Genomic DNA, 57,671 nt, shown 5'->3' with positions numbered 1-57,671 from the left:
TTTTATTACATACGATATACATGATACTTCAGAAATTAATACTGTATATATACCCTATGTAAATATTAACAACTATATATTCCAAAATTTTGGAGAGTTTGAATACAAACATCACTCTACTGTTTTAATTAACAAGCTATTAGCTTATTCTAAAGAAAACTCAGAGAAACAATTTTTTGTACACGTATCTCCTAATCATATAGACATTGTTGTCTGCAAAGAAGGAAATCTTATTTTTTATAATTCATTTCCTTACACTACAAAAGAAGATTTTATTTATTACATTCTATTTGTCGCAGAACAACTACAAATGAATCCAGACTCTTTTCAATTGACTTTTATTGGAAACATTGAAAAAGAATCCGATTTATATTTGATAACTTACACTTATGTTCGAAATATTCATTTTATGAATCTTGTAAATAATTTCTTTGTTGATGATGAAGATTTTTCGAACCACTCTAACTTTATACTTATAGCCTAATGCGTATTATTTCAGGAAAACACAAAAGTAAAAGAATTACAGCACCTAAAAATTTACCTGTTCGCCCCACAACCGATATGGCTAAAGAATCGCTATTCAACATTCTTAACAACTTATATTATTTTGAAAATATTTCGGTATTAGATTTATTTGCAGGAACAGGAAATATTAGTTACGAGTTTGCCTCAAGAGGTACTGAAACTATTTATGCAGTTGATGCTCACTTTGCTTGTATTAAATTCATTAATCAAACAGCAAAAGATTTAGGAATGGAGATTAATAGTTATAAAAGTGATGTATATAAATTCTTAGAAAAAACTCCGCTTAAAACTGATGTTATTTTCGCTGATCCTCCGTATGATTTTGAAGAAGCTCAGTTTTTAAAAATTGCTGATTTAGTTTTTGAACGTGAATTGTTAAATGAAGAAGGCGTTTTAATTATAGAACACTCTAAACATACCGATTTAACTAATCACCCTAAATTTAGTTACGAAAAGCGCTACGGCGGTAATGTATTTACTTTTTTTGAAGATACTACAGAAGAATAAAACTAACTATATATTATAAAAAAGGGAACCAATTGGTTCCCTTTTTATGTATGCTTAAGAGTACATTTTCTCTCTTAATTCTTTTACTTTAGGATCATCTAAATAATCATCAAAAGTTGAATATTTATCTATAATTCCTTTTGGTGTAATCTCTATAATTCTGTTGGCTACAGTTTGGGCAAACTCGTGGTCATGCGTAGTAAACAACACAGTTCCTTTAAAGTTAATTAACGAGTTATTTAACGCTTGAATAGATTCTAAGTCTAAGTGGTTGGTTGGCTCATCTAACATTAAAATATTAGCTCTGGTCATCATCATACGAGATAACATACAACGTACTTTTTCTCCTCCTGACAATACGTTACTTTTCTTTAAAGCTTCTTCACCTGAGAAAATCATTTTACCTAAGAATCCTCTTAAGAACACTTCTTCTCTCTCTTCTTCTGTTTGTGCATATTGACGTAACCAATCTACCAAGTTTAATTCTCCATTTTGGAAAAATGAAGAGTTATCAGCTGGCAAATATGATTGAGTAGTCGTTACTCCCCAACTGTATTTTCCAGAGTCAGCTTCTTCATTTCCTGAAATTACTTGATAAAATGCTGTAGTAGCTTTCGAGTTTTTTGAAATAACTGCTACTTTATCTCCTCTATTCAAGTTAAGATCAATATTCGAGAATAGTAATTCTCCTTCAGCATCTGTTTTAGATAAACCTTCTATATTTAAAATCTGATCTCCTGCTTCTCTATCTCTTTCAAAAATAATAGCTGGATAACGACGAGAAGATGGCTTAATTTCATCTACATTTAACTTCTCAATCATTTTCTTACGAGAAGTTGCTTGTTTAGATTTTGCTACGTTTGCAGAGAAACGACGGATAAATTCTTCTAATTCTTTCTTTTTATCTTCTGCTTTCTTATTCTGTTGAGCTCTTTGTTTCGCTGCTAATTGAGATGATTCGTACCAGAATGTATAATTTCCTGAATAATGATTAATTTTTCCAAAATCAATGTCAGAAATATGTGTACAAACTGCATCTAAAAAGTGACGGTCGTGAGATACAACAATTACAGTATTATCATAATTCGCTAAGAAATTTTCCAACCATGAAATTGTTTCAAAATCTAAGTCGTTGGTAGGCTCATCCATAATCAATACATCAGGATTTCCAAATAACGCTTGAGCTAATAATACACGTACTTTTTTCTTAGGATCAATCTCAGATAATAATGTATAGTGATCTTCTTCCTTAATCCCTAAGTTTGACAATAAACTTGCAGCAGAGGCATCAGCGTTCCATCCATCCATTTCTTCAAAACGAACTTGTAACTCCCCTATTTTCTCTGCATTTTCATCTGTATAATCAGCATATAAAGCATCAATTTCCGATTTAATTTGGTGTAGTTCTTTATTCCCCATTAACACAGCTTCCAATGCCGTATATTCATCAAAAGCATAGTGATCTTGCGTTAATACTGACATTCTTTTTCCTGGTTCTAAATGAACATGACCAGAAGTGGGGTCTTGTTTTCCTGATAAAATCTTTAAGAAAGTAGATTTTCCTGCTCCATTTGCTCCGATAATTCCGTAGCAATTTCCTTGTGTAAATTTTGTATTTACTTCGTCGAACAAAACACGCTTCCCAAACTGAACTGATAAATTAGAAACTGATAACATGTATTTTTTTTTTAATTCCGTGCAAAAGTATAAAAACTAAAGAGTTTAAAAGAATTTGCAAGGAAAATTTTAACACCTTACATTTGACCCTTTTAATTCTTTTAACAACGAATTAACAGCCTAATAATAAAGAGTTCTATATTTTTGAATATCGTTATTTAGGATAAACAAAGGCATGGTTAAGTATTTTATACCTCTCATATTGATTGTATTTATTGGATGCACAAAATCCAATACTCCAAAACCCACTTATTTTGGAGGTAAAATCATCAATCCTAAATCTAACTTTGTCATTTTATCTGACAGTTATGAATTTAACGACACCATCCCTTTAGAAAAAAACAATACTTTTTTAGGTAAATATGATGATTTGAAGGAAGGATTGTATGTTTTTGAACATGGTCCTGAGCATCAATATGTTTACATTCAACCTGCTGATAGCATTTTAATTAGATTAAACACGTGGGATTTTGACGAATCGTTAGTTTTTAGTGGTGATAATGCTGAAAGAAACAACCTATTAATAGAGTCTTTTTTAGAATACGAACTAGATCAAAAAAAGATATCTAAATATTTTAGTTTACCTCAAAATGAGTTTGTTTATAAAATTGATTCTATACTAAATGTAAAAACAGGGATACTTAATAAGTATAAAGAGAGTAATAATAACACCTCTAAAAAATTTCTTTCCATTTTAGATATTGCCCTGAGGTATCCTTTATATACAAACTTTGAAGAATACGCCATTAAAAATGCTACTAAAGAAGATCCTGAGATATTAGCTAATTCATACTATGATTATCGTAAAAATGCCCATATAGATAAGGATTCTTTAATGTTTTTTGGGGTGTATTACAAATTTGTTCTTGAAAAAATTTACAATGATGTGTATCAAAAAAACTGCATGAGTAAATCTGATAATTTCACGGTAGATTTATTTCATGCCATTGATAAAAATATTGTTACAGAAGAAATTAAAAATAAGCTTTTATACAACGCTGTAATAAGTCATTTTTTCAAAGAACCTAACCATAAAAAGAAAGATGAAACTTTCTTTACCTTTTTCCAATTAAACACAAATATTGAACAAAAGAAAGCGGTACAACGCATCATAAATGATTTAAAGCTATTACATAAAGGAGAAAAACTTCCTTCTTTTAACTTAATAGCTTCTGATGGTGAACTTATTGATGTTCAGAATATTTCTAAAGGAAAAAATACCGTTATTTTATTTAAAAATTATAAATATGCCTCAGATGATTGGGTATCTTCACGATTTAACTTTCTAGTTAAAAATAATCCTGATGTTAATTTCATCTTAGTAAATTTGTGCGATTCTTCTAAGAGATATACAAAAAACGTAGACATAAAATTCCAATACACATTACCTAAAGGAAGCTCTACTTGCGAATATTCTACAAGCAAATTTTCTCGTATGGTTATAGTTGATAAAAGTGGGGTTATCCTTAATGGTTACACTAGCCTTTCTGCCTTAAATATCAATCAGGAAATCAACGATTTACAAAAAAACAAATAGTATACCATTATTCATTTTATTTAGTGTACTTTTGCACCGTCCAAAAAAAACCGATTAACGGTTAATAATATTAATATAGAATTCGCGGAGGGGCATCTGTGGATTCTCAAAAAACACAGTATGTCTACATTTTTAGATTTAGGTTTGCAAGAACCTATCAATAAAGCTTTGACCGATTTAGGGTACGAAAAGCCAACAATTATTCAGGAAAAAGCAATTCCACAAATCATTTCATCTACTGAAGATTTAAAAGCATTTGCACAAACAGGTACAGGTAAAACAGCAGCTTTTAGTTTACCAATCATCGAACTTATCGATCAAACAAGCGTGCACACACAGGCTATTATTTTATCACCTACGCGTGAGTTAGCAGTGCAAATTGGTAATAATATTGAAGGTTTTTCAAAGTATTTACCAAATTTAAAAGTAGCTACCGTTTATGGTGGTGCAAATATTGAAGAGCAAATTAGAAAGTTAAAAAAAGGAGCTCAAATAGTAGTAGGTACGCCTGGTAGAACAGTTGATTTAATAAAAAGAAGAGCCTTAAAGCTTGGTAATGTTCAGTGGTTAGTGCTAGATGAAGCCGATGAGATGCTTAACATGGGCTTTAAAGATGAGTTAGATCAAGTTTTAGAAGCAACTCCTGAGAGTAAACAAACTTTACTGTTTTCAGCAACTTTTCCTAGAGAAGTAGAAGAAATAGCAAGAAATTACATGAAAAATCCTGTTGAAATTACTTCAGGACAAAAAAATCAAGGTTCAGACAACGTAAGTCATGAGTACTATTTGGTAAATGAAAAAACACGTTATCAAGCCTTAAAAAGAGTTGCTGACTTGAATCCAAATATCTACGGAATTGTTTTTTGTAGAACACGAAGAGAAACACAAGAAGTAGCCAATAATTTAATTAAGGATGGTTATAATGCTGATGCATTACATGGTGATTTATCACAAGCACAACGTGATTCGGTAATGGAAAAGTTTCGTGAGAAAAACATTCAAATGTTGGTAGCTACAGATGTAGCTGCTCGTGGATTAGATGTTAATAACCTAACACACGTTATTAACCATAAATTACCAGATCAAATAGAAAACTATAACCACCGTAGTGGTAGAACTGGTAGAGCTGGTAACAAAGGAGTTTCAATTGTTTTAGTTACTAAAAAGGAACAGGGAAAATTACGTCCTATCGAACGTATTATTAAAAAAGAGTTTATTCATACTCCAGTTCCTTCGGGTAAAGAAATTTGTCAAAATCAATTATTTCATTTAATTGATAAAGTACACAATACAGAAGTTAATACTGATCAAATTGAAGATTTTTTACCTAGTATATATGAAAAATTAGAAGATTTAACTAGAGAAGAACTAATTCAAAAATTTGTTTCTTTAGAATTTAATACCTTCTTATCGTATTACGAAAACGCTCCTGATCTGAACAACTTATCTTCTAAAGAAAATTCAAGAGGTCGTTCTTCAAACGAAAACATGACGCGTTTCTTTATCAATTTAGGAAGAAAAGATCGTTTAAACCCTGCAAAATTAATAGGTTTAATTAATGATCAAAATATTGGCGATAAAATTGAAATTGGAGCCATTGATATTTTAGATACTTTCTCTTTCTTTGAAATAGACAAAAACTACGAAAAGGAAACGTTAGAAGCTTTTACAGTAAATGACCCAGATTTTAACGGAAGAACTGTAAATGTTGAAGTTACTAAAACCGATCGCGGTAACGGTGGCGGAAGAAAACCTCGTGGTAGGAATGGTAACGGTGGATTTAATGATAAAAAACGTCGAAGTGATAAGCCTACTTCTTCTGACACTAAAAAAAGTTTTGGTAGAAGACGTAGTAACGAAACTTCTTCTAGAAGATCAGATAACAAATCTGCTGCCGGTTTTGGAAGAAAGCGTAGAAGAGATTAAACTTAACAATAATCAAATAAAAAAAGCAACTCAAATGAGTTGCTTTTTTTATTATTTTCTATCGCTAGCCTATTGATTTCCTAAAATAATTGGCATTCCGCTTTTACCAGAACCTATAATAACCACTTTACTATTATTAGAGTTCGCTAATCTATTAGTAGCCTCAATACCTTTATCTTGTAGAATTTTATCGGTTAATGAAGCACTTAAAATTTTATTAGCATCTGCCTTTCCTTTAGCTTCAATTATTTGTTTTTCTGCCTCTTTTTGAGCTGTTACTAGCCTAAACTCATATTCTAACGATTCTTGCTCTTGCTTTAATTTACGTTCAATCGCTTCTTTAATGGTTGATGGTAAAGTAACATCTCTAACTAAAACTTCGTTTAACTGAACATATTGAGTTTCTAAAATCTTTTTTGTTTCTGCAAATATTTCATCTTGTATAGCATCTCTTTTACTTGAATATAATTGCTCTGGTGTATAACGACCTACCACACTACGAGCCGCCGATCGAATTGCTGGTTGAATTACACGTTGTAAATAGTTTTCTCCTAATACTTGATGCAATTTTCCTAAATCATTATAAACTGGCTGATACCAAGCAGATGCATCTATTTGAATTTCTAAACCGTTAGATGACAATACTTTCATTTTCTCAAAAAGTTCTTGCTGTCTAACCTCATATACATGAACCTTATTCCAAGGTGCAACGATATGAAATCCTTCACCTAATGGTGGCTTGTCTGTTACAACACCTCCGTCAAAAGTTTTATATAAAACTCCAGCTTCACCTGAATTGATGGTTACAGTAGATTTTACTAAAAATATGACTAAAACTATCGCTACAGGTATTAATAATCCGAACTTAGGAAACTTTAACTCTACTTGATTTCTATTCATTTTTATATTTTTTATACTCAAATGTACAACTAAATTGACGAACCGCAGTTTTCATATTCGCATTCATAAGCAGATACTTCTAACTCTAAAGTTATGTGCTCTAAATGAAACTCATCGTGTAATAGTTTTTTTACTTTTCGTTTAATGTATTTGGCTTCTTCCCATGAAAAACTCTTCTCCTTTAAAATCAAATGAGCCGTAAAAACATTATACTCTCCATCCATCGTCCATAAATGGCAATCATGAATATTTTCAATTTCTTCAAAAGCCACTAGTCTTTTTTTAAGTTCATCTATTGAAATATTTACAGGAGTACCTTGTAATATAATACGAAGACTTTCTTTTATATTTCTATACACATTAAATAAAACAAACCCTGCAATTCCCACAGATAAAACGGGATCTAAGACTGGTACATCCCAAAACTGCATTACTATACTAGCTAATAACACAACTACCCAGCCTAGTACATCTTCTAATAAATGTAACGATACTACTCTTTCGTTTATAGAAGTTCCTTTATTTAATTTTAATACTGCTGCCCCATTTACTACAATACCTAAAACAGCTAACCACATCATTCCTTTTGCATCGGTACTTTCTGGTGTAATAATTCTTGGAATGGCTTCTTTGATAATAAAAACAGATCCTACAACCAACACTATTGAATTAATAATAGCTCCTAAAAGCGAGAAACGCTTATACCCATAAGAATACTTTTTGGTGGCTTTTTTTGTCGATTTTTTTTGGAAAAACCATGATAGTCCTAAGCTTAAACTATCTCCTAAATCATGTAAAGCATCGGACATAATAGCTAAACTATTGGTATAAAAACCTCCTATAAGCTCAATAATTGTAAATGCCAGATTCAAAAAAAATGCTATGGCAATATTTTCTGTTGATTTTCCATGTGAATGATGATGATGGCTATGTCCCATGTTTTTATAAGTTGACTTTAAATGTATGAAAAAGATGCAAAAAGAGGAGCTTTTAGCTCCTCTTTATCTATAATTTCACCAAGATTCCTGCATTGAATATAAATCCATCAGTAGGAGCCCAAATATCCGTAAAAGCTGGATTATTATGTGGCGCTTGAATCATACTTTGATAATTCTGCTGTTTGGTATCAGTAAAGTTTTCAAAATTGGTGTAAATACTTATTTTACCAAAAGTTCTCATTGCCATGAATCCCATCGTCCAAAAATTAGGAGTTGTTGTTAAATCATTTCTTAGCTGAGAGCTTTTATAATAAGCCTCATATCCTACTCTCCATTTATCGTGCACCTCATACATTAATACTCCACCAATACTATGTTTAGGTGTTAAGGCTTTTTGATTTCCATCAATTTTAACATTGTTATAAGCATAATTGGTAAACAAAATAAAATCTTTATACTTTAACTTTAAGTTTGTTTCAGCACCATAACTATTTAAAGGATTACTGGAGTTTATAAACTCATAATTCACTCCGTTTTCTTCCAGTAATAGAGAGTTTTTTAACTGTGTATAAAAAATCAACTGATTAAACGACAAAGAAACATTATCGTTAAAAATTCGTGTTTTATAATTTACATCGGCATTAAAGCCTATAGAAGTTTCAGCTTCAAAATTACTTAAATTAATTGGCTGTACATTTTGATACGAAAGCAATTCAGCATCTTCTGTAAAAATAGTTGGTATTTTATACCCTAATCCCCCTCCTATTCTACTAGAAACAGCTTCGTTGTACTTAATAAATAATGAGACTCTTGGTAATACAAATGTTCCGTAATGGTCGTTATAATCAGTTCGTAAACCACTCTCTAGCGTTAAGTTCTCAGTTAGTTTCCAATTGTTTTGAGCAAAACCTCCAAAAGTAAATTGGTTATAACTTCTATCAACAGTTGTTACTGGATTTTCTATAAACTTTTCAGTAAAAATATTTCCTCCAAAAACCCAATCAGAGGTATCATTATATAGGTTATAGCTAGCTTCAGTAAAAGTAGCCCATTGTTTACCATCAAAAGTATAATCTGGAAGAGATAAATTACGTTTAAAATAACTTACACTGTTTTTAAAATTAAAGCTTTTATCCTCCGAAATATTGTTAGAGTACGACAATTGTGCAGCATAACGTTCTGTCTTGTTTTTTTCATAAAAATTATGATCAGAAGTCATACGATCTTCTACTACATCCATATCTCCTCCAATACGATTTTCAACTGTGGTATTAAAATTTAAACGCCACTGCTCTCTCTCATTTGGATAGTAAAATAACGACGGATTGATACTAAAACTTCTAACTTGTGGAATATCAGAAAAATGATCTTTATTTACATCTGCTGCTTCTTGTCTGTTAGCAGATCCGTATAAAGTTACACCTATCTTGTTATAACGCTCACTATAAAAAGCATTGATGGTACTTCCTCCTCGAGATGTTTGATCGAACATTAAACTAACTTCTCTTTCATCCTTAGGTTGTTTCGTAACCAAATTTACCAATCCTGCTATGGCTCCTCCTCCATATAAAGTTGAAGAACTTCCTTTAATTATTTCTACTTGCTGTAAATCTAAAGGGGGAATTTGCATAATACTCAATCCACTTGAAAAACCACCAAACAATGGAAATCCATCTTTTAACAACTGTGTAAATCGACCATCTAAACCTTGTATTCTAATACTTTGATTAGCAGAATTAGCTGATGTTTGTTGCATTTGAATCCCAGTACTTTCGCGAAGTAGCATAGCTATATTAGCAGAATTCATTGCTGCTTTTTCACCTAGTTCTTCTGCTCCAATTACCTCTATTCTTGTTGGTATTTCTGCTATGGTTCTTTTACTTCGAGCAGATTGTATTACTACTGCATCTAAAGTTTCTTCTGATTCGTGTAGCTCTACAGTAAACTGTGTTTTTGTTGTTGGGAATACAATTGTTTTTTCTACGGTTTCAAATCCTATAAAAGACACAACAAAAGTTTGCTTTCCATTGGGTACGCTATTTATCTTTGCCAATCCATTAAAATCAGTTTCTGCTCCTAACGTTGTATTTTTTAAATAAACGGACGCCCCAACTATAGGCTCTTTCTCATCGGAAATGATTTTAAATTGTGCTGAATTCTGTGCTTTTGCCTGTATAGCAAACAACATAATTGCTATTACAAGTACTATATTTTTTAACATGTATTTGTTTTAAATTAATTATATATATGTGTATCATATGACATCTCTTTTCTTAAAAAGATGCAAAAAACTTTCATTACTATGAAAGTGAACTATAAATAATTAATTTAGACTCTAGGAGGCTGAAAAATAGCCGATAAATAAGAATTGTAGTATCCTGTTTTGTAACAAGTTATTTCTTGCTTTATTTCAACAAATAACGGAAAATCATAGTTACATTCTTCTGGTATAAAACTGGCATAAGTACTAATAACAGAACAATGATGATGATGCTCTTCACTACGTTGTTGATCGTTATCATTTTGGTGATGAAGTTCTTCATGCAGCTCATTAAAGTCTGCATGATTTTCAATAGTATCATATACAACCACATCGTTATGTGCTTGTATTTGTGGCGTTAGCAACAGTAGTACAAATAAAAAAATGATACTATTTTTCAATCCTAATGCTTTAGTGTAGCAAATGTAAAAAGTTTTAATTAAAAACTAATTATCTAAACGGTCTTTAACGTATTCAATTTTAGTTTTACCATGTGCAAAGGGCTTTCCTTCTTCGTCTAAGCTTACCATAATGATCTTATCAATTGCAATAATCGTTTTTCTTGTAATCTTATTACGAACTTCACAATTTAACGTAATTGAAGTTTTTCCAAATTTTACTACATCAATTCCAATTTCTATAATATCTCCTTGCTTTGCTGAACTAACAAAATCTATTTCAGACATAAACTTAGTTACTGTCTTCGGAATTTCTAACTGAATAATAGCATATAAGGCTACTTCTTCATCTATCCATTGTAATAATCTTCCTCCGAAAAGTGTCCCATTAGGATTTAAATCTTCTGGTTTTACCCATTTACGTGTGTGAAATCTCATATTGTTTTCTTTGTTACAAATTTCGTCAACAATCTTTCTAAAACCAACAAAACTCAATTGGTTTCTTAAATTTTACCATAGTATTTTCTGATAAACCACTCTATACTTAAAAATGCAACGACTAAAAACAAAATCCATTTCCAATCGATTAAATTTTGCTCTTTAGCTATTGATTTTTGTGTAGTATAATACGATTCATCATTAACCAAAGTATCTAATAACTCTTTTGTTTTAGTAGGATAAAACACTTTCCCTTTTGTTTTTGAAGCCAATGCTTGCAACTTCTTTTTGTTTGCATTCGTAAACTGCTCCTCTATTTGATAATCAGTAATCTTGAATTGTCCGTAGCTATGTATATTTTGATTTGCCACAGAAACTTGATACGAATACTCTCCTGAGGTTAACCCTTCTACCGATACTTGATAGGAGTTGTTTACTAACGAAAATGGAAGTTTTTTCTGTTCTTTAGTTTCCTTGTTAGTTATTGTTAATTCTAAAGTAGCTCTATTGTCAAACTGGTAGTTTTTATCTACATAAAAAGCAGTAATGGTAATGGGAGCATTTGCTGGATACAATCGTTCTGAGGTTACTTCTAACCTTTTTCGTTTTTTGTTAGACGCTAAATACTGAACTATATTCCCTATAAATGTGTCAAAGCTTTCAAAATTTTGCTCTTTTAAATAACTTGCTGCTCTCCACTTCCAAATTCCTTCTCCGAACAATATTGCATGTTTTTTTTCATTTTCTTCAAAAGTGGATAACAATGGTTGCGTGGTTTCTACACCTGCATACTTTTGATACAACAAGCTTTGAGCTTCCTTTTTTAATTGGACTTCTCCAAATTTGTCTTGTAATGGTGGAAATTGATTAAAACCAATATCTTCCTGGAAAAACGTTAAAAAGTTCGGATTATAAATTGCGGTATATTCTTCTGTTTGATTAATAACCCTCTTGTTGATTCCTATATCTAGAGTATTGATAAAATTCCAATCGGTTTTTGTTCCTGATATCAATAGAAAATTTGACGATATTTTTTCAAACACACTCTTAAAATAACTAGTCGGCTGATACAAGACATACAACTGATAGTCCTCTAGATTTACAGTTTTATCATATATAAGAGCAATGTCTACTTTACGCTGTTTGTTACTTTCAATAGCTTTTTTTAACGCACCTAAATCAGGGTGCAAAAAAGAACTCAACAACAATACTTTCGTCTGTTCATCAATAACTTCTACAGAAAAGCTTTTGTAGTTATTCTTAGTATTCTTCTCTTTATTAATTTTACTGATTGATGCCGCATAATATTGCAATCCTTTTTTTGTAGATAGCAAATTTGTAGTAATGGTTTGTACAGGATTTTCTGGGGAAAATTCAACATTCTTAGAAAACACTTTTTGTCCATTTTGTTGAATTGTAAAAGTAGAATTAACTTTTTCTTTTCCTTCATAATACAACAGAGCTTCTACAGGAAATTTGTTTTGTAAATAACTGTACTTATTAACGTTTAACTGTGATATCTGCACATCTTGATATTGTATCGTATCTCCTACAACAACTGGAAATATTTTATTTTTTGAGGTTACAAATTCGTAATCATTTCCCTGAGTTTGATTCCCATCAGTTATCAATACTGAAGTTAAAATTTTATCCTTATTTAACTCATCAACAGCATTTATAGCTTTTGAAATGTTGGTTTGTGTATCTGAAAAAAACAAGGTATCCAGAACATCTACTTCTTTTCCGAAAGAAAAATACTGAACCTCAAATTTATCTTGAATCGCTTCATTTTTTTGAATTTTCGATAACGCTTCCCTAACATTTTGTTCTTCTTTAAAAAATTGAGTAGAAAGAGAATTATCTACCAAAACAGCTAAAACAGGCTTTATATTTTCGGTCTCTATAGTCTTAATCTTAGGATTAATAAGCAACAAGCCTATCAAAAAAAGACTCAGTGCTTTTAAAGCAAAAAGCATAATATGTACTTTCGGAGTTCTTTTTACTTTATAGAAGTATTGAAAAAAAGCGATAGCAATACTTACTAAAACGGCCAATACAATATAAATAACGGTTGTTAACTCCACAGGACAAATTTTAATATGTGAAGATAAAAATATCTATCTAATAAAATCAATTTTTATCCTTCTTCATTTATGACTTAAATCATAAAATACTCATTTACAAACCACTAAATTTGAAGTAAATAATTAGATTATGGTAACTACAGAAAACTTAACCACAGAAAAAGTATATCAAAAAACCACTCGACTTGGAATTTTAACTTACATCAACCAGAAAATAGCCGAAGGAGAAAAAAACAGCATAGGTATCTCAATAATTCTAATTACTGTAGGTTCTATGATTGCCTCTATAACTGCCGCTTTAGCCGTAGATGGCGACGTGAATTTATTTGCTTTAATTTTTGCTTGCGCAACAGCTATGGGAGCCAATGCAGTAGCAATAAGTCAACGCCCTTTTAAAGCAATTGTTTGGGCCTTTATTATTAGTTTTTTAGGAAATATCTTTATGATTTTTTATCAAATACTTATGAAGTAGGTTTTGGCTTTGCTTCAAACATTCTAAAAAAGAGCATAGAAGCTATATTTCTTGCTCTTTCCTTGGCTTCGTGTGCTTTTACTCCATCGAAAAGTTCATCTACGGTTTCAAACCATAGTTGTAACCAGCGACCAAAGTGTTCTTGATAAATTGAAAAATCGAAATCTCTATCTACATCTTTATGTGCTTTCATAGGATTTCCTTTAAACTTTCGCACAAAAAACAAATTGGTCTCCCAAAAATCGGTGAGTTTTTGTAAATGGCTTTCCCAGGTTTCTTCAGGAATTGTTTTCAAAAAGATAGGACCTATAAAATCATCCTTTCTAATTTTATCATTATAAAAGGTTGATACCAGTTTATACACATCTTCTCTATTTTCTATATCTCTTTTATCCATTTACAAATCGTTGTTAAAATACACCACAAAAGTATATCTTTATGCTATTGCAATTTATGACTTAAATCATAATGATACCTGAAGAACTTCTTTTAAAATACAATGCTGACACTAAGGAATATAAGAAAGAACAACTTATTTTCTCTGAAAAACAAACAGCTCATTATTACTATCAAATAGTAACTGGAGCCGTGAAAATGAATAATTTTAACGATGATGGTAAAGAGTTTATTCAAGGGATATTTTATAAAAATCAAAGTTTTGGGGAACCTCCTTTATTTATTGATGTTACCTATCCTGCCAATGCGGTGGCTATTTCTGATAGTACGATTCTAGCTTTAGCTAAAAGTGATTTGTTTAAATTACTACAAGACAATCCTGAAATTCATTTAAAAATCACCCAAAGTTTAGCCAAACGTTTGTACTACAAAGCCATTATAGCTTCAGAAATTTCAAGCCAAGAACCTGCTCACAGGGTACTTCGATTTATTGATTACTTAAAAGACGATGTATACAAAATCCAAGGAAAATACACATTCAAAGTAGCCTATACCCGGCAACAAATAGCTGATATTTTAGGTTTGCGAGTAGAAACCGTAATTCGGGTCATAAAATCCTTAGAAAAAAAGGGAGACGTAAAAATTAGCAAACGAAAAGTATATCGTTAAGGCTTTCTTTAAAGTGACCATTTAATAAAATGTGTTACAAATCATAAAAATTAATTGATTTCCGGAATTCCGTAAGAATTTGCACACCCCTTGTAGTAAGTTTGTTGGAATTGTATAATTAATTAACAAATACCAATAACTCGTTAATAACTTTATTTTAGGTAACCTATTGGTTTTAATATATTTGATAGCGTATAAAAATTGCTAAACTTTATGTTATCCCATCCTTTTGCCAGAATAAAACAACTAAAGTTTGACATATAACGAGTTAGCTGCTGTAGAAAATGAATATCGAAGAATTTAATAGAGAAGTTCAGAAACAAAAGAGTTTATTTAATATTAAAGAATGTTTTCATCACGATAAAGACGAATGCAAAGGGAAAATTAAACAAGCTCATAGCATCCAAAATAATGGAAGAATATCAATAATTGCTTCCGAAGTAAATAAAAATATCTCACTATATACTTTAACAAATTTTATTTATGGAGAACAAAATATGCTTAAAGACCTGAAACCAATTGGTCGTAAGGAAGCATCTACCTTTTTTGGATTTTGTGATTTTCATGATTCAAAGCTATTCTCACCCATTGAGAATTTTGAATTTGACCATGACTCGGAGAAACATTTATTTCTTCATTCATACCGCTCTTTTGCACATTCGTATCATAGAAAAAAAGAAGAACTGAATTATTGGTCTAACTTTGAGAAAAATAAGATGAATAATGGGAGTTTATTTTCACAACATATGCAGTCACGAATGATAGGAGGAAATGAAATAGCCTTAGCTGAATTAGAAAAAGGAAAACATTACTTAGATAATGCTATAGCTAACAAAAATTATGATTCTTTAGAATATATTGTTTATCAAAAAGAAGGACTGTATCCTTTTGCAGTATCTTCACAAATGAGCCCTAAAATAACATATAGTGGAAAATCTATGAATAATCATCATGACCCAAATATTCCTTACGAAAATCCAATCATAACATTTTTACCAGATAAAAATAGTACAATTGTTATAATTGCTGCATTTCCTTTTGAAAACAAGTCAATAACTCTGCTTGATGAATTAGACAGTTTAAATGATTTAAAACTTGAAAAAGCTATTACTTCATTGATTATAGCAAATTGTGAAAACACTATAATCTCACCTCTGTTTTGGCAAAATTTGTCAAAAAAGAGTCAAAGAAAACTACTCGATGAATTTACAGAAAACACTATCAACAGTACTTATAGTAAAAAATGGTTCAATAGTAGCTTTAATTTCTTTGATGAAAATTATGAAATTGAAAAACTAAAGAAAAAAACAGCAGCTAACAATGTATAAGCTCAATTTGGGACTATACTTGTAAAAACAAAATTTACTATTTTTAACTAGCTTCTTATTTCGGTTCGAAAATAAATTTTCCAAACCCAAACTGAAGCTTATACAAACCCGTTGGCAACAAATTCACAAAACCAATGAGAAAATCACTTTACGAAATTGAAGATTATGTTCATTATGGTGGAGACTATTCTACCCTTAACGAAATAAGGAGAGAAAAAGGATTTGCTAAAATTTTAACTTTAAAACAATTTGATTACTATTGGTTAGTTGGTCTTGAACTAATCAAATCTAAAGACAAAATCTCTTGTGTAATTGATAGAATAAGACCAATCGACACATCAGAAAAGCATTTGAAAGAAATTGGATTTAAAGAAGAAATTGATAATGCTGGAAAAAAAGTGTTTGTAATGAATGATATTGTAATTTCGAGTATAGCTATCAATATTATTCATAAATATTCTAAATCTATTTTTATATCAGGATTTTGTATTGCAGACTTTCGAAATAACAAAATGATTGATTTTAATAAATATAAAGAAAATGATTTTATTAATGCTCAAAAATTCTATTCAGATTTTAAAAATGTCAATAACTTAAATGATCTACTAAATTATCTTAAGTCAGAAAAAGGAATTGACATTGACAAAGAAAAAATAATCGGTTCGACTTAAGAAATAGGTTAGTACAATGAACATTTTTGAAAATTTCAAGTCTCTTAAAGTTGATATGATTGAGAAAGGTTGGGTTATAGAAGCTTTTCCTTTTAACTACAAAAGTAATGACTATATAATTCTTACCAAATTATATCAACACCACGAAAAAAGACCTAAATATGCACTTTTAAAAACTGAAATAATTAAATCCGATAATATTAATAAAAGTTTGACATTACCTGTTAATTCAAATGGTTTTATAACGGATGCTAGAACATTAAGAGAGTTTTTCAATATTGCATATTCAAAAAACCTTGGTGATATATTAAAACAATTTGAAGTTCATTTTTCAGGATTCATTCCCACTAAAGTTAATCCTAAAAAATCAGAGAATTTTAAAAAACTGATGCTCTCTTCTTTATCAAAAAGTGACAGTGAAGATCCTGAAAAAATATATTGTTTTACTGTTAGGCGAAACCCAAATAAAGAAATACGCTCTTTATTTAACGATAATAAATCAAGACTATTAAGACCTAATTTGTATTTAAAATTTAAAGAAGAACCTACCATAAGTTTTTGCTATTCTAAAAACATAATTGATGAAAAAAGTGATGAAGAAATACTTTTGAATTTTAGTAAAAAAACTTAATTCTATGAATAAAAAATAAAAACATCTGTTGCTAACAATGTATAAGAAAACATAGAGTTTTGGGCTTATTCGAAATGTCTGTTTTTATTTATAAATCCGCCAAATATAAAATTTGACGTTTATGAGAAAAAAGATAAAAGCAAAATATTTATATTTAGCCTAATACCAACCCGAAACGTATAGCTTATCACCTCCCCTACGTTTCTTATACTGAAAGTTAGCTACAATTCATTTATAAAGTTCTTCTACACGCTTTATTGTATTTACATACCTGTTAAGAAAGCTCGCTGATATTACGGCACGCTCCGTTAACACCACGGCATGGGTCGCTGATATCAAGGCATAGTTCTTCTTTAATTATACCTTAAAATAAATCTGTAATACTATTTTATTTTTTGGGTAGGGTAAATTATTATCTACTTGTTTCATTAGCGAAAAAAATTGTTCTCTTAAAAAAAATTGCAACCCGAATAATTAAACCGATATGAAAACAAAATTCAACTATTTATTAGTTGTTCTTTGCTTTGCATGTATTCATGTACAAGCACAAGAACAAAAAAATGAAGATCACAGAAAAAAGCTATGTAATTTCTTTCCAACGCTTCATAATTATACACCACTACACGTAAAGTCTTAATCATCCTCCTTAGGTATGAGAAAAATATTATTGCTAAGAATTTTAACTTAATTATTAATACATAAAAATGAAAATTACTAGGATTATTGTATTGATTGCTTTATTTACATCGGCACTCAATGCACAAGAAAAAGAAGTGAGTCAAAACCTAAAACTAAAAAAAATACTAGCGGATTTAAAAACAGAAAACAATCGCAAGGATTATGTTAAAGCACTAAAAGACTATGAGCTACTTAAGAAACAACCTTTAAAGATTGAAAATAAAACTTTAACCGAAGCCCAAGAAAGCATAATATCAATTGATGAAGAATTATTGGACGTTGAAATTAAGATTGATGAAAGTATTGAAAAAGCTACAATAACTAATCAAGATAAACAAGAGGGAACACAACAGGAGTTAGATTGTACAGTTAATATTGAGGATACAATTTATTATTTGGATCTAGATGAAAACAGCGAAAAGTCTTTTTTTAAAGCTGTTGAATATTTAACTCCATGTGTTGAGTCTGGTAATGCTAAGGCTCAACTTTTAATGGCTAGACTATATGCTATTAAAAAGACAGAAGAAGATTATATAAAAGCTTTCCAGTTGTTTAAGAAATCGGCAGAACAAGGTAACGTTTCTGCCATGACAGATTTAGGTGTTTTATATAAATATGGTAAAGGATGTAAACTCAACTATAACAAGGCTATAAAATGGTTTAAAAAAGCTACTGAAAAAGGAAATAGCAAAGCTGCTTATAGTTTAGGATATATGTATTTAAAAGGTTTTGGTACCGTTAAACAAGATTATAATAAAGCTATAAAATGGTTTGAAAAGAGTAATTATCCGATGGCAAAGTATTGGTTAGGGGTATGTTACTACCATGGTTACGGAGTAGATAAAAATATAGCCAAAGCAAATGAGTTATTAAAAACCAACTTTGAACCAACAAAAGAAGCATCCAAAAACTCAGAAGTAGTAAATGTAGAAGAGATTAAGCAAGTTTTAAGTAAAGAAGATACCTCTACCTTAGCAAAAGTTACCAAACAACAACTTGATGGAGTATGGGAAGGAGATTTACTATTTTTTGATTGGTCTGCTACTCATATAGAAAATAAAATTCCTTTTAAAATTACAGCAAAGTATAATAAAGAAAGTGATGTACTACATATAACTACTACCATTGCTGATAAAGAGCAAAATGTAGATTTTACAAAACTAGATAACAGTCTTTACTTTAATGATGTTACTGTTGAATTACCTCATATTTCATTTAGTAAAAATATTCCATCTGTTTTAGAACATCAATTACTTTCTTCAGACATTTCTATCAAACAATTTAATTCAGAAACCTACTTAACAGGAAGTTTAGAAACTTACGTAAATGCTTGGAAAGAATTAGGAGTCCCTATTCGTTTTGTTTTAAAAAAGAAAAAAAAGATAGAAAACTCGGAAAAAGAACTTTCAGAAGAAGTCTTAACTGCACTTTCAAAACAGGAAGACAATTTTATAAAACTATACCCAAACCCTTTTGAAAAAGATTTAATTGTGTCCTATTCATTGGAACAGCCAGCAAATACAAAAGTAACCATTACAAATATAAATGGATTACGAGAAAAATTAATTAAACCTCTCTCTAGTCAGGAAACAGGTAGCTATCAATACTATGTTGAAGGAATAGATTTACCAAAAGGAGTGTATGTAGTAACCATACTAGTAGGACAAGAAAGAAAAACAAGAATTATCATAAAAAAATAGCTACAATGAAAAAGAATATATTATATATAATATTTATAGTTTTAGTATTTGTCTCTAGTACAATATCCGCACAAGTAACACAAAGGATAATGCCTGGTGATGAATTCTTAGAAGATAACCCAATAGTAATTGGGGATTTACAGCCAAAAGCAGAATGTACAGAATTTAATTGTGCAGGATATGAAAACATTAGTTTTAGAAAGTATGATATAGAGCATACTTTACGAATGGAAAATTTAATTCATTCTATTCAATCTAAAGGAATAAGCGATTGGTTGTTTATACAAGAAAAAATAGTGAAAACCGAATTAGACAGAATAACTTATACCAACACTACTAGTAAATATGGTGATTACTATAAAATAGCCAGAGATATTTATTTCGAAAGATTAGAAAGAGGAATAACAACCAATAATGTAAATTATTATAACCGATCTTATGGGAATTCTATAAACTCAAAAAAAGCTGAAGGAACAACTATAATGAAAGACCTAAAAGGTTTAACATTAAGGCATCAAGAAATAAAAAATGGGAATCTTTATAATTCAAAATACGGTTTATACAAGTATAACGGACAACCTTTATCTAATTATAAATCATTAAGTGACGTTGCTAGCCTTTTAAAAAATGAATTATCAAACTACTATAGTAACGATGTTGCTATGAACGATAATCAAAGAATTAAAAACAGGTTAAACCAAATGATTAAGGATATGAGTCCTTCTTCTGTTTCTTCTGATATAATGTTAAACAAAAAGAACTTTTTTGTTGACTTGTTAAGAAGCAAAGAATCACATTTTAAAAGCTTTAGTACTTGGAATGAATTAAATTTAATGCAAAAATATATAAACAAGGTTTATAAAGGTAGCAACTCAGGAACAGTATGGCCTAAAGATTTTGGTACTAAAGAGTATGTTTTAAATCACGCCAAAGCTAATAAATTAGGAGAGTTAACTGTTTTTCATCCTGATTATTGGAAAAAAATTTACAAAGAATATATGGATAAAATCCCTTTATTTATTCGGGTTGGAAGTTTTTCTTATACACAGTATGTTATTACTAATACAAACAAAGCCAAAGCAGAACATAAAAAACTCAAAGAAAATGAGATTAATAAGATAATGGCATTAACACCAATTAATGATAATTTAGCGGTAGATTTTATCGTTGAAGATTTAACAATAAGTAACCTTAATGAGTTAGAATGGTTAAACAATATCTCAGAAGAAGAAGCCGATCGAATTAAAGGAGTTTTACAAATGGCTAAGGCTAGTTGGGGTTCTGATTTAGATTTAGGAAGTATTTACAGGCAAAAAAAGGAGATAGAAATAGAGCGAATAAAAAATGCTGGATTGGTAGTACAAATGGTAAAAGACTTAGGTATTACCAATACTACTCAAAAATCATGGCTATACAATAACATACCTGATGCAACCCAAGTACGACTTTTTCTAGATGCTAATAAAATTAATGGAATAGTTAATGCCGAGGTGAAAGCTTTTGCTTTAGAAGCTATTAAAACCAAATCAATAAAATACATTAACGAAAATTTTGACCTTACCCAAAAATCTCCTTTTAAAGTAGATATGACTCAGGTGCTTGATTCTATACAACTACCTACAGTAACCCCAGACAATAAAATAGCTGCCGAAAAGTTCAAGTGTATTTATGATAAGGTAATTAAATCACCTAAATTTAAAGACTTATTTATTAACCTTTTTGATGTAAACAAAGACATTAATGTAAAATTTGAAATTGCAGATGATTTTGTAACGAAACCAGACAGAACACAAACAAACGGAAACTGTAAACTAGAAAATTATTCTTTAAATACAGATGGTTCTATTAAAACAGCCAATGTGTTAATTAAAATAAATAAAAATAAACTTACCGCTACAAGTTTTGAACTCTCTAATGTTTTAATGGCAAAAACCATTATACACGAATCTATACATGCATATTTAAGTGTTAAAAGAAAAGATTGTAATGCTGGCACAACAATTGATTATTTAAATAATCTAGAGTTTAAAGAACTCATAGAAGAATATTATGACGGTACTTGCGCTACCAAACAAGAACAACATGGATTTATGTTCGATTACATGGTACCAACACTATCACAAATTTTTACAGAAGTTAGAGATGATTTGATACCGCAAAGTAATATTAATTATGTAGAAAGCGCTTCTTTCGATATACTAGGAAATTCAACTAATTGGAGTTGGCAAGATTTTTATTATTATAGTTCATTAGAAGGCTTACACGAAACAGAATCTTTTAAAAGTGAAATCAAAAACAACGAGTTAAAAAATGCTCTATATGAACATTATAGAAGAGATGCTAGAGGTTTCAGTAAAACTTGTAATTAAAAACATTAAGTCATGAAATTTGTTTATTTATTTATTATTAGCTTATTTATTATTAGCTGTTCTGGTTTAATTAGAAAAAAAGAGTTTTCAAAAAAAGATACCCTTTTTATTTATTTTAATGAATCAGAATCATCAAAAAAATTATCTGTTGGATATCCTAAAAAGGACACTACAATATACAAATACTCTTATTTTTATAGTTTTAAAGATAATAACTTTGAGAAGGCGTTATTCAATTTAAACTATTCTGATTACCACGATTTTGATAATGCTATTTCACAAGTTAATAAGAGTATCATTTTTGAAGTAGATAAAAGTTTTCTTAAAAAGAATAAAGAAATCATACTTACTAAAGAGATTTTAGACAAAATAGGTGGGCAAGAATCTTTTAAACTATTATTAGATGCAAAGACAATTTTTTTAATTGATAAAGCTGAAATTAAGAATAATAAGATTCTGATAAGAGAAGTAAAATTAGATTGGGAAAATATCGAATAAAATACAAATTATAACACGGTATATAAAAATAATAGTTAAGGGCTAAACCCTATGTTTAGCCCTTAACTATTATCTCTATCATTAAACTAAAAGGAATTACTTTTTAAATTGATCATTTTTTATATGACAAAACTGTTAAAAAAGATTGTAACGATGGTACTTGTGCTACAGCCCAAGAAGAACACGAATTTATGTTTGATTATTTAGTACCTACATTATCACAAATTCTTGTCGATGTTAGAGATGATCTAATATCTGCTAGTCAAATTACTAGAATGGAAAGTGAGTCTCTATATATAGGTGGAACTGATATTCCTTTTAAATGGAGTGATTTTTTCTATAATTTATCTTTAGAAGGATTACACAATACAGAAGTATTTAAAGATAAAATAGCAAATGATATAAATAAATATGACACTTTTAAAGAATATGTCAATTACTACGCTAGAAATTTTGATAAAAACTGTAATTAAATTATGAAATATTTAAATATACTGATAATAGCAATACTTTTTTGGGGATGCTCTTCTGCAAGAAATTTAGAAAAAATAGAAAATCATGAAGTTATATTTGTCTTATTTAAGAAATCTGAATTTACTTCTAAAAGTGTAAATAAGCCAAACATCTCTCAACAGGTAACAATTGGGAATAAACCTCAAAAGATGGACTGGGTAAACTATGATTATAATTTTAATGATAAAAAAGGTATAAAAAGCCATTTTTTCCTAACATATTCAGACTATAATGATTTTGATGATTTTGATAATGATGTAAGAAAAAAAATAAAATTTAAAATCAATAAAAGTTTTTTAAAATCTAATAAAAATAGAATAATTACTAATGATCTTATAAGTCAATTTGGAATTAATAGAATAAGACGGATATTTTATAATGCTAGAACAATTTTTTTAATAGATGAAGATGAAATTAAGAAAGGTGAAGTTTTAATAAGACAAGTAAAATATGATTATTTTTCTGAAGAATAAAATAGGCCTCAAGAGTGAGGCTTATTTTTTTTAGGATTATAATGTACAGAAGTATTTAAGTATAAAATAGAAAATAATACTGAAAAACACAAATTATTTAGAGCTTATAAATGGTTAGGGAAAAACAAATTAAGCAAAAACGGGAGAGGTACTCACGTTGGATAATATGGCAGAAATAGAGATAAAAGCAATGATTAATGCAGGGCTTCCTGAAGATATAGCTACGGGATGGGTTATTAAGGCTTTGGAAGATTTGAAAGCTCAAGGGGTAAAAATGATAACGAACATTCCTTGGAATGGTTTAAATTAGTATTATGGAAAAAAAGTATAACGATTTCGGAAAAATTATTATAGAAAAATTAAGAGACGAAAATTTCTTTAATTATCTAAAAAGCATAGAGTTAGCAAGGAAAATAACAAAGGAAGATTATTCTAACTTAGAAAGGAATAAAAATTATGAACCTAGTTTGCAAAAAATAGATGATGAAAGGTTTGAATTTATAAACAGTTTAGATGATAATCAAAAAGAACAATTAGATAAACTTATATTGAAGACATTGGATGGGACCGCATTTAACTTTTTAAGAGAAATTGAAGAAAATTTTCATTTTAATGAAAGTATTGGTTTAATTTTTAAGGGTAAACCAATAGAAGATATTTATGATGAGTTTTTATCAGGAACATTTTTTGGCGAATACTTTTTGTGGGTTAATAAATTTAGCAAGTATGGTGAATACCAATATTGATAATAAGTAAAATACATTATAGAAAATGAGGAGATAGAATGTTTCTGTAAAGAATTAACAAATGATTAAAAAACCATTAAAAGTAGGCACTATTAACCTAGTGCTTACTTTATTATTTTTTGTGCTTATACATCTCAATATTGGATTGGCTCTACAATACAAACTCCTTTTTCAGGAACTCAGCCATTTTCTGGAAATCGACAGTGGGGTTATTTAACTAATCAAAAAGGAAATTTAGAACTTTATGCAAGAGCGGTTGATATTGCTAGAGTTTCGGGAATAATTAGATTCAGTGAAGATAATTCAGAATGTTCTGAAGACACATATTATAATATTGGTGAAGCAACATGGTCTAATTTACAAGAGCAAATTAAAACATGGGTAAATGCAAACGGAGGTGTTGCAACCGTAGTGCCAAAAACAGCCATTCGTTTTGATAAAACGAAATTAAAAGAGTTATTGGAAAGTAATGAAACTATTAATCAAATTAATTGTAAATAAAAAATGATTTTTTTTAAAATAATATTACCATCTATTATATGTACTTTAATAATAGTTACGACTCAAATCTCTATAGAATACTATCCAATTTCTTTTGGTTTGGTTCTTGGATTGATAAATTGGAAAAATTATAAGCTCAACGCATACTTAGGTTTGTTTTCTACTATAATTATTTCATTTGTCTGCTTTTTCTTGGCTTATATTAGCTTTCCTTTACTAAGTACTATATTAAAACCTCTTTTTGGTGAGGATTTGTCAAGTTTTATTTCAATTGAGATAGCTGCTTTTGTAATAGGCCCTTTATTGGTATTTTTTTCTTATAGTTATATTTTTAATTATCCCAAAAAATCAATAATGACAAGAAATATAATTTTAGGTGCAGTTATAGTATTAGTATTTGTATCTACATTGTTTTTTCATTTACCTGATTCAAAAATTATAATATTTTTAAAAGACATCAAATTAGGACATTACACAATTTGGCAAATAGTCATGGCATTAGGTATTCAACTAATAATTTATCAAAAAGAAATATTTTTTCGTTTAAAAAGCCTATAATAATACATAATTTATATATCATCAACATTGTCGTTTTCTGATAAGAAGATGGCGATGTTTTTTGTTTTTTCAAACTAAGAAAAGATGACAATCATAATTACTGTAATTGGTATTGAAAGTATCACTCAGTGAAACTTTAATGCTTTTTGCTTCTATAGTGAGACTAAACAAATGATTGTATGAAAATATTTTTAGAAAAAAGTTTTTAGCCCGGTTATTACAAACAAATATTCTATATACTTCTTTTTACCTAAATAAGATTGCTTTTATTTAGTACTAAAATTCCTGTAGTTTATCTCTAAAAAAAGGGAAGTATTTTCTATTTTTGTGCCTTTCAACACAACAACAAAACATGAACTTAACAGAATTAAACGCCATCTCTCCTATTGATGGTAGATACCGTAACAAAGTTGCTAGTTTAGCGAACTATTTTTCAGAAGAAGCTTTAATTAAATATCGTGTAAAAGTAGAAATTGAATATTTCATCGCTTTATGTGAAATTCCACTACCTCAGTTAGCAGATTTCAACAAAGATTTATATGCTGATTTACGTGAAATTTATGAAGACTTTTCTACGGAAGATGCTTTAAAAATTAAAGAAATTGAAAGCGTTACCAATCACGATGTAAAAGCTGTTGAGTACTTTATCAAGGAAAAATTTGACGCCTTAAACTTACAGAAGTATAAAGAGTTTATCCATTTCGGATTAACGTCTCAAGATATTAACAACACTGCTATTCCATTGTCTATTAAAGATGCTATGGAAGAAGTGTACTATCCTACTTTAGATACCTTGGTTTGTAAATTAGCTGATTTATCAGAAGAATGGGAAAACGTACCAATGTTAGCTAGAACTCACGGGCAACCAGCCTCTCCTACGCGTTTAGGAAAAGAGTTTTTTGTGTTTGTAGAGCGTATTAACAATCAGGTTATTCACATTCAACATACACCTCATGCAGCTAAATTTGGTGGTGCTACCGGTAATTACAATGCGCATAAAGTAGCCTATCCAAATATCGACTGGAAAAACTTTGGGACTCATTTCGTAGAGGAAGTGTTAGGTTTACACCACTCTTTCCCAACTACACAGATTGAGCACTACGACCACATGGCAGCTTTATACGACGGATTAAAGCGTGTAAACACGATTTTAATTGATTTAGATCGCGATGTTTGGACTTATGTTTCTAACGACTATTTCAAGCAGAAGATTAAAAAAGGGGAAGTAGGTTCTTCTGCAATGCCTCATAAAGTAAATCCGATTGATTTTGAAAATTCTGAAGGAAACTTAGGAATTGCAAATGCTATTTTTGAGCATTTGGCTTCTAAATTACCTTTATCAAGATTACAACGTGATTTAACAGACAGTACAGTATTACGCAACGTTGGGGTTCCTTTTGGGCATACGTTAATCGGTTTTGCTTCTACTTTAAAAGGATTGAACAAGTTATTATTAAATGAAGCTAAATTTGCGGAAGATTTAGAAAATAACTGGGCGGTAGTTGCTGAAGCTATTCAAACCATTTTACGTCGTGAGGCATATCCTAATCCTTATGAAGCTTTAAAAGGATTAACGCGTACAAACGAAAAAATCAACAAAGACTCAATTGCTAACTTTATTGATACCTTAGAGGTTTCTGAAGCTATCAAAAATGAGTTAAAACAAATAACACCATCTAATTACACAGGAATATAATGAGGTATTTACTTACTTTTTTAGTTTTATTTTTAGTCTTTTCATGTACTTCAGAAAAAAAAGGAGACCCAACACGTTTTATTCATGGAACTTTTGAAATTCCTGCAGGAGATAACTATGGAAAAACAATTGTTGTTCGAAAAGATAGCTTACAAATAGAAGAATACACTAAAAAAGTAAGTATTTCTACCGATAGCTTAGTTACCGAAAAAGAAGAAAAACACATCGATACACTCTACATCAAATGGAAAAACAATTTTGCATATACCTTGCGAATGAAGAGTCCAAAAACTGATTTAGATAAGGATCCTATATTTGTTCAAATCACCAAAGTAACCGATAGCTCATATAATTTCACCGCTAAAATTGGCTACTCTAATTTTAAACAAAAAGGAACTGTATATAAAGTAAAATAACTATGGAAATATTTTTACAAGCTGACACTTGGATTGCATTACTTACCCTAACTTTTTTAGAAGTAGTATTGGGTATAGATAACATTATTTTTATTTCAATTACATCTAATAAACTACCAAAGAACCAACAAAAAAAGGCAACCCAAATTGGTCTTCTTTTAGCTATGGTTTTTAGAATTCTTCTTTTATTAGGGGTTTCTTATTTAATAGGGATGAAAGATCCTTTATGGCATATAGATTTATCTTGGTTAAAAGTTGGTCTTACAGGTCAAAGCTTAATTTTATTTGCTGGTGGTATTTTCCTACTCTACAAAAGTACTAGTGAAATTCATCATAAAGTTGAAGGAAGAGGAGAAGAAAACTCTTCTAGTACCCCTAAAAAAAGTAGTACTTTGTTAAAAGTAGTTACCCAAATTGTGTTAATTGACATTGTTTTCTCATTTGACTCGGTTTTAACAGCTGTTGGTATGACTAATGGTATAGATGGAGCATTAACAATAATGATTATTGCTGTTATTGTTTCGATATTAATAATGTTAGTTTTTGCTACACCTGTGAGTAGTTTTGTAAACAATCATCCAACAATTCAAATGTTAGCTTTATCCTTTTTAATTTTAATTGGATTTATGTTGATTACTGAAGGAGCACATTTATCACATACTGTAGTTTTTGGACAATCAGTTGGTGCTATACCTAAAGGATATTTGTACTTTGCTATTGCTTTTTCTTTAGGAGTTGAAATGTTAAACATGAAAATACGAGGTAACTCAAAGAAACATTAAAAAAATATAGTAAGACCATAAAAAATTAAAAACCGGTAACAATACGTTATCGGTTTTTAATTTTTTATATTTTTGTAGCCAAGTGGATCAATTTAAAAAACATATTGCTATACTAGGTGTATTTATACTACTGTTACCTACAGTAGTGTACACAATACATTTATTTGAAAATCATAAGCATACTGTTTGTAGGTCTACTGATGAACATCATTTTCACGAACAAGACCTTGACTGTCCATTAGTTCACTATCATTTTAACGTCTATACATACCAAACCGCTGAAAACTATGCGGTAATACCACAACATTTTTACAAATTAGATTATACTACTCAACCACAATTAATCTCATTTGTATATACTGATAAAAAATCTTCCAGAGCACCTCCCTATTTTACTGTATAACAAAATTGTTATAAAAGAATAACAAAATAAATTTAGTTAAACAGTAAAATTCATTTAATGAAAAAACTTATAAATTTCCTATTGTTTATAGGAGTATCAGCTGTATATGCACAAAACAGCTTATCTGGGAAAATTACAGACACTAACAACCAACCTCTTACAGGAGTAGAAATTTACTCAGAGCAATTACATAAAGGAACCACGTCTAATGATAAAGGAAACTATACCTTACAAAATATCCCTAACGGAGAAGTAGCCATCACTTTTACCTTTTTAGGTTTTAAAAGCATAACCAAAAATTTTGTTTTTAAACAACATAACATCTCTTTTGATTTAAAATTAGAAGAATCTGTTTTTAAAATAGATGAAGTCATCATTTCTACTCCATTTAACAAGCTACAGTCTGAAAATGTGATGAAAGTAGAACGTTTATCAGCCAGAGCTATTCAAAAAACAGGAGCTACCACGCTATCTGAAGGAATTACAAACATAGCTGGTGTTTCTCAAATTTCTACAGGAGCCTCAATTGGTAAACCTGTGATTAGAGGTTTAAGTGGAAATAGAGTTTTAGTATACACCCAAGGAATTCGCTTAGAAAATCAACAGTTTGGAGGTGAGCATGGTTTAGGAATTAACGATGCAGGAATTGAGGGAATTGAAGTTATCAAAGGGCCAGCATCTCTTTTATATGGATCAGATGCACTGGGAGGAGTTTTGTACATTCAATCGGAAAAATTTGCCCCAGAGAATACCACAAAATTGAACGTTAATCAGCGTTACTTTAGCAATACCTTGGGAACTAATGCTTCTGTAGGTTTAAAATCCTCATTAAATAACTGGCAATTTTTAGCTAGAGGAACTTATGCACAACATGCCGATTATAAAACACCTAGTTATAGGGTAACAAATACTCGTTTTAAAGAAAAAGATTTAAAATTAGGAGTTGGTTTTCATGAGAAAAACTTTTCTTCTGAACTCCGTTACAACTTTAATAATTCAAAATTAGGGTTAACAGAAGGAATAGGTGAACAAACTACCGAAACTCATTTAGAACTTCCATATCAGAATATTGATAATCATATTATCAGCTTACACAACCATCTGTTCTTTAAAAACTCAAAACTAGATGTTGATTTAGGATATACCATCAACAATAGAAAGGAGTTTGAAGAACATCATGATCATCAAGATGGTGAGACTGTAGAAGAACATGAAGCTCATGAAGAAGGAGAAACTGCTTTATACATGCAATTAAAAACCTTTAGCTATAACACTAAATACCATCTTCCTAAATTTGGGAAATTTGAAGTGCTAATAGGGGCTCAAGGATTATATCAAACCAATACAAACTTTGGTGAAGAATTATTAATCCCTAATGCCACTGTAAATGACTTTGGTGTTTTTACAACCACAAATTTTCAATGGAATGATGATACTTCATTACAAGCAGGAATTCGTTACGATAATAGAACTATCACAACTGAAAGACATGAAGTAATACACGAAGATGAAACCCATATTTTTGAGCCTATAGATAAATCTTTCAATAGTTTTACAGCTTCTTTCGGTTTCAAAACAAAATTATTTAAAACATTAAACACTCGCATTAACATTGCTAATGGGTTTAGAGCCCCTAACCTTGCGGAATTAACTTCTAATGGAGTACACCATGGTACCAATCGTTTTGAAGAGGGAAATAACAATCTTGTAAATGAGAAAAATTTACAGTTTGATCTTTCTGTAGATTATAATGCTGAACACTTTGAGTTATTTGCTAACGGGTTTTACAATAAATTAAGTAATTATATTTATTTATCTCCAACAGGAGAAATTGAAGACGATGCTCCTGTATATACTTACTTACAAGAAGATGCTAAATTATATGGTGGTGAATTCGGATTCCACCTACACCCTCACCCATTAGATTGGCTACATTTACAAAGTAGTTTTGAAACGGTTATTGGCAAACAGAATAATGGTAATTATTTACCTTTAATCCCTGCTAATGCATTAAAAAACACCTTGAGAACTGAATTTTCAAATAACAAATGGTTACATCAAGGATATGCTTCCGTAAGTTTACACTCATTCTTCAAACAAGATAAAATTAGTGAGTTTGAAACTACTACTCCAGCTTACAACTTAGTAAATTTAGGTGTTGGTGGAGATATTCAAATTAGTAAATACACCTTTACCACCTCGTTAGCCATTAATAATCTTTTTGATAAAAAATATATCAATCATTTATCTCGCTTAAAGAGTGATGGTATTATGAATGCTGGTAGAAATATTGTTCTCGGTATAGAGTTCACACTATAAAACATGCCGGAGGCCATCTTAAAAGTTCTAACTATTGTCATTTTCCTTCCAAAACAACACTTTTAAGACAGCCTCCTTCATATAAACAAACTTTAACTTAATAAAGTTTACTTTTCCTCTTTTTTTAGCAATTCTGGAAACTTATGTTTGAATCTATTTATTCGAGGAATTGAAATCTTTTGAACATAAGGATTTTCAGGGTGTAAACGTTCATAGTTTTGATGATATTCCTCTGCAGGGTAAAATCTTTCTATTTTCTTTACCTCTGTTACAATCTTCCCATGATACACTTCTTTATTTAATTTTTTAATGGTGTTTTCTATAATCTGTTTTTCTAATAATGTATTATAAAATGCTATGGAACGATATTGACTACCATAGTCAGGATATTGTCCATTTTTGGTCGTTGGGTTGTGTGAACCGAAAAACACATCAACTAGTGTTTGAAAACTAACCCTTTTCGGATTATAATACACCGCTATTGTTTCTGCATGCCCTGTACTTCCTGTTCCTACTGATTCGTATGTCGGATTTTTTGTATACCCGCCTGCATATCCCGATACAACATCTTCTACTCCTTCAATACTTTCATAAATTCCTTCAACACACCAAAAGCATCCACTAGCAAAATAAGCTACTTTGGTTTCCTTTATAGATATATTCGTTAATGAATTAGTACTATTTTCTTCTTTTGAATTAAATCCATATAGGCTGGCAATTACAAAACTAACAGCAACCAAAGCCACTTTTTTAAATATCTTCATACATTAATTGTTTATACTCCCTTTGTCGTTAAAAAAACATGGATTTTACAATTGTTTACAACTTTAATTTTTCCTTAAGAAATTTGTTTGCGAATTGTACTAGGGTTTTCTATTTTTGTTCGATAAAGATTAAGTTTTAATGGAGCATTTTATAGTATCAGCACGTAAATACCGTCCTCAAAATTTTGAAGATGTGGTAGGACAACAAGCTATTACCAATACATTAGAAAATGCTATAAAAAACAATCATTTAGCACAAGCTTTACTATTTACAGGACCTCGTGGTGTTGGTAAAACATCATGTGCTCGTATTTTAGCTAAGCGAATTAACCAAGAAGATGCTACGAATGCTGATGAAGATTTCGCCTTTAATATTTTTGAATTAGATGCGGCTTCAAACAACTCGGTTGACGACATTCGTAACTTAACCGATCAGGTTCGTATACCTCCTCAAACTGGTAAATACAAAGTATATATTATTGATGAGGTACATATGCTTTCTCAAGCGGCTTTTAATGCCTTTTTAAAGACTTTAGAAGAACCACCTGCTCATGCTATATTTATTTTAGCTACTACCGAGAAGCACAAAATTATTCCTACAATTTTATCACGCTGTCAAATATTTGACTTTAAACGAATTGGAGTTTTAGATGCTAAAGAATATCTAAAAACTATTTGTAAGAAAGAAAATATTACTGCAGAAGATGATGCACTGCATGTAATTGCTCAAAAAGCAGATGGAGCCATGCGTGATGCACTTTCTATTTTTGATCGTGTAGTAAGTTTTTCAGGAAGTAATTTAACTCGTGAGGCAGTTACTCAAAACTTAAATGTGTTAGACTACGATGTGTATTTTAACATGACTGACCTTTTATTAGAGAATAAAATTCCTGAAGTTTTAATGGCTTTTAATGAAGTATTGAGTAAAGGCTTTGAAGGACATCATTTTATAACTGGATTAGCTTCTCATTTTAGAGATTTACTAGTTGCTAAAGATGCAGCTACTGTAACTTTGTTAGAAGTTGGTGATAATACTAAAAAGAAGTATTTAGAACAAGCTACCAAAGCGAGCATGCAATTTTTACTGCCTGCTATAGATAAGGCAAACGATTGTGACTTAAAATACCGAGGAAGTAAAAACCAACGCTTATTGGTAGAACTTACTTTAATGCAAATTGCCTCTATCACTTTTGATGGAGCAAAAAAAAAATCTAGCAACTACATAATTCCTGCTACATTTTTTACCTCTTTATCACCTTCAGTTAAAAAAACTGAAGTCAAACCTGTTACTGTTAAAACTCCTCCAAAAGTAGAGGAAAAGCAACCTGTTATTGAGACTCCTAAACCAGTGTTGAAAAACATCAAGCGTCGTACTTCGGCATTGTCTTTAAAAAGTCTTCAGCAAAAGAAAGAATTTAATGTCGCTTTAGAGGAAGATGAAAACTATGACAACCACCCAAGAAGTCCTTTTAATCACGAAGAATTAAAAGATGCTTGGAAAAAATACTATTTTCAACTTCAAAACTTTGGTGAGCGTAGTATGGCTGCTATTTTGGCTTCTGACGAACCTAAATTACAAGAAGATTTCACCATTATATTCTCGTTGCCTAACGATTTAATGAAATCACAATTAGAGAAAGGAAAACCAAAATTACTAAAGTTTTTACGCGAAAAACTAAACAATTATGGAATTCAAATTAACATTATTGTTAATGAAACCGTAGAAAAAAAGTTTGCCTACACTCCGCTAGAAAAATACAACAAGCTCAAAGAAAAAAATCCACTAATAGAAAAACTGAAAAATACTTTTGGTTTAGATGTTTAGGTTTTTTCCTACATAAACTAACGTCCAATCTTGTATCTTCTTCACATTCTTTTCAAATTCTGAAATTAACAAAATTTGATTCGTGTTATTCTTAACCAAAATAGGAATTGACTTTAACTCTTGATGTAATTTTTCTATTTTAGTCTTATACTCTTGAACCGAGTTTACAGGAGTTTCATGAATTTCTGGAAATTCCCTCACCGCTTCCATCAAATTAATATAATCATCTTCAACCGTGAATAACTGCTCTTCATCTTCATAATTCTTGGTTAAGATTTCTTGAGAACTTGCTAAACGATACGCCCCTTGTTCTCCAAAAATTGATGAAAAATTAGATATTACATATCTATTGATGGAATCACTTCCTGTCATGGCTATCAAATATCCCACATCATTCAACTCTATATTGTCGGTAAGTTCTTCATCATAAATATTTACTTCTATCGATTCTAAACCTTCATTTTTAGCTTGCTCAACATTTTCAGCGTTAGAATCTATCAAAACAACTCTACGATTGTTATTTTTTAAATAATCGGCTATCAATCTAGCTACCTCAGAGGCTCCTACAATCATAATGGCGTTTGAACGCTTTAAAAATACTCCTACTACTTTAGCAAACAATCTTGCTGTAGTTGCATTTAATAAAACTGTACCTAATACTACCATAAATACTAAAGGAGTAATATATTCAGCTCCTTCAACTCCTTGTCTCAATAACTTACTTCCAAATAGAGAAGCAATACCCGCAGCAACAATTCCTCTTGGTCCTACCCAACTAATAAACAACTTCTCATTTGTCATTAAATTAGATTTAGAAGTACTTAAAAACACCGCTAAAGGTCTTATTACAAAAACTATAAGAGCAAATAAGAATAATGTTTTCCATTCATACAACAGCATCAATTCTTTGTAATCAATATTAGCCGATAATAAAATGAATAAGATAGAAATTAGTAAAACACTCAGTGATTCCTTGAAGTATAAAATTTCTTTTAGGTTCTTTAACTTACTATTCCCTAAAACCATTCCCATAACCACCACGGCTAATAACCCTGATTCATGAGCAAATAACTCAGACTCAACAAACACAACTAAAACAGCTGATAATGAAACTACGTTTAATAAGTAATGTGGTACCCATTTTTTATTAATCACAAAAATTAAAGCATGGGCAAACGTGAATCCAAAAGTAGTTCCAAATAAAATAATCTTTAAGAATCCAAACAAAGCAGTTTGAGTAAATCCTGCTCCACCACCAACACTGATAAACTCAAAAACCAATACCGCTACTAAAGCTCCAATAGGGTCAATTAAAATACCTTCCCATTTTAAAACTGCTGAAACATCCTTTTTTAACGGAATATTTCTAAGAATTGGTGTAATTACCGTTGGACCTGTAACAATAATTAATGCTGAAAATAAAAAGGAAAGTTCCCAGTTAAGATTAAATATATAATGTGCTACAATACCTGCTCCAAAAAAAGTAACTGCAGATCCTAATGTGATCAGTTTACTAATAACAGGACCTATATTTTTGATCTCTCCTCTACGTAAAGTTAATCCTCCTTCAAAAAGAATAATACTAATTGCTAACGAAACAAAATAATAAAGTCCTTCACCAGGAAATAATCCTTTTTCACCATTCCAAACGGGTTCAATCCATTTACTACCATCTTCATTAAAAAATTCAGCAGCAATGGGACCAACGAGTAAACCTATTAAAATTAAAGGTAGAATTGCAGGTATTTTAAACCTCCAAGCTACCCATTGTGCAATAATTCCTAATATGATTATCCCCGCTAATTCTAACATAGTATATTTTTAAAAAAACTAAAAATACAGTTTTTAATTAAACTCCTTTTAGATTTTACCTAATTTTTTATTTCTATGATTCTCTTGGCTTCATTACCAAAATCATCTATAGCGCTGATAGTGTACACTCCCTGTTCGGGTATGATTGCTTGCTCGTGATACTGTTGTGTTACGCCTATGAATTTATCGTTTAAATACCAGTATACTTTAGCTTCTGAATTGAAATGAGTTAGCTTTAAAATTATAGGATTGAGTATATTATCCTCTCCTCTTGTCAACGATAATTTAGAAAGGAATTTGGCAGGAAAAACAAAATCCATCGTATTATTCTCTAACCGATAACAATCTGCTCTAAATTTAGGTAACGGTTTATAATCTGCATTTTTTTGTTGATAGTAGTGTGCCATTAATGGAGGTAATACAAACCATGATTTTTGCTTCATATTCGCAATCGATTCACAGTTAGAATTCACTCTAAATTTTTCAACCTTATCTACCATTATTTGTTGGTGATACGGACATGATTTCGCTTTCATGGCACTTTTAGGAACTCGTTTTGTTATAGATGAGCAAATAGGTTTTGCTAAAAAGCCGCTTTTTTCACAAATAGACACTTCTATCAAGTCTTCAAAAGGTTCTAAAAACCAATCTGATTTTGGTAACACATCAAAAACATCGAACATCAAGGGAGCTGCGCTTCCTACTCCTGTAAGATCTGGGCGTCCTTCTCCGTCAGAATTCCCAATCCATACACCTACCACATATTTAGGAGTTGTACCTATTGCCCAAGCATCTTTATTTCCAAAACTAGTTCCTGTTTTCCAGGCTATTTTTTGCGAAGAATCAAAATACTTCCAGGCTTGATCTGTATATGGTCTGTTAACTTCTATTAATGTATTTAACGTTGTATATACTGAACCTGCATCGAGAGTTGAATAATGCTCTTGAACTTTACCAAAATCTACTTGTCCTTCTAATATAAAACTAGGTTCCACAAACTCATTTTGATAATATTGGTGTTTTAATTCTTCGTAATGATTTATGATTCCAGCATAACCAGCAAACGTTTTGCATAAATCCCACAAACTTGCTTCTGCTCCTCCTAAGATAAGTGACAATCCGTAATAATCGGCAGGTTTATTAATGTCACTTATTTTATACGCTTTGATATCCTCTCTAAACTTCTCCAAACCGTACGATTGTAACAATCGTACCAAAGGGATGTTTAACGATCTGGTCAATGCTTCATTGGCTGCTACAGCACCATCAAAAGTTAAACTAAAGTTTTTAGGTGAATATCCTGCAATTTCAGTAGGAACATCAGCAACTAACTGTGTAGGTAACAAATCTCCAGACTGCAACATATGTGCATACAAAAATGGTTTTAAGGTACTTCCTGTACTTCTGGGTGCCACTACATTGTTTACATCCTTTTGATGCGTTTTATCTGTAGGAGAATTCCCTACATACGCCAATACCTTTCTCGTTTCAACGTCCAACACCAAAACAGCCATATTGTACACTTCGTTTTGTTTTTGTCGGTCGTAATGTTGTTTGACCAAGTTATTTACTTGCTTTTGTAAATGAATATTGATAGAACTTTGTATGCGTTGCCCTTTATATTTTTGGTTTGCTTCTTGTACAAAATGTGCAGCTACTGTAGGCAACGGATATGGCTTTTTTGGAAGTTCCTCCTCTATTGCTAATTCGTAAGTGATTTGATCGATGATTCCTTCTTCCTTTAATTTGAAAAGAAGTTTATCTCGTTTTTCTTTTAATTTTTGTTGATTTTTACCTGGATAAATTAACGAAGGAGCATTAGGTAACACTGCTAACGTAGCACTTTCAGCCCAGGATAATTGATGCGGTTGCAATCCGAAATAACGCCATGAAGCCATTTCTAAGCCCACAACATTACCTCCATATGGTGCATGAGATGCATAGAGCTTTAAAATTTCTTTTTTAGAAGATCTAAATTCTAATCGGGTAGCTAAAATGAGTTCTTGGAGTTTTTCAAAATAAGAGCGCTTTTTATTTTTTCTCGACAAGCGAATTACTTGTTGTGTCAATGTACTTCCTCCTCGTACTACTTTTTTAGCTTTGATATTTTCTGTCATCGCTTTCCCTATAGAAATAGGGTTAAAACCGAAATGTTTGTAGAAGTAAGCATCTTCAAACTGTAAAATACAATACTCAAACTTTTTAGGAACCGAATCTAACTCGGGAAATCGCCACTGACCATCATCGGCTATAACAGCTCCTAATAATTCATTATTTTTTGCTGTTACAACTGTTGATGTTGGATTATCGAAAAGGTTTTTAGGTAAACAGAAATAATAAGCTACCATAAAAACACTTATAATGATAACTTTAATTTTATGCTGTTTTAAAAAGTTAAAAACAATTTTCATAGACAACTTATATATCTCAAAAGTATAAAGTTTATAGCAAACATTTAGTCGATAAGTCTGTTATATTTGCAACTCAAATTACACTATGAGTTTTACCTTACTTTCTTCACCTTTACAAGGGTTTACCGATTTTCGTTTTAGGAATGCCCAACAAAAATATTTTGGTGGTATCGATACCTTTTATGCTCCTTACATTCGATTAAATGGGAAATTTAAAATAAAATCGAGTTATGAACGTGATTTGCTCCCTGAAAATAACACAACTTTAACGGTTATTCCGCAAGTTATAACCAATGATCCTGAAGAATTTTTATTTGTTGCCAAATATGTACAAAGTTTAGGATATAAAGAGTTGAATTGGAATTTAGGGTGTCCCTACCCTATGGTTACAAAATCGGGTATGGGCTCTGGTTTAATTTGTAATCCTACGCGTATAGATGAAATACTACATCGCGCTCATAACGAAACCGACATTCTAGTATCGATGAAAATGAGAATGGGTTATGAAAACAGTGAAGAAATACTACACACTTTTCCTATTTTAGATAAATACCCGTTAAAAAATGTGGCTATTCATGCTAGAATTGGAAAACAATTATACAAAGGAGGTGTTGATTTAGATGCTTTTCAAAAATGTATAGACATTGCCAAACATCAATTATATTATAATGGTGATATTACTACAGTAGCAGGTTTTAAAGCTATGAAAGAACGTTTTCCTAGTATTACACATTTTATGATTGGTCGAGGTTTAATTGCAGACCCTTTTTTACCACAAATGATAAAAGATAATACTGCAGAATATCCTAAAGACAGGTGGGAAATATTTAAAGATTTTCATGATGAAATATACCAGCAATATAATGCTGCCTTATCTGGACCAACACCTATAAAAATGAAAATGTTAGGCTTTTGGGAGTATTTTTCTCAATCGTTTTCTAATCCTCACAAAACTTATAAAAAAATTAAAAAAGCGACAGATCCTAAGAAATATCAAGCGGCTGTTAAGGAGATTTTGAATGAAGAAAGGTAAAAAAGGTTACCCTCTTTGAAAGATAACCTTGAAACTTTAAATATAAAACTAATACTTATTATATTCTGTTTTTCCTTTTTTTATATAATTAACCACATGTTTTATAGCTCGATTTTGCTATAAAAGACTGTTGATGTTAAGCTATCAAATAAGTTTTTAGGCAGACAGAAATAATAAACAACCACCGCAAATACTGTGATGATTGTTTTGAGTTTATTCTGTTGTATCCATTTGAAAATTGTTTGCATGGGTTTATTTCATTTTCTCATAAACATTACTATTTCTAGTTGAGTTTTTTTTGTTAGTGATAATTATAGATTTTTATAATTTCTGTTAATTTAGCAAAGTTTATATTTAGAATAATTTAAAAATCTTCATCTCAATAATTTTTTCTCTTATGAAGTTGTTCCCTCCTTCAAATTTCGCTATATCTAGAATAGATTTCCCTTCTATTTTCTTAGAGATAAAATCTATCATAAATTTATCATTTAACCACTCCATTAATGATAAATTTTTATTTTTTAAAAAATCCCCACTGGTAATTACCGAAATAACTTTTTTTACATCTTCTTCAAAGAATTCAATATCTTTTAAGTTTTCATATATTTTTTTTGCTTCGGAAGCTCTACCTATAAAACCAAAAGGACACCTTACCTCTTTTAGATGTTTCAAATAATCATCATCTGACATTGTAAAGGCTTCTTTAACGAAACTATTATAAAATTGCTCCCATGATAGAATTGACAAATTCTTATAATTCGCTTCTAAGAATTCCTTAATTAATTTATCTTCAGATTTTAAAGTTTCTATTCTCTCTTTCCTTTTTTCATGATTAAATTGATTCTTTAATTCTTCAAAATCAATATTTATTGACATATCTACTATTTGATATTTAGCATCTATTAACTCTAAAATATCTTCATAATAAACTATCTCATTACCTATAAAAATTCCGTTCTCATTAATTTGAGTGTTATTTTTATTAATAACAATTTCAGAATTAAAAATTGAATATAACTTCTTAAGATCTCTTAAAAAACTATTAAATCTTGGTGTATTCAAAAACATTAAATCTGAATTATCTATTCCAGATATATTGGCTTTTTTAATATTATTTTGATCTACCTTCTCATCATATAATGTGTAATCGTCTTTGTTAAAATCTAATACTTCCTTAAACCCATCTGTATTTACCGATATATAACTTCCTGGTAAAGAAATAGCAGAACTATTTGCAATACTAAGATTACTAATAACAGGGTTAATTCCTAAATCTTCGATTTCATCTGTTTCGTGTTTTATTTGACGTAAATCAAACAGTTCTTCAGCAACAATTTCATCTCTTTTTTTAAGAAATACTAAGGATTTGTATATTGATTTTTTTGTTCCTCCTTCTTCAATAGTATATAAATCAGAAATACTTTTAAACTCTTTATTTTTAGATGTGGGCAATAAAATCCTATACTTTTCAGTAATTGAAATGTAGGTCTTTATAAATAGGTTCAAATCTATAAAATCTGCATTTCTAATTTTAGCAAATGACCAAGTTCCTAACTCATACTCATCATGGTAATACCAAAAATCACTACTATTATTTAATTTTATAGCTTCCATATTACCATTCAAATTTTAGTATTTTAAATTGACAACTACATTTTTTATTTTACTAACGCAAAAGGCTCGTTTGTATAATTATTCATATTATTATGACCATTACACATGTACTAGCTAACTATTTCACAACTTTAATCCATGTACCTTTGGTACGTGAGATATAATCGTTATCGTACATTGCTTCTAGTTTGTTCTCCTAGTAAATAATACTCCAAAAAACAGCAATACTAAAATAGCTACCTATGTATCAAAGTTAAACTGGTCTTTTTCTAAGCTTACGCTAATGTAATACGAATTTTTTTATTTTTTAAACGTGTATTAGTTAACTCTTCTAATAACTTTTTTGACTCAGTAATAGGAACCGAAATAAAAGCACAGTCCTGTTTTAACTCAATAACTCCTACTTGTTCTTTGGTTAAATTCCCTTTTTTAAAGAATAAACCTGCAATATCTCCTTTAGATATTTTGTCTTTTCTTCCTCCAGAAATAAATAACGTCTCCCAATAACCAGGTTTTAATTTTTGCTTCTGAGAAATATCGGCATTTGGTATATTTTTAAGAAATTCTGGAAGATTTTCTTTTTGCCACTTTAAAACATAAGCTGTTCCTTTCGCATTTACCCTTGCTGTTCGTCCGTTTCTATGGGTAAACTCTTCTATTCTTTGTGGTAATTCATAATGAATAATGTATTTCATTTCTGGAATATCAATTCCTCTTGCAGCTAAATCAGTAGCTAGTAATACTTGACTTGTTCCATTTCTAAACTTTATTAAAGAACGTTCGCGATCTCTTTGCTCCATTCCACCAGAAAAACAACTGTGTGCTATTTTGTTCTTCGCTAAAAACTCGCTTACGTTAGCAATACTATCTTTTAAATTACAAAAAATAATTCCTTGTTGATTTCCTATGTGATGTAATAGTTCAACTAAGGTTTGATTTTTATTTTTTGATGGCGAAACAACTGTTTTTAAAGTTAATTTCTTTGGTTTTTTATCTGTTAAATAGTTTAATACGGTAGGATTGTTTAAACGTACAAAATCTGGAACTTCAGCTTCTTGAGTTGCTGAAGTTAAGATACGTTTATTAATACTTGGTAATTGATTAATAATTCCGCGCATTTCATACTCAAAACCAACTTCTAACGATTTATCAAACTCATCTAAAATCAAGGTTTTAATACTTTCTTTAGAAAAACGATCGTTAGCAAAATGGTCAGAGATTCTACCAGGTGTGCCTATTAATACACTTGGTGTATGTTTTAATTCAATTTTATCTTTTGCCATTGAACGCCCACCGTATACAGCATTTACTTTTAAACCTGTTCCCATTTCACGAATCACCTGTTCTATTTGAATTGCTAATTCTCTTGAGGGTACTAAAATTAAAACCTGAACCTCTTTATTATCAGGGTCTATTAATTTCAATGTAGGCAATAAAAATCCTAATGTTTTACCTGTACCAGTAGGTGATAGTATTATTGTATTGGTTGTTTTATCAATAGTCGAAATGGCATTTTGTTGCATTTCATTTAACTCATAAATATTTAATTTTGCTAAAATATCTTCTTGTGTTTTAACTGTATTTACCATAATCCTTTTTTATATCTATGAATTTTATATAGGTGGCAAAGATAGGTAGTCTTATACAAGGAAAAATTAAGTATTTTAGAAATAAATAAAGCTTACTGAAATCAGTAAGCTTTATTTATCTTATTTAATTATTAATAACTACTTCACCACCTTAATCCATCTACCTTTAGTACGAGCTATATAATCGTTATCGTACATCGCTTCAACTTGTACTCCTGGTAAATAGTACTCTCCTAAATACGATGCATTTAATAATACATTGAATGTCTTCGTTTCATACTTTTTCAATGTAAAATAGTTACTAATACTCGCATCTCGTATATCGGTATAATCTACGTTAGAAGACGTGGTATTATTTCCAAAATCGGTAAAACGAGTATTGATAATTTCCCAACCTGAAGGTATAAATTGTGTCAAGGCAACATTTTCAACCGTTTCATTGGTAGAATTCTTAACTATTATTTCTGCAATAAAATTAGTTCCTTGCGATAAGTTATCTGGTTCAATAAGAGCTCCGTCTTTTGTCTTATATACGATAGAGATTTCCAAATTCTTTTGGAATACTTTTTCCTCACCCACAGGTAAAATTCCTTTATTTAATACACGTACATATAAAACTCCGTTGTTTTTATTGGTAATCTTTAAAGAGTTTTCTTGTTGAAGTGCTACTAAATCTTTTACTAATAACGATTTTGTTGTACTTGCTTCTCCTGAAACTTTATTGAAAATATAGCTGGTTTTAATTCCTTCAACTCCTCCATTTTTCAATGCATATTGGCTCATTGCTAATAAACTATACGCCGTTGTTTGCGTACTCATCCAATTGTTACTAGATAAATTTTCAGCAATTTCTTTGGCTAGCTTTATTGCTTTAGTTTCTTCTCCTAATAAATTGTATGTTTCTAAAGACATTGCCTTATTACGTGTTTCAGAACCGTAATTTGAATAATATCGCTTTGTATACGTGTAACCTGTTAATCCTTTTAAAATGGATTGTGCTATGGCTTTTTTACCAATTAAAGCATATGCACTCGCCAATCTCATTTTAGCTTCGTCAGAAACCCCCATTGATTCACGCAAACGGTTCATTGAAGCTAAATCAGGACTGTTTGCCAAACTCAAGGTATATAATCGGTAGGCTTGTGAAAACGAATTGTTATAGTAACCTGAACTATTTCTCCAATTACGCGCTTGTTGCTTTTGATATCCTATCCATTTTGATTTAAAACCAATTGGTAATACATATCCTTTCTTTTCTGCTTCTATCATAAAATGACCTGCATACGATGTTCCCCAACTATCTGCATTACTGTTCCCTTGCCAATATGAAAGTCCTCCATTAGACAATTGGAAATCGGATAATCGTTGAATTGTAGCCTTTATATTTCTTTCGGTAGAAGCTATTTTTTCTTTTGGTAACTCAAAGAGTTCTGGTAAAAATAATTGTGGAAAAGCGCTCGATGTAGTTTGCTCTACGCAACCGTGTGGATAACGAATTAAATATCCTAAACGTTTGGTAAAGTTCATTGGAGGCAATGTAGATAATTCTATTGTAGCGGCATTGGTTCCTTTGGTACCAAAACTTGTAAAATTTAGTTCTCCTTGCTCACTCGATTTTAATACCAAATCTTTTACTTCAGTAGTAACAGGATTTGGATTTAACACGTCTATTTCCACTTCGTAAGATGCTTTTTCATTTCCTGAACTTGCATCTATTTTCACTTTACCAATTCCTTTGAAATCATTCACTTTTAAAGTGAAATATGTCATTTTCTCGTCTGGTTGATCAAACGAAACTGTTTGAGTGCGATCTCCTACTATCGTATAAGCTTCATCAGGTTGTACTGTTACTTTTACATTTTTGATGTTTGATTTCATTGCAAAAACAGTAACAGGTAAGGTAACGGTTTCCTGTGGAGTAATCTTACGAGGTAATGATGCTAAAATCATTACAGGCTTACGTACAAAAGCTGTTTTCTCATCACTACCATAGGCATCTTTTTTAGTATCAGTAGCTACTACCATAGCACGAACGGATCCTACATATTTTGGTATTTTAACCTTGTGCTCCTTAATATCCCCCATTTCTAAATCGAAAGGGCCTAAAAAGGTAACCATTGGTTTAAATCGATTGGCTTTTCGGTTTTTACTTCCTGCTTCTGCTTCGTCTCCTCCAATACTTAATATCTGGTTTACTTTTCCGCCATAGGCGCCAATTACATCGTCAAAAATATCCCAAGTTTTTACTCCTAAAGACTGACGTGCATAGAAAACACCCCAAGGATTCGGAGTTTTAAAACGAGTTAAATCTAGCAACCCTTCATCAACTAATGCAATGGTATAGGTCATTGCTCTCCCCTTTTCTTCTTTTACTCGAATAGTTGCAGTAGTTTCTGGTCGTAATTCATCCGCTAACTGAATTTTAGGTTCTAATTTAGTTGCAGGGTTATTTACCAACATAGGAATAGAACCATACATACGAATTGGCAAATCATTTACCGTTTGGCTATGCTTTTGTAATAATGAAATGTTTACAAATACATTAGGGGTATATGTATCTTTTACAGGGAAACTAAACGATGTTTGCTGCGCTTGTGTTGGTACCCAAAAATGGTCTAACACTTCAGTTCCATTTTCAATGGTAATGAATGCTTTACCTCCCTCTGAAGAAGGAAACTTAACTGTTGCTGTTTCGTTTACTTCATACGATTCTTTATCTGTAGTAAACACTAACATCGTAGCATTGCTTTTGTCTTGATTTCCTTTTTTCTTTGCATACCAAGAAGGCCAATCAAAATACATTACATTAGAAGTTATGTGATTACTTTTTAAATCGGTTACTTTAATTAAATAGCGTCCCCAATCGTTTTCATCTACCTTAAGTTTAAAGGTTCCTTTACCGCTTCCGTTAGTAGTTACCTGTAATTTTTTATACGGTTCATGATAACGTGTTCCGTCATAACTTGATAATCCATTGTCAGAGGTATTCCACCACCAACGCCATGATAGTTTATATACATTTACCTCCAAATTATTTGCTACTCCTTCTCCATCCTGATTTACCGAAGCTACATTAAATGTGTATTCTTCATCCGTAAATAAGTAGTTTTTAGACTGTGGTTCTTCCGCATCTTGTAATCCTGCATACGAAGTGTAAGGTGATACATTTTTAGAAAAGACATCTGTACTAAAATCTCCTCCATTTTCATATACTTTGGTTATAAAACTCGCTTTTAGCATTCCTGGAGCTTTACTATCTAACTTAGGTTTTACAGAAAAATTGATCTTTCCTTCATTGTTTAAATTTCCATTTAAAACTTTAAACTCTTCAGTACCAAATCGACGAGTTACATCATCAAAATTATAGTTTTTAAACTTCGAGAACTCTGTAGTTGTTTGCGAGAATTTTCCATTAATATCTAATTTTAATCCTCTAGCAATAGCACCATGTAACCACTTTACTTCTACATCTCCTGCAATTGGAGAATTTGCTTTGATAAACTCAGCTTCTGTAGCTAGTTTAATTTTTAAGCGATTTGGTTTTATGGTTTCAATCTTTAATGTTTTGTCGAAAACAGCTCCTCCAACACTTACACGTAGTTTCCAATTTCCTGTAATAGCTTCAGGATTTGTTGTAGGTGCATATCCATATACATTGTTTGATTTCTTTGGAAGTATGGTACGGTCAATTATTTTTCCTTGCGGATTGATTAACTCAAACTTTATTGGGTGATCATCTGGAATTGGATTTGCATTATCATTCAACACAAAAGTTAAAAATAGCTGATCTCCTGGTCTCCATACACCTCTTTCTCCATAAATATATCCTTTAATTCCCTCTTGCAATTTTACTCCTGATACATCAAACTTGCTCATTGACAAAGCTTCTCCATCATTCAATTTGATGTAGGTCGTATTTTTATTTTTAGTTACTATTGCAAAAAATGCATTGGAAACATTACTAAAAGTTGCAATCCCTTCTTTGTTTGTAGTAGTTGACTCTATAGGCTGCTTTTGTAAGTTGTATAGCGTTACTTTCGCTCCTTCAATAGTATTGGTAGTCAATAAATCGGTAACAGCTACTACAATTTTATCATTATTTCCCTTTTTAACGATAACTCCAATATTTGTTGCCAAAATATTTGTGCTGATATCTTTATCATGGTAATAAGAAGTAGTACATGGATTATCTCGATCTCTCCAACTATAATATTCATAATAATTATCGTAATAATTAGGATTATCATATTTTTTGGCATCGATATCCTTTTTACCATAAACAATAGTTTTAGTTTCTAACCCCTCTTCACATGCATAATTTGAATAGTCTTTATTAAATGATAACTCAACCCTATACATCGCACCATCTTCCACAGTTACAATTTCAGCTAAATCTATTGCAAAGGCATTTTCTTTCTTTAAATCAACTCCTTGGTTACTTAAATTGACAGTATATTTTGCTACTGGACGACCTACATAACGCAAATTTCCTTGATTGTTTAAATTATTGTACTGTAAAAACTGTAATACATTATCCTTATAAATTTTATAGACAGTTGCATCTACTGCCTTTAAATTAACTGCATTGAAATTTATTTTTAAGTTATTAGAGTTTGGTAAAATAGATCCACTTTTAATAAAACTTAGTTCAGGTTTTAAATCTTCAAAATATACAGTCTTTATAACATTTTCCTTAAGTGTGTATCCATCTGCACTCTTAATACCTTTAAATATTTCAACATCTACCTTTTGTGTATAGGATGATTTTGGATACAACGTAATTTTATTATTATTTACTTTGTAAGTAAACTCTCTCTTTTGTGTATTCAGAAATTGAATAAGTCCTTTTAAGTTTTGTGATTTTTGTATTGGATCAGAAAAACTGATTTCAATATGTTGTTTGTCAGTATCAACAACTTCTACCTCTAATACTTTAAAGTTGTTTTTTCCTGTAATTGTTAACTCTCTTTTCCCTTTAGATTCTGATTGAATTGGAGTCCCATTCCATGTTACAACTAATTGTTTATCGTCTTCAAAACGCTGAACACTATCAATTTTAAAGTAGATTTTAGAACTTAATTCCCCTACTTCACTAAACGTAATATTCTTCGGTTTTCCATTATAGGTAGCTTTTACTAAATCTGATAATTTAGCAGTTTCAACAACATCACTCGCTAGCACCTCTCCTTCAACAGCATATAAATCTTTTGTATATACACTTGGTGATTGCAACAATACATTAAACAGTAACTCTTTTGTTTTTACTTTAACCGTAAAATCTTTTAATTCATCGTTTATATCTTCGTACAACTTTGATAAATGCAACGTTATCAAATACTCTTGATTACTTTTTAGCTTTTCTGCAGGTACAAAAACCAATTCGTTATCCGTTACAACAACTTCTCCTTTTATATTTGGTTTTATGGTAACAACTTCGTTTGCATCAAAATTACTCTCAATCTTATTTTTTAAGACAAATTTTAAATTAGGAGTTACTGAAATTAACTTTTCTGGGAATCCAGAAATGTACTCGCCAAACTCAGTAATATTACTCTCGGAAACTACCGATTTTTTACAAGAATTAGAGATTAGTACAAAAAGGATTAGCGCAAAAAAACTAACAGCTCTAGTCGTTCTTTTTATCAACTGTGTTTTCATTATATTAAGAAGTTTCGTTTTTACTCAATTTTATTTAAAACTACTTAAAAATATTTTTTCCACACCTTCCATTTAGAATTCGTAGTAACTAAATGAGAATTTGTATAAAATTTGAGGTTTTAAGCAATTTTTAGAAGGTTTATCCTTCCTTTTCAAGTTTTTTGAGAACAAATTTAGCCATTTTAAAATTATCAGTTGTACAATTAATGCTTATATTTTTTTACTTTTACCGCCTCAATAGTACATTATGCTTGGATTACAGTTTGATACCGAAACTTCATGGGTTGAAGTAGCTAAAAACGGATTAGAACAGTTATTAACTGATCATGCTTTTGCTGAACAAAAAGCAGCATCAAATGCTGTTTCAATTATTATTAATTACTCTGAAGAAACAGCACTTGTGAAAGACATGAGTGATATTGCCATTGAAGAAATGGAACATTTTAGGATGGTACATCATCTAATGGTAGACCGTGGAATGGTTTTAGGGCAAGCTACTAAAAATGATTATGCTTTGAAACTGCAAAAGTTTTTTCCACATACAGGTAACAGAACTGAAGCTTTGATACACCGATTACTAGTTGCTGCTTTAATTGAAGCTCGTAGTTGTGAACGTTTTAAGGTTTTTGCAGATAATATGGAGGATGAAGAATTATCAAAATTTTACCTAGATTTAATGATTTCTGAAGCAAACCACTATACCTTATTTTTAGGATATGCTCGTAAATATATGGATCGTGAAATCGTAGATAAAAAATGGAATGATTTATTAGCTTTTGAAGCTGAAATGATGAGAGAAAGAGGTAAAACTGCAAAAGTTCATGGCTAGTGTTTAGTAAAGAAGAATCTGCTCGTTTACGCAAAGAGTTTTGGGTAAGTTTTGGAAAATCATTTCCTAGAAAATGGCTATTATATAATACAAAAATTAAAGGTTTTGCCTTCAAATTTCAAGCTGATAGAAAAAAGGCTTCAGTTTGTTTAGATTTTGAACATCCTGAAGATATAGCTAATGAATTACTATATGACCAATTAATTTCTTTAAAAAAGATACTTGAATCTGAATACTTACCAGAGGTTATTTATGATGATAATTTTGAGCTAGAAAGTCGTAAAATAATTCGTAGAATTTATGTTCCTTTCGATAAAAAATTCAGTATTCATAATAAGGATACATGGCGAGATTGTTTTGAATTTTATGTTGATACAATGACACAATTTGAGCTGTTTTTTTATGAGTATGAAGACTTTATAAAACAAGCAATCTAACCAAAGGAAAAACCCCCTTTTTCCTCTCATTTCTGTATCAAGTTTGGATTATATCTCTTTTTTGGCATATCTTTAGGGCAAGTTTTTTGATTAACCCCTAACCCCTACGATCATGAATAACTACCCCCTCAAGTTATTGGTGCTCTTTTGTGCACTAATATTAACATCCTGTTCCTCTAGTGAGACTGAGATTGTTGGTAATACTCCTGAACTATCAACTCCTATCAGTGAAAAATCAATAGAAGCGGACATTTTAGGCCTTATTAACGATTATCGTGTTAATAACGGGTATTCTTCACTAAGTAAATTACAAGCCATTAAATCTCAAACTAGCAATCATACTACTTATATGGTTGAAAAGAATGAGGTGTCGCATGACTTTTTTTTCCAACGTAAAGAATATTTGATTGAAAATGCTGATGCTGTAAGTGTTGCTGAAAATGTAGCTTATGGCTATTCAACTGCTGATGCTGTTGTAAATGCATGGATTAAAAGTGATGGTCACAAACAAAATATTGAAGGTGATTATACCCACTTTGATGTAACTGCTGAAAAAAGTGCTGATGGTAAATGGTATTTTACCAACATTTTTGTTAAGCAGTAAAGAATTAAATAAAAAAAACCCCAATTCAATATGCGGAATTGAACCGGGGCAAAAGAAAACTACTCTACGGGAGACTAATTACTTATTTTAACTATTTATAATCATTAACGATTATAAATTTCGAACGTCTGTTTTCTTGATGTTCTTCTTCTGTACATTGAACACCATTTGAGCATTTATTAACTAACTGCTTTTCTCCATAACCAATAGCACTTTGTATTCTATTGCTATCAATACCTCTAGAGAAAATATAATCTCTGGTAGATTTAGCTCTCTTATCCGATAAAATTTCATTGTAGCGATCGCTACCTCTACTATCGGTATGTGCTTCAATTTTAATAATCATTTTTGGGTGATTATTTAGCACTTTTACAATGTGTTCTAGTTCATATGCCGCATCAGGTCTTATATTCCACTTATCAAAATCAAAGAATATCGGATCTATTACAATCTCATTTCCTATAATTAACGGTGTTAAATATAAATCGTGTTCTATTTCTCTTCCTCTTACATCAGTTGTTTCAATATTATTTACAAAATCATCTTTGTAATCTAACTTGGTTCCTCTTAAAGAAAATTTCTTCTCGCACTCTACTTCAAAAACGTAAGCTGCATCTTCTTGAGTTACAAATCTTTTGATAACTTTCCCATCTGAATCCATAAGCTCAACTAAGGTATTTGGCAATATTTCATTAGTTCTTTTATCAAAAGTTTTCCCTTTAATATACTGCTTACATTTTAATGTTTTAAACTTATAAACATCGTCCTCTCCTTTTCCGCCGGGTCTATTTGAAGAAAAGTATCCTGATTTTCCATCATCATTATAAAAGAATGCAAAATCATCGTATCCACTATTAAAAGGTGCTCCAATATTGACTACTTCTGAAGAATTATTTTTTAATAAATCAGTTTTATAAATATCTAATAACCCCAAATTAGCATAACCATCTGAGGAGAAATAGAGGGTATAGTCTTCAGCGACAAAAGGAAACATCTCTCTTCCTCTTGTATTTACTTTATCACCCAAATTTATTGGTTTACCATACCCCCCATTAGGTAGAATAGCTACTTTATAAATATCAGTTAAGCCATAACTGTCCGGTCTGTCAGATACAAAATACAGCGTCTTTTCATCTGGACTTAATGCGGGATGCCCGCTAGAATATATTTTATCATTAAATGGTAAATCTTCAATATTATCCCATTGTCCATTAACTAAAGTCGCTTTAAATATTTTTAAATGTGAAGTACCTTTTTTATCATACTCTAATTTATCTTTATCATTTATGTTATTTCTTGTAAAATATAATGTTTGACCATCTTTGGTTATAGCAACACTTGATTCATGAAAACCTGTATTAATTTTAGAGGAAACTATAGGCATGACATTTTCTACAATATCATCACCATCTTTATTTTTAGTAACCTTTGCTTGAAATAAATCTAAATACGGTTGGTTGTTCCACTCATAAATTTTACCATTTTCATCTCTTGCTGAAGCAAAGTATAGTTTTTGACCTCGAGCATATAAACCAAATTCTGAGTTTTTGGTATTAATATCCAAATTTGCTACTACTACAGAATCTTTATTAAGTGTTTTTAACTTATCATAATCAACATTTCCTATTTTTAAAGCTACATCTGGAATTTTTTTCAGCCACTCATCTGCTTTATCGTATTGACCAACACTTCTGAGTGATTGAACATATTTGTATATAGCTTCATCGCTTAAACCTTCATCTCTATTAGATGCTACCCCATACCAGTAAACTGCTTGTTCAGAATTGGAATTATTATAATAACAGTCTGCTAATCTTGTTACCATATCCACTCCATCATCTCCATTATCTATTGCTTTTTTGTAAAATTCTGCTGCTTTTATATAAGAGTATTCCTTATAAAATTTATCAGCTATTTTTCTTTGAGAAAAAGCAAAACATGATATAAAAAGTAGTATAAGTGTTATTTTTGTCTTCATAACTATGCTTTTTAAAAATATCTAGGAGATTTTGTTCTATGTAACTTAGGGAGCAACTCAAACATTAACAATATTTCATGCGTTCCGTTAGAATACTGATTAATATCTGATAAAGGATGTTCATACGCATACCCCACACGAAATTGTTTGGTTACTTGAAAATCTACTATTGCCCCTAAAGCGCCTGTATCTTCATTTATTCTATACGATCCTCCTAACCAAAACTTTTCATTGAATAAAAAGTTTGCTGTTATATCGTATGATAATGGTGCTCCATTTGTTGCTTTAATTAATGTAGCTGGTTTAAACTTTACATTATCACTCAAATCAAACACATACCCTCCTGTTAAATAATAACTTACCTTATCAATAACTCCGTAATTAATTCCATTAATTTCTAAGTCATTATGATCAATATTTAGTAATCTTGGTGCTGATAATCCTACATACCACTTATCGGTATGCAAGTATGCACCACTACCAATATTAGGTTCCCATCGATTTTGTATACCACTAATACCTGGATCTGAACCTTCAGCTGCTTTCAACTCGTCATCAATATTATATTGAGTAAATCCAGCTTTAAGACCAAAGGCTAATCTTAAATCTTCATTAAGATTAATTGTGTAAGAAAAATCTCCATATAGGTAGATAAAGTTTTCGTACCCAAGCTTATCGTTAATAAACGATAAGCCTAGTCCGATTTTATCATTCCTAAGTGGTGCGTGCACAGATAGCGTTTGTGTTTCTGGTGCTCTATCTAAACCTGCCCATTGGCTTCTATGTAGTCCAACTACACTCAATACCCCTCTACTACCTGCATATGCAGGGTTGATAGAAATTGTGTTATACATGTACTGAGTAAATTGTGGTAATTGTTGCGATTGTACGTTAAAAATGCATACAAAGAATAGTGCAACAACTGTACGTAATATTCTGTAATTATGGTTCATAGCTATAATATTATTTGGTTCCTAAGTAAATTGCTCCAGTAAATGGTTTTAAACCACTATTTTCTAATATTACAATGTAGTAATATGTACCTGCAGGTAGTCTTTTTGCTCCTCCGAATGTAGTTCCATCTGAAACTCCATTCCAATTATTTGCATAATTGTTAGATTCAAAAACTTTGGCTCCCCAACGGTTAAATATTTTTACATTTGCTACAAAACCACAAGATTCTACTCCTGTAATTTCAAAGAATTCATTCCATGAATCTCCATTAGGGGTTACTGCTTTAGATATTACCACATCTTCTTGTCCACATGGTAATACCACACAATCATCATTTATATTAATTGTTACTATAGTTGATGATAAACATCCATTATTTGGTACTGTATAAGTAAATACATAATCTCCTAAACTTAAGTTTGATGGATCAAAACTTCCGTCATCAGATAAAACTACGTTTCCTTGTGTTACTTCCCAAGTACCACCTTCTTCACTTTGATTAACCAAATAATCATTTAAATTGATTATTCCATCGTCGATACATTTAGAATCTGCAAGCTCAGTTACTGAAGTTTTTACCGTTACAGTAATATTTTGTACAAATTCAGCTGTATTTCCGCAATCATCTGCTACTGTCCATGTTCTAGTTATAATATAATCACTATCAGTACCATCAAATGTGCTAGTCTCTTCAAAGTTTGTTTGTGTAACATTTCCTGAACAATTATCTACAAACTCTAAAGTTGGTACTTCTGGAACATTATCACACTCTATAGTAATATCTTCAAGTGTAGATACCAACTCTGGTGCTTCATTATCTTGCACAGTAATTATCTGAGTATGTGAAACTCCATTTCCTGCACAGTCTTGTACTGTCCATGTTCTTGTTATTGTATATTCAGAAGCACAACCTTCTTCTTGTCCTGTTAGCTCTTCTAAATATACAACTGTTACGTTTGAATTACAATTATCTGTTGCAGTTAATACTGCTGCTTCTGGAATTGCATCACAACTTACGGTTACATTCGCTGGTAATTCTTCTACAAACTGCGGTGCGTTAGTATCTTCCACTGTTACTACTTGAGTATGCGATGTTGTATTACCTGCACAGTCTTGAACTGTCCATGTTCTTGTGATGGTATACTCAGATGCACATTCATCATCTTGTCCTGCAAACTCCTCAGTGTAATTAACTGTTACAGAAGTATTACAGTTGTCTGTTGCAGTTAATACTGCTGCTTCTGGAATTGCATCACAACTCACGGTTACATTCGCTGGCAACTCTTCCACAAACTGCGGTGCAGTAGTATCTTCTACATTTACTACTTGAGTATGAGATGTTGTATTACCTGCACAATCTTGAACTGTCCATGTTCTTGTTATTGTATATTCAGAAGCACATTCATCATCTTGTCCTGCAAACTCCTCAGTATAATTAACCGCTACTGAAGGATTACAGTTGTCTGTTGCTGTTAAAACAGCTGCTTCTGGAATTGCATCACAACTTACGGTTACATTTGCTGGTAACTCTTCCACAAACTGTGGTGCGGTAGTATCTTCTACAGTTACTACTTGAGTATGTGATGTTGTATTACCCGCACAGTCTTGTACCGTCCATGTTCTTGTAATGGTATATTCAGATGCACATTCATCATCTTGTCCTGCAAACTCCTCAGTATAATTAACTGTTACGTTTGAATTACAATTATCTGTTGCTGTTAATACTGCGGCTTCTGGAATTGCATCACAACTTACGGTTACATTCGCTGGTAACTCTTCTACAAATACTGGTGCGGTAGTATCTTCTACTGTAATCATTTGAATATGAGTAGTGGTATTACCTGAACAATCTGATACTGTCCACTTTCTTGTAATCAAGTATTCTGATCCACATGCATCGTCATCTCCACTAGTAACTTCGCTTGGAATTACTGTTACGGAAGCATCACAATTATCAGTTGCTGTTAAGGTTTCCATCATTGGAATATTATCACAACTTACAGTGATTTCTGCTGCTGGTAGCTCTTCTACAAATACTGGTGCGGTAGTATCTTCTACTGTAATTACCTGAATATGAGTAGTCGTATTACCTGAACAATCTGATACTGTCCATTTTCTTGTAATCAAGTATTCTGATCCACATGCATCGTCGTCTCCACTAGTAACTTCGCTTGGAATTACTGTTACTGATGGATCACAGTTATCTGTTGCTGTTAAGGTTTCCATTACTGGAATATTATCACAACTTACAGTGATCTCTGCTGCTGGTAACTCTTCTACAAATACTGGTGCTGTAGTATCTTCTACGGTAATTACTTGAATGTGAGTAGTCGTATTGCCTGAACAATCTGATACTGTCCATTTTCTTGTAATCAAGTATTCTGATCCACATGCATCGTCATCTCCACTGGTAACTTCACTTGGAATTACTGTTACTGATGGATCACAGTTGTCTGTTGCTGTTAAGGTTTCCATCACTGGAATATTATCACAACTTACAGTGATTTCTGCTGCTGGTAATTCTTCTACAAATACCGGTGCGGTAGTATCTTCTACAGTAATCACCTGAATATGAGTAGTGGTATTACCTGAACAATCTGATACTGTCCATTTTCTTGTAATTAAGTATTCTGATCCACATGCATCGTCGTCTCCACTAGTAACTTCACTTGGAATTACTGTTACTGATGGATCACAATTATCAGTTGCTGTTAAAGTTTCCATCACTGGAATATTATCACAACTTACAGTAATTTCTGCTGCTGGTAACTCTTCAACAAACTGCGGTGCAGTAGTGTCTTGAATAATGAATTTTACACTATTTGTATCTGTAGCATTTCCACAAGCATCTGTAGCTGTAAAAATTACTTCAACTTCTCCTGCAAAACCACAGGTGTAAATCAACTCACTATAGTTATTGCTCCAAGCTACTACACTACAATCGTCTGAAGCTGAAGCGCCTCCATTACTTGCCAACCAAGCATCTAACTCTGCTATGTTTCCTGCTCCATCACACTCAACTACTTTATCTGATGGTTGAGTAGTAATTGTTGGTGACGTTTCATCTTTAATTAGATATCCTGCTGTGGTAATACTTGAATTTCCACAATCATCTGTAGCTGTAAATGTTACTGTAATATAACTACCATCACATTTTACTGAAGTATCATCTCCATAATTATTAGTCCATGTAACATTACTACAATTATCCGTTGCGGTTGCTCCTGCATTGTTATCTAACCATTCTTGTAAAGTAGTAGCTGTATCTCCTACTCCACATTCTATATCTATATTGTTCTTGTTTGTTTCATCTATAACTGGTGCCGTATTATCTTTAACTGTTATTGTTTGAACTTTTTCAGTAGTATTTCCACAGTTATCAGTAAGACTCCAAGTACGAGTAACTATTACTTCACCTTGACAACTTCCTGCTAATTCTACATCATTATAATTGGCATTCAAAGTTGTATCACAATTATCAGATTCATCAGTAACATCTCCAGTAATTCCAACACTAGCATCATAAGTACAATTGTCATTTTTATAAATTGTAATATCTACTGGTACTGTAAAATCTGGTTTAGTAATATCGGTCACCGTAATGGTTTGTGTATGACTTACCGTGTTACCACAGTTATCGGTTGATTCCCATTTGCGTACAATCTCTCCACAGCCGTCTACTACCGTATTGCTCACTTCGGTAAAGATTACATCTACTGAGCTATCACAGTTATCGGTTGCAGTGATTGTTGGTACTGCTGGTACTGATTCACAGTCTACACTTACATCTGATGGTTCTGCTGATAGTACTGGTACAGTGCTATCGGTCACCGTAATGGTTTGAGTATGACTTACTGTGTTGCCACAGTTATCGGTTGATTCCCATTTGCGTACAATCTCTCCACAGCCGTCTACTACTGTATTGCTCACTTCAGTAAAGATTACATCTACTGAGCTATCGCAGTTATCGGTTGCAGTGATTATTGGTACTGCAGGTACTGATTCACAGTCTACACTTACATCTAATGGTTCTGCTGATAATACAGGTGCAGTGCTATCGGTTACCGTAATGGTTTGAGTATGACTTACTGTGTTGCCACAGTTATCCGTTGATTCCCATTTACGTACAATCTCTCCACAGCCGTCTACTACCGTATTGCTCACTTCGGTAAAGATTACATCTACTGAGCTATCGCAGTTATCGGTTGCTGTGATTGTTGGTACTGCTGGTACTGACTCACAGTCTACACTTACATCTGCTGGTTCTGCTGATAATACCGGTGCAGTGCTATCGGTCACCGTAATGGTTTGTGTATGACTTACCGTGTTACCACAGTTATCGGTTGATTCCCATTTACGTACAATCTCTCCACAGCCGTCTACTACCGTATTGCTCACTTCGGTAAAGATTACATCTACTGAGCTATCGCAGTTATCGGTTGCAGTGATTGTTGATACTGCTGGTACTGACTCACAGTCTACACTTACATCTGCTGGTTCTGCTGATAATACCGGTGCAGTGCTATCGGTTACCGTAATGGTTTGGGTATGACTTACCGTGTTGCCACAGTTATCGGTTGATTCCCATTTGCGTACAATCTCTCCACAGCCGTCTACTACTGTATTGCTCACTTCTGTAAAGATTACATCTACTGAGCTATCGCAGTTATCGGTTGCTGTGATTGTTGGTACTGCGGGTACTGACTCACAGTCTACACTTACATCTGATGGTTCTGATGATAATACTGGTGCAGTAGTATCGGTCACAGTAATGGTTTGTGTATGACTTACCGTGTTACCACAGTTATCGGTTGATTCCCATTTGCGTACAATCTCTCCACAGCCATCTACTACCGTATTGCTCACTTCGGTAAAGATTACATCTACTGAGCTATCACAGTTATCGGTTGCTGTGATTGTTGGTACTGCTGGTACTGATTCACAGCCTACACTTACATCTGATGGTTCTGATGATAATACGGGTGCAGTGCTATCGGTTACCGTAATGGTTTGGGTATGACTTACCGTGTTACCACAGTTATCGGTTGATTCCCATTTGCGTACAATCTCTCCACAGCCATCTACTACCGTATTGCTCACTTCGGTAAAGATTACATCTACTGAGCTATCACAGTTATCGGTTGCTGTGATTGT

The 57,671-nt window shown here is 31.3% G+C and carries 45 protein-coding genes (1 of these 45 running past the window's edge); 28 read left to right on the top strand and 17 right to left on the bottom strand.

The genetic code is table 11. The annotated features are described in order from the left end of the window. Positions 1-484, top strand: partial view of a DUF3822 family protein gene (locus tag ACQY6M_RS06800; protein WP_428743062.1) — the 3' portion only. 338 nt of this gene lie to the left of the window's left edge; 484 of the gene's 822 nt are visible here — the last part of the coding sequence; its start codon lies beyond the left edge, outside the window; its stop codon occupies positions 482-484. Then, positions 484-1,032 carry an RsmD family RNA methyltransferase gene (locus ACQY6M_RS06795; RefSeq protein ID WP_428743063.1) on the top strand — a complete coding sequence of 183 codons (549 nt, stop codon included), beginning with the start codon at positions 484-486 and terminating at the stop codon, positions 1,030-1,032. The genes ACQY6M_RS06800 and ACQY6M_RS06795 overlap by 1 nt, the downstream gene beginning before the upstream one ends. A gap of 54 nt (positions 1,033-1,086) precedes the next feature. On the opposite strand, the gene ACQY6M_RS06790 is transcribed toward ACQY6M_RS06795, so the two are convergent. Then, positions 1,087-2,709, bottom strand: a complete 1,623-nt coding sequence (locus tag ACQY6M_RS06790) for an ABC-F family ATP-binding cassette domain-containing protein (RefSeq protein WP_428743064.1) — start codon at positions 2,707-2,709, stop codon at positions 1,087-1,089. 202 nt (positions 2,710-2,911) lie between these two features. On the opposite strand from ACQY6M_RS06790, the gene ACQY6M_RS06785 reads away from it, so the two are divergent. Both ACQY6M_RS06785 and ACQY6M_RS06780 read left to right on the top strand, forming a co-directional pair. Further along, positions 2,912-4,246 (top strand): hypothetical protein, encoded by a 1,335-nt coding sequence (locus tag ACQY6M_RS06785; protein ID WP_428743065.1) that lies wholly within the window; start codon positions 2,912-2,914, stop codon positions 4,244-4,246. 120 nt (positions 4,247-4,366) lie between these two features. Next, positions 4,367-6,172 carry a DEAD/DEAH box helicase gene (locus ACQY6M_RS06780; protein WP_428743066.1) on the top strand — a complete coding sequence of 602 codons (1,806 nt, stop codon included), beginning with the start codon at positions 4,367-4,369 and terminating at the stop codon, positions 6,170-6,172. A 69-nt stretch (positions 6,173-6,241) separates the two neighbouring features. Here the strand turns inward: ACQY6M_RS06780 and ACQY6M_RS06775 are convergent, their stop codons facing one another. The 6 genes from ACQY6M_RS06775 to ACQY6M_RS06750 form a co-directional block, all read right to left on the bottom strand. Next, positions 6,242-7,072, bottom strand: coding sequence for a prohibitin family protein (locus ACQY6M_RS06775; RefSeq protein ID WP_428743067.1), 831 nt, complete (start codon positions 7,070-7,072; stop codon positions 6,242-6,244). Positions 7,073-7,101: 29 nt separating this feature from the next. Beyond that, entirely contained in the window at positions 7,102-8,010 is a 909-nt protein-coding gene (locus tag ACQY6M_RS06770) for a cation diffusion facilitator family transporter (protein WP_428743068.1), read from the bottom strand. Positions 8,011-8,077: 67 nt separating this feature from the next. Then, a complete protein-coding gene (locus ACQY6M_RS06765; RefSeq protein ID WP_428743069.1) occupies positions 8,078-10,231 on the bottom strand; it encodes a TonB-dependent receptor in 2,154 nt (717 codons plus the stop codon). 107 nt (positions 10,232-10,338) lie between these two features. Then, positions 10,339-10,671 carry a hypothetical protein gene (locus tag ACQY6M_RS06760; protein WP_428743070.1) on the bottom strand — a complete coding sequence of 111 codons (333 nt, stop codon included), beginning with the start codon at positions 10,669-10,671 and terminating at the stop codon, positions 10,339-10,341. 45 nt (positions 10,672-10,716) lie between these two features. Beyond that, positions 10,717-11,106, bottom strand: a complete 390-nt coding sequence (locus ACQY6M_RS06755; protein WP_428743071.1) for an acyl-CoA thioesterase — start codon at positions 11,104-11,106, stop codon at positions 10,717-10,719. Between the two features lie 65 nt (positions 11,107-11,171). Next, positions 11,172-13,190, bottom strand: coding sequence for a VWA domain-containing protein (locus ACQY6M_RS06750; RefSeq protein WP_428743072.1), 2,019 nt, complete (start codon positions 13,188-13,190; stop codon positions 11,172-11,174). Positions 13,191-13,320: 130 nt separating this feature from the next. Here ACQY6M_RS06750 and ACQY6M_RS06745 point away from each other — a divergent pair, with 130 nt between their 5' ends. After that, a complete protein-coding gene (locus ACQY6M_RS06745) occupies positions 13,321-13,662 on the top strand; it encodes a hypothetical protein (protein WP_428743073.1) in 342 nt (113 codons plus the stop codon). Here the strand turns inward: ACQY6M_RS06745 and ACQY6M_RS06740 are convergent. After that, positions 13,652-14,059 (bottom strand): group III truncated hemoglobin, encoded by a 408-nt coding sequence (locus ACQY6M_RS06740; protein ID WP_428743074.1) that lies wholly within the window; start codon positions 14,057-14,059, stop codon positions 13,652-13,654. The two genes, ACQY6M_RS06745 and ACQY6M_RS06740, sit on opposite strands and share 11 nt — an antisense overlap. Before the next feature lie 71 nt (positions 14,060-14,130). On the opposite strand from ACQY6M_RS06740, the gene ACQY6M_RS06735 reads away from it, so the two are divergent. The 18 genes from ACQY6M_RS06735 to ACQY6M_RS06650 all read left to right on the top strand — a co-directional run bounded on the left by ACQY6M_RS06735 (position 14,131) and on the right by ACQY6M_RS06650 (position 31,009). Next, on the top strand, positions 14,131-14,727 hold the full coding sequence (locus ACQY6M_RS06735) for a Crp/Fnr family transcriptional regulator (protein ID WP_428743075.1): 597 nt from the start codon (positions 14,131-14,133) through the stop codon (positions 14,725-14,727). Positions 14,728-15,011: 284 nt separating this feature from the next. Beyond that, entirely contained in the window at positions 15,012-16,055 is a 1,044-nt protein-coding gene (locus ACQY6M_RS06730; protein ID WP_428743076.1) for a hypothetical protein, read from the top strand. 134 nt (positions 16,056-16,189) lie between these two features. Further along, positions 16,190-16,726: a hypothetical protein gene (locus ACQY6M_RS06725; RefSeq protein ID WP_428743077.1), complete on the top strand. Its 537-nt coding sequence runs from the start codon at positions 16,190-16,192 to the stop codon at positions 16,724-16,726. A gap of 16 nt (positions 16,727-16,742) precedes the next feature. Next, positions 16,743-17,357: a DUF6037 family protein gene (locus ACQY6M_RS06720; RefSeq protein WP_417874044.1), complete on the top strand. Its 615-nt coding sequence runs from the start codon at positions 16,743-16,745 to the stop codon at positions 17,355-17,357. 484 nt (positions 17,358-17,841) lie between these two features. Further along, positions 17,842-17,994, top strand: coding sequence for a hypothetical protein (locus tag ACQY6M_RS06715; RefSeq protein WP_428743078.1), 153 nt, complete (start codon positions 17,842-17,844; stop codon positions 17,992-17,994). Positions 17,995-18,061: 67 nt separating this feature from the next. After that, positions 18,062-19,735: a T9SS type A sorting domain-containing protein gene (locus tag ACQY6M_RS06710; RefSeq protein WP_428743079.1), complete on the top strand. Its 1,674-nt coding sequence runs from the start codon at positions 18,062-18,064 to the stop codon at positions 19,733-19,735. A 5-nt stretch (positions 19,736-19,740) separates the two neighbouring features. Continuing rightward, positions 19,741-22,104, top strand: coding sequence for a hypothetical protein (locus ACQY6M_RS06705; RefSeq protein ID WP_428743080.1), 2,364 nt, complete (start codon positions 19,741-19,743; stop codon positions 22,102-22,104). 12 nt (positions 22,105-22,116) lie between these two features. Beyond that, positions 22,117-22,602, top strand: coding sequence for a hypothetical protein (locus ACQY6M_RS06700; RefSeq protein WP_428743081.1), 486 nt, complete (start codon positions 22,117-22,119; stop codon positions 22,600-22,602). Positions 22,603-22,877: 275 nt separating this feature from the next. After that, positions 22,878-23,075, top strand: coding sequence for a hypothetical protein (locus tag ACQY6M_RS06695; RefSeq protein ID WP_428743082.1), 198 nt, complete (start codon positions 22,878-22,880; stop codon positions 23,073-23,075). A gap of 3 nt (positions 23,076-23,078) precedes the next feature. After that, the gene (locus ACQY6M_RS06690; protein ID WP_428743083.1) at positions 23,079-23,588 is read left to right on the top strand and encodes a hypothetical protein; all 510 of its coding nucleotides are present in this window, start codon (positions 23,079-23,081) and stop codon (positions 23,586-23,588) included. Positions 23,589-23,754: 166 nt separating this feature from the next. Next, positions 23,755-23,898 carry a hypothetical protein gene (locus ACQY6M_RS06685; protein ID WP_428743084.1) on the top strand — a complete coding sequence of 48 codons (144 nt, stop codon included), beginning with the start codon at positions 23,755-23,757 and terminating at the stop codon, positions 23,896-23,898. 4 nt (positions 23,899-23,902) lie between these two features. Then, entirely contained in the window at positions 23,903-24,334 is a 432-nt protein-coding gene (locus ACQY6M_RS06680; protein ID WP_428743085.1) for a hypothetical protein, read from the top strand. 504 nt (positions 24,335-24,838) lie between these two features. Continuing rightward, on the top strand, positions 24,839-25,393 hold the full coding sequence (locus ACQY6M_RS06675; protein WP_428743086.1) for a hypothetical protein: 555 nt from the start codon (positions 24,839-24,841) through the stop codon (positions 25,391-25,393). Between the two features lie 352 nt (positions 25,394-25,745). Further along, positions 25,746-27,089 carry an adenylosuccinate lyase gene (purB, locus tag ACQY6M_RS06670; protein WP_428743087.1) on the top strand — a complete coding sequence of 448 codons (1,344 nt, stop codon included), beginning with the start codon at positions 25,746-25,748 and terminating at the stop codon, positions 27,087-27,089. Next, positions 27,089-27,505: a hypothetical protein gene (locus tag ACQY6M_RS06665; protein WP_428743088.1), complete on the top strand. Its 417-nt coding sequence runs from the start codon at positions 27,089-27,091 to the stop codon at positions 27,503-27,505. The genes purB and ACQY6M_RS06665 overlap by 1 nt, the downstream gene beginning before the upstream one ends. Positions 27,506-27,507: 2 nt before the next feature. Continuing rightward, positions 27,508-28,287, top strand: a complete 780-nt coding sequence (locus ACQY6M_RS06660) for a TerC family protein (protein ID WP_428743089.1) — start codon at positions 27,508-27,510, stop codon at positions 28,285-28,287. Between the two features lie 82 nt (positions 28,288-28,369). Continuing rightward, entirely contained in the window at positions 28,370-28,690 is a 321-nt protein-coding gene (locus ACQY6M_RS06655) for a hypothetical protein (protein ID WP_428743090.1), read from the top strand. Between the two features lie 57 nt (positions 28,691-28,747). Beyond that, a complete protein-coding gene (locus ACQY6M_RS06650) occupies positions 28,748-31,009 on the top strand; it encodes a TonB-dependent receptor (protein ID WP_428743091.1) in 2,262 nt (753 codons plus the stop codon). A 107-nt stretch (positions 31,010-31,116) separates the two neighbouring features. Here ACQY6M_RS06650 and msrA read toward each other — a convergent pair whose 3' ends face one another. Further along, positions 31,117-31,773, bottom strand: a complete 657-nt coding sequence (gene msrA / locus ACQY6M_RS06645; RefSeq protein WP_428743092.1) for a peptide-methionine (S)-S-oxide reductase MsrA — start codon at positions 31,771-31,773, stop codon at positions 31,117-31,119. A gap of 139 nt (positions 31,774-31,912) precedes the next feature. Here msrA and dnaX point away from each other — a divergent pair, with 139 nt between their 5' ends. Then, positions 31,913-33,598 carry a DNA polymerase III subunit gamma/tau gene (gene dnaX / locus ACQY6M_RS06640; protein ID WP_428743093.1) on the top strand — a complete coding sequence of 562 codons (1,686 nt, stop codon included), beginning with the start codon at positions 31,913-31,915 and terminating at the stop codon, positions 33,596-33,598. Here the strand turns inward: dnaX and ACQY6M_RS06635 are convergent. Both ACQY6M_RS06635 and pbpC read right to left on the bottom strand, forming a co-directional pair. Continuing rightward, positions 33,587-35,410: a cation:proton antiporter gene (locus ACQY6M_RS06635; protein WP_428743094.1), complete on the bottom strand. Its 1,824-nt coding sequence runs from the start codon at positions 35,408-35,410 to the stop codon at positions 33,587-33,589. The genes dnaX and ACQY6M_RS06635 overlap by 12 nt on opposite strands. A gap of 59 nt (positions 35,411-35,469) precedes the next feature. After that, positions 35,470-37,821 carry a penicillin-binding protein 1C gene (gene pbpC / locus ACQY6M_RS06630; RefSeq protein ID WP_428743095.1) on the bottom strand — a complete coding sequence of 784 codons (2,352 nt, stop codon included), beginning with the start codon at positions 37,819-37,821 and terminating at the stop codon, positions 35,470-35,472. 85 nt (positions 37,822-37,906) lie between these two features. On the opposite strand from pbpC, the gene ACQY6M_RS06625 reads away from it, so the two are divergent. Next, positions 37,907-38,854, top strand: a complete 948-nt coding sequence (locus ACQY6M_RS06625; RefSeq protein WP_428743096.1) for a tRNA dihydrouridine synthase — start codon at positions 37,907-37,909, stop codon at positions 38,852-38,854. Between the two features lie 354 nt (positions 38,855-39,208). On the opposite strand, the gene ACQY6M_RS06620 is transcribed toward ACQY6M_RS06625, so the two are convergent. The 3 genes from ACQY6M_RS06620 to ACQY6M_RS06610 all read right to left on the bottom strand — a co-directional run bounded on the left by ACQY6M_RS06620 (position 39,209) and on the right by ACQY6M_RS06610 (position 47,715). After that, positions 39,209-40,468, bottom strand: a complete 1,260-nt coding sequence (locus ACQY6M_RS06620) for a hypothetical protein (RefSeq protein WP_428743097.1) — start codon at positions 40,466-40,468, stop codon at positions 39,209-39,211. Positions 40,469-40,743: 275 nt separating this feature from the next. Next, complete coding sequence (locus tag ACQY6M_RS06615; RefSeq protein ID WP_428743098.1) at positions 40,744-42,057, bottom strand: DEAD/DEAH box helicase; 1,314 nt, start codon at positions 42,055-42,057, stop codon at positions 40,744-40,746. 138 nt (positions 42,058-42,195) lie between these two features. Next, positions 42,196-47,715: an alpha-2-macroglobulin family protein gene (locus tag ACQY6M_RS06610; protein ID WP_428743099.1), complete on the bottom strand. Its 5,520-nt coding sequence runs from the start codon at positions 47,713-47,715 to the stop codon at positions 42,196-42,198. A 247-nt stretch (positions 47,716-47,962) separates the two neighbouring features. Between ACQY6M_RS06610 and ACQY6M_RS06605 the strand changes: the two genes are divergently transcribed. From ACQY6M_RS06605 to ACQY6M_RS06595, 3 genes are all read left to right on the top strand, one after another. Next, entirely contained in the window at positions 47,963-48,544 is a 582-nt protein-coding gene (locus tag ACQY6M_RS06605) for a tRNA-(ms[2]io[6]A)-hydroxylase (RefSeq protein WP_428743100.1), read from the top strand. Continuing rightward, the gene (locus tag ACQY6M_RS06600; RefSeq protein ID WP_428743101.1) at positions 48,544-48,981 is read left to right on the top strand and encodes a DUF4268 domain-containing protein; all 438 of its coding nucleotides are present in this window, start codon (positions 48,544-48,546) and stop codon (positions 48,979-48,981) included. Before ACQY6M_RS06605 ends, ACQY6M_RS06600 begins: the two co-directional genes overlap by 1 nt. A gap of 112 nt (positions 48,982-49,093) precedes the next feature. Next, the gene (locus ACQY6M_RS06595) at positions 49,094-49,585 is read left to right on the top strand and encodes a CAP domain-containing protein (protein WP_428743102.1); all 492 of its coding nucleotides are present in this window, start codon (positions 49,094-49,096) and stop codon (positions 49,583-49,585) included. A gap of 91 nt (positions 49,586-49,676) precedes the next feature. Here the strand turns inward: ACQY6M_RS06595 and ACQY6M_RS06590 are convergent, their stop codons facing one another. From ACQY6M_RS06590 to ACQY6M_RS06580, 3 genes are all read right to left on the bottom strand, one after another. Further along, positions 49,677-51,563, bottom strand: a complete 1,887-nt coding sequence (locus ACQY6M_RS06590) for an OmpA family protein (protein ID WP_428743103.1) — start codon at positions 51,561-51,563, stop codon at positions 49,677-49,679. A gap of 11 nt (positions 51,564-51,574) precedes the next feature. Further along, the gene (locus tag ACQY6M_RS06585; protein ID WP_428743104.1) at positions 51,575-52,516 is read right to left on the bottom strand and encodes a PorP/SprF family type IX secretion system membrane protein; all 942 of its coding nucleotides are present in this window, start codon (positions 52,514-52,516) and stop codon (positions 51,575-51,577) included. Between the two features lie 10 nt (positions 52,517-52,526). Then, positions 52,527-57,671: gliding motility-associated C-terminal domain-containing protein (locus tag ACQY6M_RS06580; RefSeq protein ID WP_428744933.1), on the bottom strand; the 5,145-nt coding region annotated here is incomplete at its 5' end.

This window comes from Tenacibaculum sp. (assembly GCF_050290165.1).
Lineage (GTDB): Bacteria > Bacteroidota > Bacteroidia > Flavobacteriales > Flavobacteriaceae > Polaribacter.
The sequence above is the reverse complement of the archived record's forward strand: the minus strand, read 5'-3'. Positions and strand labels throughout refer to the sequence as shown.

Coding starts and splice junctions, on each gene's coding strand:
- ACQY6M_RS06795 (WP_428743063.1), top strand. CDS start 484: ATGCGTATTATTTCAGGAAAACACAAAAGTAAAAGAATTACAGCACCT.
- ACQY6M_RS06790 (WP_428743064.1), bottom strand. CDS start 2,709: ATGTTATCAGTTTCTAATTTATCAGTTCAGTTTGGGAAGCGTGTTTTG.
- ACQY6M_RS06780 (WP_428743066.1), top strand. CDS start 4,367: ATGTCTACATTTTTAGATTTAGGTTTGCAAGAACCTATCAATAAAGCT.
- ACQY6M_RS06775 (WP_428743067.1), bottom strand. CDS start 7,072: ATGAATAGAAATCAAGTAGAGTTAAAGTTTCCTAAGTTCGGATTATTA.
- ACQY6M_RS06770 (WP_428743068.1), bottom strand. CDS start 8,010: ATGGGACATAGCCATCATCATCATTCACATGGAAAATCAACAGAAAAT.
- ACQY6M_RS06765 (WP_428743069.1), bottom strand. CDS start 10,231: ATGTTAAAAAATATAGTACTTGTAATAGCAATTATGTTGTTTGCTATA.
- ACQY6M_RS06755 (WP_428743071.1), bottom strand. CDS start 11,106: ATGAGATTTCACACACGTAAATGGGTAAAACCAGAAGATTTAAATCCT.
- ACQY6M_RS06745 (WP_428743073.1), top strand. CDS start 13,321: ATGGTAACTACAGAAAACTTAACCACAGAAAAAGTATATCAAAAAACC.
- ACQY6M_RS06740 (WP_428743074.1), bottom strand. CDS start 14,059: ATGGATAAAAGAGATATAGAAAATAGAGAAGATGTGTATAAACTGGTA.
- ACQY6M_RS06735 (WP_428743075.1), top strand. CDS start 14,131: ATGATACCTGAAGAACTTCTTTTAAAATACAATGCTGACACTAAGGAA.
- ACQY6M_RS06730 (WP_428743076.1), top strand. CDS start 15,012: ATGAATATCGAAGAATTTAATAGAGAAGTTCAGAAACAAAAGAGTTTA.
- ACQY6M_RS06725 (WP_428743077.1), top strand. CDS start 16,190: ATGAGAAAATCACTTTACGAAATTGAAGATTATGTTCATTATGGTGGA.
- ACQY6M_RS06720 (WP_417874044.1), top strand. CDS start 16,743: ATGAACATTTTTGAAAATTTCAAGTCTCTTAAAGTTGATATGATTGAG.
- ACQY6M_RS06715 (WP_428743078.1), top strand. CDS start 17,842: ATGAAAACAAAATTCAACTATTTATTAGTTGTTCTTTGCTTTGCATGT.
- ACQY6M_RS06710 (WP_428743079.1), top strand. CDS start 18,062: ATGAAAATTACTAGGATTATTGTATTGATTGCTTTATTTACATCGGCA.
- ACQY6M_RS06705 (WP_428743080.1), top strand. CDS start 19,741: ATGAAAAAGAATATATTATATATAATATTTATAGTTTTAGTATTTGTC.
- ACQY6M_RS06700 (WP_428743081.1), top strand. CDS start 22,117: ATGAAATTTGTTTATTTATTTATTATTAGCTTATTTATTATTAGCTGT.
- ACQY6M_RS06695 (WP_428743082.1), top strand. CDS start 22,878: ATGGAAAGTGAGTCTCTATATATAGGTGGAACTGATATTCCTTTTAAA.
- ACQY6M_RS06690 (WP_428743083.1), top strand. CDS start 23,079: ATGAAATATTTAAATATACTGATAATAGCAATACTTTTTTGGGGATGC.
- ACQY6M_RS06685 (WP_428743084.1), top strand. CDS start 23,755: ATGGCAGAAATAGAGATAAAAGCAATGATTAATGCAGGGCTTCCTGAA.
- ACQY6M_RS06680 (WP_428743085.1), top strand. CDS start 23,903: ATGGAAAAAAAGTATAACGATTTCGGAAAAATTATTATAGAAAAATTA.
- ACQY6M_RS06675 (WP_428743086.1), top strand. CDS start 24,839: ATGATTTTTTTTAAAATAATATTACCATCTATTATATGTACTTTAATA.
- purB (WP_428743087.1), top strand. CDS start 25,746: ATGAACTTAACAGAATTAAACGCCATCTCTCCTATTGATGGTAGATAC.
- ACQY6M_RS06665 (WP_428743088.1), top strand. CDS start 27,089: ATGAGGTATTTACTTACTTTTTTAGTTTTATTTTTAGTCTTTTCATGT.
- ACQY6M_RS06660 (WP_428743089.1), top strand. CDS start 27,508: ATGGAAATATTTTTACAAGCTGACACTTGGATTGCATTACTTACCCTA.
- ACQY6M_RS06650 (WP_428743091.1), top strand. CDS start 28,748: ATGAAAAAACTTATAAATTTCCTATTGTTTATAGGAGTATCAGCTGTA.
- msrA (WP_428743092.1), bottom strand. CDS start 31,773: ATGAAGATATTTAAAAAAGTGGCTTTGGTTGCTGTTAGTTTTGTAATT.
- dnaX (WP_428743093.1), top strand. CDS start 31,913: ATGGAGCATTTTATAGTATCAGCACGTAAATACCGTCCTCAAAATTTT.
- ACQY6M_RS06635 (WP_428743094.1), bottom strand. CDS start 35,410: ATGTTAGAATTAGCGGGGATAATCATATTAGGAATTATTGCACAATGG.
- pbpC (WP_428743095.1), bottom strand. CDS start 37,821: ATGAAAATTGTTTTTAACTTTTTAAAACAGCATAAAATTAAAGTTATC.
- ACQY6M_RS06625 (WP_428743096.1), top strand. CDS start 37,907: ATGAGTTTTACCTTACTTTCTTCACCTTTACAAGGGTTTACCGATTTT.
- ACQY6M_RS06620 (WP_428743097.1), bottom strand. CDS start 40,468: ATGGAAGCTATAAAATTAAATAATAGTAGTGATTTTTGGTATTACCAT.
- ACQY6M_RS06615 (WP_428743098.1), bottom strand. CDS start 42,057: ATGGTAAATACAGTTAAAACACAAGAAGATATTTTAGCAAAATTAAAT.
- ACQY6M_RS06610 (WP_428743099.1), bottom strand. CDS start 47,715: ATGAAAACACAGTTGATAAAAAGAACGACTAGAGCTGTTAGTTTTTTT.
- ACQY6M_RS06605 (WP_428743100.1), top strand. CDS start 47,963: ATGCTTGGATTACAGTTTGATACCGAAACTTCATGGGTTGAAGTAGCT.
- ACQY6M_RS06595 (WP_428743102.1), top strand. CDS start 49,094: ATGAATAACTACCCCCTCAAGTTATTGGTGCTCTTTTGTGCACTAATA.
- ACQY6M_RS06590 (WP_428743103.1), bottom strand. CDS start 51,563: ATGAAGACAAAAATAACACTTATACTACTTTTTATATCATGTTTTGCT.
- ACQY6M_RS06585 (WP_428743104.1), bottom strand. CDS start 52,516: ATGAACCATAATTACAGAATATTACGTACAGTTGTTGCACTATTCTTT.